General features: G+C 73.2%; 54 protein-coding genes (1 of these 54 only partly in view). 36 read left to right on the top strand and 18 right to left on the bottom strand.

Going from position 1 to position 56382, the window contains the following annotated elements:
• The 9 genes from C1I92_RS14855 to C1I92_RS14820 all read left to right on the top strand — a co-directional run.
• Positions 1-618 carry the final stretch of an ABC transporter substrate-binding protein gene (locus tag C1I92_RS14855; protein ID WP_199521244.1) on the top strand. 639 nt of this gene lie to the left of the window's left edge, so the window shows 618 of its 1257 coding nt (coding positions 640-1257); its start codon lies off the left edge, out of view; the stop codon is at positions 616-618.
• A 75-nt stretch (positions 619-693) separates the two neighbouring features.
• Positions 694-1599 (top strand): carbohydrate ABC transporter permease, encoded by a 906-nt coding sequence (locus C1I92_RS14850; protein ID WP_111255433.1) that lies wholly within the window; start codon positions 694-696, stop codon positions 1597-1599.
• Positions 1596-2471 carry a carbohydrate ABC transporter permease gene (locus tag C1I92_RS14845; protein WP_199521243.1) on the top strand — a complete coding sequence of 292 codons (876 nt, stop codon included), beginning with the start codon at positions 1596-1598 and terminating at the stop codon, positions 2469-2471. Before C1I92_RS14850 ends, C1I92_RS14845 begins: the two co-directional genes overlap by 4 nt.
• An 8-nt stretch (positions 2472-2479) precedes the next feature.
• Entirely contained in the window at positions 2480-3202 is a 723-nt protein-coding gene (locus C1I92_RS14840) for an amidohydrolase family protein (RefSeq protein WP_111255432.1), read from the top strand.
• Positions 3199-3978, top strand: a complete 780-nt coding sequence (locus C1I92_RS14835; RefSeq protein WP_111255431.1) for an amidohydrolase family protein — start codon at positions 3199-3201, stop codon at positions 3976-3978. Before C1I92_RS14840 ends, C1I92_RS14835 begins: the two co-directional genes overlap by 4 nt.
• Positions 3975-5153 (top strand): DegT/DnrJ/EryC1/StrS family aminotransferase, encoded by a 1179-nt coding sequence (locus C1I92_RS14830; protein ID WP_111255430.1) that lies wholly within the window; start codon positions 3975-3977, stop codon positions 5151-5153. Before C1I92_RS14835 ends, C1I92_RS14830 begins: the two co-directional genes overlap by 4 nt.
• A 127-nt stretch (positions 5154-5280) precedes the next feature.
• Positions 5281-5418 (top strand): hypothetical protein, encoded by a 138-nt coding sequence (locus C1I92_RS33835; protein ID WP_158564140.1) that lies wholly within the window; start codon positions 5281-5283, stop codon positions 5416-5418.
• Positions 5419-5876: 458 nt separating this feature from the next.
• A complete protein-coding gene (locus C1I92_RS14825) occupies positions 5877-6893 on the top strand; it encodes an NAD-dependent epimerase/dehydratase family protein (RefSeq protein WP_111255442.1) in 1017 nt (338 codons plus the stop codon).
• On the top strand, positions 6893-7930 hold the full coding sequence (locus C1I92_RS14820) for a dihydrodipicolinate synthase family protein (RefSeq protein WP_111255429.1): 1038 nt from the start codon (positions 6893-6895) through the stop codon (positions 7928-7930). Before C1I92_RS14825 ends, C1I92_RS14820 begins: the two co-directional genes overlap by 1 nt.
• Here C1I92_RS14820 and C1I92_RS14815 read toward each other — a convergent pair.
• The gene (locus tag C1I92_RS14815; protein ID WP_111255428.1) at positions 7920-9146 is read right to left on the bottom strand and encodes a response regulator; all 1227 of its coding nucleotides are present in this window, start codon (positions 9144-9146) and stop codon (positions 7920-7922) included. The genes C1I92_RS14820 and C1I92_RS14815 overlap by 11 nt on opposite strands.
• 47 nt (positions 9147-9193) lie before the next feature.
• Between C1I92_RS14815 and C1I92_RS14810 the strand changes: the two genes are divergently transcribed.
• From C1I92_RS14810 to C1I92_RS14800, 3 genes are read left to right on the top strand one after another with little or no spacing between them, the layout of a single operon-like run.
• Positions 9194-10462 carry a DegT/DnrJ/EryC1/StrS family aminotransferase gene (locus tag C1I92_RS14810; RefSeq protein ID WP_111255427.1) on the top strand — a complete coding sequence of 423 codons (1269 nt, stop codon included), beginning with the start codon at positions 9194-9196 and terminating at the stop codon, positions 10460-10462.
• Positions 10459-11169, top strand: a complete 711-nt coding sequence (locus C1I92_RS14805; protein ID WP_111255426.1) for an amidohydrolase family protein — start codon at positions 10459-10461, stop codon at positions 11167-11169. Before C1I92_RS14810 ends, C1I92_RS14805 begins: the two co-directional genes overlap by 4 nt.
• Positions 11166-11942, top strand: coding sequence for an amidohydrolase family protein (locus C1I92_RS14800; protein WP_111255425.1), 777 nt, complete (start codon positions 11166-11168; stop codon positions 11940-11942). The genes C1I92_RS14805 and C1I92_RS14800 overlap by 4 nt, the downstream gene beginning before the upstream one ends.
• Here the strand turns inward: C1I92_RS14800 and thyX are convergent.
• From thyX to C1I92_RS14785, 3 genes are read right to left on the bottom strand one after another with little or no spacing between them, the layout of a single operon-like run.
• Positions 11894-12679 carry an FAD-dependent thymidylate synthase gene (gene thyX / locus C1I92_RS14795; protein ID WP_111255424.1) on the bottom strand — a complete coding sequence of 262 codons (786 nt, stop codon included), beginning with the start codon at positions 12677-12679 and terminating at the stop codon, positions 11894-11896. The two genes, C1I92_RS14800 and thyX, sit on opposite strands and share 49 nt — an antisense overlap.
• A 4-nt stretch (positions 12680-12683) precedes the next feature.
• The gene (locus tag C1I92_RS14790) at positions 12684-13436 is read right to left on the bottom strand and encodes an NAD-dependent epimerase/dehydratase family protein (protein WP_111255423.1); all 753 of its coding nucleotides are present in this window, start codon (positions 13434-13436) and stop codon (positions 12684-12686) included.
• 28 nt (positions 13437-13464) lie between these two features.
• A complete protein-coding gene (locus C1I92_RS14785; RefSeq protein WP_111255422.1) occupies positions 13465-15846 on the bottom strand; it encodes a ligand-binding sensor domain-containing protein in 2382 nt (793 codons plus the stop codon).
• A gap of 164 nt (positions 15847-16010) precedes the next feature.
• Here C1I92_RS14785 and C1I92_RS14780 point away from each other — a divergent pair, with 164 nt between their 5' ends.
• The 4 genes from C1I92_RS14780 (at position 16011) to C1I92_RS14765 (ending at position 23607) form a co-directional block, all read left to right on the top strand.
• Entirely contained in the window at positions 16011-18446 is a 2436-nt protein-coding gene (locus C1I92_RS14780) for a hypothetical protein (protein ID WP_146605147.1), read from the top strand.
• A complete protein-coding gene (locus tag C1I92_RS14775) occupies positions 18446-21121 on the top strand; it encodes an SMP-30/gluconolactonase/LRE family protein (protein WP_111255420.1) in 2676 nt (891 codons plus the stop codon). Before C1I92_RS14780 ends, C1I92_RS14775 begins: the two co-directional genes overlap by 1 nt.
• Before the next feature lie 34 nt (positions 21122-21155).
• A complete protein-coding gene (locus C1I92_RS14770) occupies positions 21156-22085 on the top strand; it encodes a dihydrodipicolinate synthase family protein (RefSeq protein WP_111255419.1) in 930 nt (309 codons plus the stop codon).
• A 172-nt stretch (positions 22086-22257) separates the two neighbouring features.
• Complete coding sequence (locus tag C1I92_RS14765; protein ID WP_111255418.1) at positions 22258-23607, top strand: replication-associated recombination protein A; 1350 nt, start codon at positions 22258-22260, stop codon at positions 23605-23607.
• A gap of 13 nt (positions 23608-23620) precedes the next feature.
• Here the strand turns inward: C1I92_RS14765 and C1I92_RS14760 are convergent, their stop codons facing one another.
• Complete coding sequence (locus C1I92_RS14760; protein WP_158564139.1) at positions 23621-24451, bottom strand: Gfo/Idh/MocA family oxidoreductase; 831 nt, start codon at positions 24449-24451, stop codon at positions 23621-23623.
• 67 nt (positions 24452-24518) lie between these two features.
• Between C1I92_RS14760 and C1I92_RS14755 the strand changes: the two genes are divergently transcribed.
• Genes C1I92_RS14755 through C1I92_RS14745 form a run of 3 tightly spaced genes read left to right on the top strand, consistent with a single transcriptional unit; the run spans position 24519 to position 27729 of the window.
• On the top strand, positions 24519-26117 hold the full coding sequence (locus C1I92_RS14755) for a serine hydrolase domain-containing protein (protein ID WP_158564138.1): 1599 nt from the start codon (positions 24519-24521) through the stop codon (positions 26115-26117).
• 2 nt (positions 26118-26119) lie between these two features.
• The gene (locus C1I92_RS14750; RefSeq protein ID WP_199521241.1) at positions 26120-26791 is read left to right on the top strand and encodes a response regulator transcription factor; all 672 of its coding nucleotides are present in this window, start codon (positions 26120-26122) and stop codon (positions 26789-26791) included.
• A complete protein-coding gene (locus C1I92_RS14745) occupies positions 26788-27729 on the top strand; it encodes a sensor histidine kinase (RefSeq protein ID WP_111255415.1) in 942 nt (313 codons plus the stop codon). The genes C1I92_RS14750 and C1I92_RS14745 overlap by 4 nt, the downstream gene beginning before the upstream one ends.
• Before the next feature lie 64 nt (positions 27730-27793).
• Here C1I92_RS14745 and C1I92_RS14740 read toward each other — a convergent pair whose 3' ends face one another.
• From C1I92_RS14740 to C1I92_RS14720, 5 genes are read right to left on the bottom strand one after another with little or no spacing between them, the layout of a single operon-like run.
• Positions 27794-28930, bottom strand: coding sequence for a UDP-N-acetylglucosamine--N-acetylmuramyl-(pentapeptide) pyrophosphoryl-undecaprenol N-acetylglucosamine transferase (locus tag C1I92_RS14740; protein ID WP_111255414.1), 1137 nt, complete (start codon positions 28928-28930; stop codon positions 27794-27796).
• Positions 28927-29373, bottom strand: coding sequence for a GNAT family N-acetyltransferase (locus C1I92_RS14735; protein WP_111255413.1), 447 nt, complete (start codon positions 29371-29373; stop codon positions 28927-28929). The genes C1I92_RS14740 and C1I92_RS14735 overlap by 4 nt, the downstream gene beginning before the upstream one ends.
• 15 nt (positions 29374-29388) lie before the next feature.
• A complete protein-coding gene (gene vanX / locus C1I92_RS14730) occupies positions 29389-30009 on the bottom strand; it encodes a D-Ala-D-Ala dipeptidase VanX (RefSeq protein ID WP_111255412.1) in 621 nt (206 codons plus the stop codon).
• On the bottom strand, positions 29999-31045 hold the full coding sequence (vanA, locus tag C1I92_RS14725; RefSeq protein ID WP_111255411.1) for a D-alanine--(R)-lactate ligase: 1047 nt from the start codon (positions 31043-31045) through the stop codon (positions 29999-30001). Before vanA ends, vanX begins: the two co-directional genes overlap by 11 nt.
• The gene (locus tag C1I92_RS14720; protein WP_111255440.1) at positions 31038-32021 is read right to left on the bottom strand and encodes an NAD(P)-dependent oxidoreductase; all 984 of its coding nucleotides are present in this window, start codon (positions 32019-32021) and stop codon (positions 31038-31040) included. Before C1I92_RS14720 ends, vanA begins: the two co-directional genes overlap by 8 nt.
• Positions 32022-32237: 216 nt before the next feature.
• On the opposite strand from C1I92_RS14720, the gene C1I92_RS14715 reads away from it, so the two are divergent.
• A complete protein-coding gene (locus C1I92_RS14715; protein ID WP_111255410.1) occupies positions 32238-33581 on the top strand; it encodes a UDP-N-acetylmuramoyl-tripeptide--D-alanyl-D-alanine ligase in 1344 nt (447 codons plus the stop codon).
• Here the strand turns inward: C1I92_RS14715 and C1I92_RS14710 are convergent.
• Positions 33578-34717: a lipid II:glycine glycyltransferase FemX gene (locus C1I92_RS14710; protein WP_111255409.1), complete on the bottom strand. Its 1140-nt coding sequence runs from the start codon at positions 34715-34717 to the stop codon at positions 33578-33580. The two genes, C1I92_RS14715 and C1I92_RS14710, sit on opposite strands and share 4 nt — an antisense overlap.
• A 177-nt stretch (positions 34718-34894) precedes the next feature.
• Here C1I92_RS14710 and C1I92_RS14705 point away from each other — a divergent pair, with 177 nt between their 5' ends.
• Positions 34895-35497, top strand: a complete 603-nt coding sequence (locus C1I92_RS14705; protein ID WP_111255408.1) for a hypothetical protein — start codon at positions 34895-34897, stop codon at positions 35495-35497.
• Here C1I92_RS14705 and C1I92_RS14700 read toward each other — a convergent pair.
• Positions 35476-36429, bottom strand: coding sequence for a helix-turn-helix transcriptional regulator (locus C1I92_RS14700; protein WP_111255407.1), 954 nt, complete (start codon positions 36427-36429; stop codon positions 35476-35478). The two genes, C1I92_RS14705 and C1I92_RS14700, sit on opposite strands and share 22 nt — an antisense overlap.
• A gap of 98 nt (positions 36430-36527) precedes the next feature.
• Between C1I92_RS14700 and C1I92_RS14695 the strand changes: the two genes are divergently transcribed.
• The 10 genes from C1I92_RS14695 (at position 36528) to C1I92_RS14650 (ending at position 45161) form a co-directional block, all read left to right on the top strand.
• Entirely contained in the window at positions 36528-36965 is a 438-nt protein-coding gene (locus C1I92_RS14695) for a VOC family protein (RefSeq protein WP_111255406.1), read from the top strand.
• Positions 36962-37516 carry a YdeI/OmpD-associated family protein gene (locus C1I92_RS14690; protein WP_111255405.1) on the top strand — a complete coding sequence of 185 codons (555 nt, stop codon included), beginning with the start codon at positions 36962-36964 and terminating at the stop codon, positions 37514-37516. The genes C1I92_RS14695 and C1I92_RS14690 overlap by 4 nt, the downstream gene beginning before the upstream one ends.
• A gap of 115 nt (positions 37517-37631) precedes the next feature.
• Positions 37632-38033, top strand: a complete 402-nt coding sequence (locus tag C1I92_RS14685) for a DUF948 domain-containing protein (protein WP_111255404.1) — start codon at positions 37632-37634, stop codon at positions 38031-38033.
• Positions 38033-38338: a DUF6167 family protein gene (locus tag C1I92_RS14680; protein WP_199521239.1), complete on the top strand. Its 306-nt coding sequence runs from the start codon at positions 38033-38035 to the stop codon at positions 38336-38338. Before C1I92_RS14685 ends, C1I92_RS14680 begins: the two co-directional genes overlap by 1 nt.
• Before the next feature lie 2 nt (positions 38339-38340).
• A complete protein-coding gene (alaS, locus tag C1I92_RS14675; protein WP_111255403.1) occupies positions 38341-41019 on the top strand; it encodes an alanine--tRNA ligase in 2679 nt (892 codons plus the stop codon).
• A complete protein-coding gene (gene ruvX / locus C1I92_RS14670) occupies positions 41019-41480 on the top strand; it encodes a Holliday junction resolvase RuvX (protein ID WP_111255402.1) in 462 nt (153 codons plus the stop codon). Before alaS ends, ruvX begins: the two co-directional genes overlap by 1 nt.
• A complete protein-coding gene (gene mltG / locus C1I92_RS14665; protein ID WP_111255401.1) occupies positions 41473-42627 on the top strand; it encodes an endolytic transglycosylase MltG in 1155 nt (384 codons plus the stop codon). The genes ruvX and mltG overlap by 8 nt, the downstream gene beginning before the upstream one ends.
• On the top strand, positions 42621-43454 hold the full coding sequence (locus tag C1I92_RS14660) for a shikimate dehydrogenase (RefSeq protein WP_111255400.1): 834 nt from the start codon (positions 42621-42623) through the stop codon (positions 43452-43454). Before mltG ends, C1I92_RS14660 begins: the two co-directional genes overlap by 7 nt.
• Positions 43451-44161 carry a prepilin peptidase gene (locus C1I92_RS14655; RefSeq protein WP_111255399.1) on the top strand — a complete coding sequence of 237 codons (711 nt, stop codon included), beginning with the start codon at positions 43451-43453 and terminating at the stop codon, positions 44159-44161. The genes C1I92_RS14660 and C1I92_RS14655 overlap by 4 nt, the downstream gene beginning before the upstream one ends.
• 34 nt (positions 44162-44195) lie before the next feature.
• A complete protein-coding gene (locus C1I92_RS14650) occupies positions 44196-45161 on the top strand; it encodes a zinc-binding dehydrogenase (RefSeq protein ID WP_111255398.1) in 966 nt (321 codons plus the stop codon).
• Positions 45162-45220: 59 nt separating this feature from the next.
• Here the strand turns inward: C1I92_RS14650 and C1I92_RS14645 are convergent, their stop codons facing one another.
• The 6 genes from C1I92_RS14645 to C1I92_RS14620 form a co-directional block, all read right to left on the bottom strand.
• Positions 45221-45700 (bottom strand): phosphatase domain-containing protein, encoded by a 480-nt coding sequence (locus C1I92_RS14645; protein WP_111255397.1) that lies wholly within the window; start codon positions 45698-45700, stop codon positions 45221-45223.
• A complete protein-coding gene (locus C1I92_RS14640) occupies positions 45697-46524 on the bottom strand; it encodes a polysaccharide deacetylase family protein (RefSeq protein WP_146605145.1) in 828 nt (275 codons plus the stop codon). Before C1I92_RS14640 ends, C1I92_RS14645 begins: the two co-directional genes overlap by 4 nt.
• A gap of 83 nt (positions 46525-46607) precedes the next feature.
• Complete coding sequence (locus C1I92_RS14635; RefSeq protein WP_111255395.1) at positions 46608-48275, bottom strand: substrate-binding domain-containing protein; 1668 nt, start codon at positions 48273-48275, stop codon at positions 46608-46610.
• A 159-nt stretch (positions 48276-48434) separates the two neighbouring features.
• Positions 48435-48620 (bottom strand): DUF1918 domain-containing protein, encoded by a 186-nt coding sequence (locus tag C1I92_RS14630; RefSeq protein WP_111255394.1) that lies wholly within the window; start codon positions 48618-48620, stop codon positions 48435-48437.
• Between the two features lie 76 nt (positions 48621-48696).
• Entirely contained in the window at positions 48697-49551 is an 855-nt protein-coding gene (locus C1I92_RS14625) for an ABC transporter permease (protein ID WP_199521238.1), read from the bottom strand.
• Positions 49548-50519 (bottom strand): ATP-binding cassette domain-containing protein, encoded by a 972-nt coding sequence (locus C1I92_RS14620; RefSeq protein ID WP_199521237.1) that lies wholly within the window; start codon positions 50517-50519, stop codon positions 49548-49550. Before C1I92_RS14620 ends, C1I92_RS14625 begins: the two co-directional genes overlap by 4 nt.
• A 97-nt stretch (positions 50520-50616) precedes the next feature.
• Between C1I92_RS14620 and C1I92_RS14615 the strand changes: the two genes are divergently transcribed.
• From C1I92_RS14615 to C1I92_RS14595, 5 genes are all read left to right on the top strand, one after another.
• Entirely contained in the window at positions 50617-51390 is a 774-nt protein-coding gene (locus C1I92_RS14615; protein WP_111255391.1) for a TetR/AcrR family transcriptional regulator, read from the top strand.
• 109 nt (positions 51391-51499) lie between these two features.
• A complete protein-coding gene (locus tag C1I92_RS14610; protein ID WP_111255390.1) occupies positions 51500-52927 on the top strand; it encodes a basic amino acid/polyamine antiporter in 1428 nt (475 codons plus the stop codon).
• A 12-nt stretch (positions 52928-52939) separates the two neighbouring features.
• Positions 52940-54187, top strand: coding sequence for an arginine deiminase (locus tag C1I92_RS14605; protein WP_111255389.1), 1248 nt, complete (start codon positions 52940-52942; stop codon positions 54185-54187).
• Positions 54188-54269: 82 nt separating this feature from the next.
• On the top strand, positions 54270-55712 hold the full coding sequence (gene gnd / locus C1I92_RS14600) for an NADP-dependent phosphogluconate dehydrogenase (protein WP_111255388.1): 1443 nt from the start codon (positions 54270-54272) through the stop codon (positions 55710-55712).
• Between the two features lie 6 nt (positions 55713-55718).
• The coding region (locus C1I92_RS14595; RefSeq protein ID WP_146605144.1) for a serine/threonine-protein kinase at positions 55719-56382 on the top strand (664 nt) is incomplete at its 3' end.

Below are 56382 nucleotides of genomic sequence, written 5' to 3'. Positions count from 1 at the left end.
ATCTTCACCGAGGACGGCTCCGACGTGGCCTTCGACGGTCCGGAGGGCATGGCGGCGCTGCAGTTCCTGCTCGACCTGCAGGAGGCCGGCGGGCTCCCGGCCGACGCGGCGACGAAGACGAACCTCGTCGACGGCGGGCCGCTGACCACGGGCACGACGGCGATGACGTACGCCATCACGCTGCCCGACATCGAGATCATGCGCACCGCCCTCGGCGCCGACAACGTCGTCGTCGGCGCGCCGCTGACCGGCGAGGAGCAGGTGAGCTTCGGCATCCCCGGCGTCCTGGCGCTGACCAGCATCAACGAGGACGAGGAGGCCGCGTACGAGGTGGCCTCGTTCATCGCCAGCCCGGAGGTCAACGCGGGCCTGAACGCGGAGGCGGGCACGTTCCCGGCCCGCACCGACGTCGAGGCGCCCACCGGCGACGAGGCGCTGGCGACGCTCGCCGACGCGCTGCAGTACGCTCGCCCGGGCGAGGTGCAGCCGACCTCCCGTCAGGTCATGGCGGTGCTGTCGGCGCAGCTGCAGGCCGCTCTGCAGGGCTCGAAGTCGCCCGAGGACGCGCTGGCCGACGCCGCCGCGGAGGCGCGCGACCTGATCGCCCGTGGCGGCTGACCACCGCGCCGGCACCGACATGATCAGGGCGGCCGCCATCCCGGCGGCCGCCCTGCGGCGGGCGAGGAGAACCGTATGACGTTGCAACGCACGGCGCCGTCCCGCCCGACGTGGCGGCAGCGCGTCCGCGACCCGGGCTGGGGCGTGATCTTCGTCCTGCCCATGCTCGTGCTGTTCGTGATCTTCCGGTTCGTGCCGAGCCTCGGTGCGATCGGGATGAGCTTCACCGACTACCGGCTCAGCGGGGACTTCTCCTTCATCGGCGCGGAGAACTACAGCCGGCTGATCGAGGACGACCTGTTCTTCGAGAGCCTGCGCGTCACGCTGCTCTACGCGGTGATGTACGTGCCGCTGACGCTGGTGGTGTCGCTCGGCACGGCGTCGATGCTGCACCACGTGATCCGCGGCCGCGGGCTGTTCCGCGGGCTGCTGTTCCTGCCGTACGTCACCTCGTTCGTCATGGCCGGCATCATCTGGATCTGGATCTACGACTCCGACGGGCTGGTCAACGGCGCACTGGAGCGCATCGGCCTCGGCCCGCTCGCCTTCCTCAGCGGCAACCAGGCGATGGTGCTGGGGTCGCTGGCCGTCGTGTCGGTGTGGAAGAGCTTCGGCTACTCGATGCTGATCCTGCTGGCCGGGCTCAAGAACATCCCCGAGGACGTCATGGAGGCCGCGACGCTCGACGGCGCCGGCGCGTGGGCGAAGTTCCGCCGCATCACCATGCCGCTGCTGCGGCCGGTGGTGTTCTTCGTGGTGGTCATCGAGACGATCGTGGCGTTCCAGGTGTTCGACACGATCTACGTCATGACCGGCGGCGGACCGGCCCGCGCGTCGTACGGGCTGGTCTACATGCTCTACGACCAGGGCTTCAAGTTCTTCGACTTCGGCTACGCCGCCACCATCGGCGTCATGCTGTTCCTCGTGGTCCTCCTGATCTCGCTGGTGCAGCGCTACGTCCTGGACCGGGAGAACACGTGACCACGCTCACCGCACCGCCCGCGACGGCGACGTCGTCGCCACCGCCCACCCGCAGGCGGCGCCGCCGCAGCGGGGCCAACGCCTGGCTGACCGTGCTGCTCATCCTGGCGTCGGTGTTCACGGTGGTGCCGTTCATCGCGGTGTTCGTGCTGGCGATCACGCCCGAGGGCGCGCCGACGATCCCGCAGCAGGTGCCCGACGAGGTCACGTTCGACAACCTGTCCGCGGTGCTCTCGGCGTCGTCGTTCCTGCGCTGGACGCTGAACTCGTTCGTCTACTCGATCGTCTCCGTCGTGGTGATCCTGCTGACGGCGGCGATGGCCGGGTACGCGTTCGCCCGCAAGCGGTTCCCGGGCAGCAACGTGCTGATGTGGTCGTTCCTCGCGACGCTCATGGTGCCGGTGCAGGCCACGCTGATCCCGATGTTCGTGCTGGTGTCGAAGCTGGAAGGCGTCAACACGTTCTGGGGCCTGATCGTGCCGACGCTGGCGAACTCGCAGGCGGTGTTCCTGATGCGGCAGTTCATCAAGGGCCTGCCCGACGACCTGTTCGACGCGGCGAAGATCGACGGCGCGGGGGAGTGGACGGTGTTCTGGCGGTTGGTGCTGCCGCTCACCAAGCCGGTCCTGGCGACGCTGGGCATCTTCGTGTTCCTGTGGCACTGGAACGACTTCCTCTGGCCGCTGGTGATCGCGCAGACCGACGAGATGCGCACGCTGACCGTCGGGCTGTCGACGCTGAACGCCGAGACGGTGACGCGGGCGCGGCTCATGGCGTCGGCGGCGATCAGCGTGATCCCGTGCCTGGTGATCTTCGGCGTGCTGCAGCGGTACCTGGTCAACAGCATCGCGACGACCGGCCTGAAGGGCTGACCGGTTCGGTGCGGATCTTCGACGCACACCGGCTGCTCGGTCCGGTACCGGGCGACGACGTGCCCTCCGCCGACGTGGCCGGGCTGCTCGCCGAGCTGGACCATTTGGGCGTCGACGGCGCCGCCGTCACCCCGAGCGAGGGGCTCTACGGCGACCCCGCCTACCAGCAGCCGGCGCCGGCCGCCGACGAGCGGCTGGTCAGCGTCCCGGTGATCCTGCCCGCGGTGGCCGGCGCCGGCTGGCCGGACGACCCGGGCGTCGTCGTCGCGCACGCGCCGGCCATGGTGCGGGCCTGCCCGGTCCGGCACCGGTTCGCGCTGACCGGGCCGGTGGCGCTGCGCTGGTGGCACGAGCTGGCCGCGGCGCGCATCCCGGTCGCGCTGGACGCCGGCGAGACCGGGCTGGACCGCGTCCACGCGCTGGCGGCGGCCGTGCCGGGGCTGCGGATCCTGGTGCTCTCGCCGGGCTACCGGTCGCTGCGCGAGCTGGCCGAGCTGGTCGCCGAGCACCCGGGCGTGCACGTCGAGACCGGGACGCTGGTCGCGGCCGGCGCGATCGAGTGGCTGGCCCGGCAGGCCGGCGCGCACCGGCTCGTCTTCGGCACCGGCGCGCCGGTGTGGGACGACGCCGGGCCGCGGTTCCAGCTGGACCACCTGCGACTGCCGGCCGCCGACGTCGAGCTGATCGCGGCCGGCTCCTTCGACGCGCTGACGGCGAGGGTGACGACATGAGCCCGGTCATCGACGCGCACGGCCACGTCGGCGCCTGGGCCGACTTCTTCGTGCCGGAGCCCGACGCGGACTGGCTGCTGGCGACGAACGCGGCCATCGGCATCGACGCCGTCGGCGTGTCGCACCTGGTCGCCGTCGGCCGGGACACCGTCGCCGGCAACGAGCTGGCGCTGGCCGAGGCGCAGCGGCACCCGGACCGGATCGGCGTCTGGCTGGTGGCCGACCCGCACCGCCGCGACGCCGCCGCCGTGCTGCGCGACCAGCTGGACCGGCCCGGCGTGTGGGGGCTCAAGCTGCACCCGGACACGCACCTGTGCGCCGCCACCGACCCGCGGTACGAGCCGCTGCTCGAGCTGGCCGCCGCGGCCGGCGTCCCGGTGCTGTCGCACGGGCAGACCCACTCGCCGTACTCCGACCCCGGCGACCTCGCCGAGCTGGCCCGCCGGCACCTGGACGTCCCGCTCCTGCTCGGCCACGCCGGGCTGTGGCCGGAGGGCTTCGACCGGGCCGCCCGGCTGGCCGCCGAGCGGCCGAACCTGTACCTGGAGATCTGCGGCTCCCGGCTCACCACCCGCTGGCTGGAGCGCATGGTCGCGACCGCCGGCGCGGACCGGGTGCTGTTCGGCACCGACGCGTGCTTCCTCGACCCGCGGCCGGGCCTGGGGAAGGTCCGGCTCGCTCGGTTGTCAGAAGCTGACCGGTCACTCGTGCTGGGCGGCAACGCCGTCCGGCTGCTCGGCCCGCGCCTTCCCACCGCCCTGCAGGAGACGTCATGACGACCCTCGCGATCGACGGCGGCGCCCCCGCCCGCAGCGCACCCTGGCCGGCCTGGCCGCCGCCCGCCTCCGACGCGCAGCGCGCGCTGCTCGCGCAGGTGGTCGACAGCGGCGACTGGGGCGCGACGTCGGGCCCGCTGTGCGAGCGGCTGGCGACGGCGTTCGCGGCCCGGCACGACGCGAAGCACGGCATCGTGCTGACGAACGGCACGCTGGCGCTGTTCGTCGCGCTGCGCGCCGCCGGTGTCCGGCCCGGCGACGAGGTGGTCGTGCCGGCGTACACGTTCGTCGCCTGCGCGACGGCCGTGCTGCTGCTCGGCGCGGTGCCGGTCGTCGCCGACGTCGATCCCGTCCACCTGCACCTGACGGCGGACACGGTGCGGCCCGCGCTGAGCTCGCGCACCCGCGCCGTCATGCCCGTGCACCTGGCCGGCAGCCCGGCGCCGCTGGACGAGCTGCTCGCGCTGGCCGCCGAGCACGGCCTGGCCGTCGTCGAGGACAGCGCGCAGGCGCACGGCGCGGCTTATCGCGGCCGGCCGGTCGGCGCGCACGGGACGGCCGGCACGTTCAGCTTCCAGTCCAGCAAGGCGATGACCGCCGGCGAGGGCGGCCTGGTCGTCACCGACGACGACGAGCTGGCCGCCCGGGTGTGGTCGGCCTGCAACGTCGGCCGGGTCCGCGACGGCGCCTGGTACCACCACGCCGGCGTCGGCTGGAACCTGCGGATGACCGAGCTGCAGGCGGCGCTCCTGCTGCCGTGGCTGGACCGGCTCGACGAGGAGGTCGCCGCGCGCGACGCGTTCGCCCGGCGGGTGGAGGCGGCGCTGGCGGCGGACGGCGGGCCGCTCTCCGTCGTGCCACAGCCCGCCGGGACGACGGCGGACTCGCGGCACCTGCTGCTGCTGCGCGCCGCGCCGGGCGTGGACCGCGGCTGGGCCGGCAAGGCGCTCGCGGCCGAGGGCGTGCCCGTCGACGACGGGTACCCGCCGCTGGGCGGGCTGGCGGCGCTCGAGGGGCAGGTGCGCTCGTTGCCGGCGCCTGGCGCCGAGGGCGCTGCGGCGACGGTGTTCTGGCTGCGCCAGCCGCAGCTGATGGCCGGCCCGGACGGCGCCGACGACGTCGTCACGGCGGTTCGGCGGGTCTTCGGCGACCGGCGGGCGTTCCCGCGGGGGTGACGTACCGGCACACATCGGGGCGAAACCGAGAGCGCTGTCCCTCAATGTGAGACTTTCGCTTGCGCGGAACCGGGCCGCCTGACTGATCATGGAACCGGCGTTGTCCCCACCACTGGCAGGAGTGGCGATGGGTCAGAAGCTGGCGAAGAGATTCATGATCGCGTTCGGACTGGGGCTGGTGTTGGCCCTGATCTTCGACCATTCGGCCGCGGGCTTCGCGGTGGGGTTCGCCATCGTCTACGGGGCCGGCCTGGCCGCTGAGTAGCTGCCGTTGCCGTCCCGCTGCTCGTTGGCCGGGCTGGGGCGTGGTGTTCGCGCCGGTCCGGGCTCGCTGGCCTCTCTCCTGGCGGTCTGTCGGGCGCCGGTTGACGGGTGGTTGGGTCCGCTGGCCTCTCCGGCCGGCTGTTGGGCCGGGTCGCTGTGACGTTCGCTGGGCGTCATCACCACGAATGTAGGCCTGGTGGCGCGCGGGTAAGCGTAGTGATGTACCCGATCATTGATGATCATGAGCGTCCACACTCCGGCAAACACCGCAAAGCGAGCACCCGCTGGCCGGTGAGATGCGAACGTGGTCCGGAAAGTGGGCAGCAGGGGCCGGCCAACGAGAAGCGCAGCACCGCCGACGGCCCCGGAACCACCCCCTGGAGTGCAAGTTCTCACCTTGACACCAGCACGCTCCGCAAAATACGGTCTGGACCGTAAGTACGATGATGGAGGGTGCGGGTGCGCAGCATCGACGAGCTCGACGAGCGACTTTCGCGGCCGCGGCCGGCGTTGGTGGAGGACCTGGCCCGGTTGGACGGCGACCTGGTCGTGGTGGGGGCGAGCGGCAAGTTGGGCGTGAGCCTGGTCCGGCTGGCGGTGCGGGGGATCGAGGCGGCCGGGACCGGTGCCCGGGTGTTCGCAGTGTCGCGGTACACCGGGGCGGGGTCGCGGGAGGCGATGGCGGCCACGGGCGCTGAGGTGGTGGCGGCCGATGTGACCGATGATGAGGCGCTGGCGGGGCTGCCGGACGCGGCGAATGTGGTGTATCTGGTGGGGGCGAAGTTCGGCACGCAGGGCAACCAGGCCGGCACGTGGGAGACCAACGTGTACCTGCCGGGGCGGGTGGCGCGCCGCTACAAGGGTGCCCGGATCAGCGCCTTGTCGACGGGGAACGTGTACCCGCTGGTCGAGGTCGGCAGCGGCGGCGCGACCGAGGAGGTCGAGCCGGGCCCGATCGGTGAGTACGCGATGTCGTGCCTGGGCCGGGAGCGGATCCTGGAGGCGGTGTCGCGCCGCGACGGCACCGCGATGGCGTTGATCCGGCTGAACTATGCGGTGGAGATGCGGTACGGGGTGTTGCTGGATCTGGCCCAGACGATCGAGGCCGGTGAGCCGGTGGACGTGACGATGGGCAGCCTGAACCTGGTGTGGCAGGGGTATGCGAACGAGGTGACGCTGCGGGCGCTGCTGCACGCGGCGGCGCCGCCGCTGGTGTTGAACCTGACCGGGCCGGAGACGCTGGGGGTGCGCCGGCTGGCCGGCGACCTGTCCGCGGCGTTGGGCAAGCCGGTGTCGTTCACCGGGGTGGAGGCGCCGACGGCGCTGTTGAGCAACGCGCAGCGCTGCCACGCCCTGTTCGGGTATCCGGATGTGACGGTGCCGGAGCTGGTCGAGGCGACCGCGGCGTGGGTGCGTGCGGGGTTGCCGACGCTGGGCAAGCCGACGAAGTTCCAGCGTCGCGACGGGAAGTTCTGATGGCGAGCGCGCTGGAGCGGTTCCACGCCGGTGGGGTGATCCCGGCGCACCCGCTGGCGCTGGACGAGGACCGCAAGCTCGACGAGGCCCGGCAGCGGGCGCTGTCCAGGTATTACGTCGAGGCCGGCGCGACCGGGCTGGCGGTGGCGGTGCACACGACCCAGTTCGCGGTGCACGAGCCCGGCCGTGGGCTGCTGGCGCCGGTGCTGGAGCTGGCCGCGGCGACCGCGGGGGAGTACCCCGAGCAGGCGCCGGTGCTCATCGCGGGCATCGTGGGGCCGACCGAGCAGGCGGTCGCCGAGGCCGAACTGGCCCGCGGCCTGGGCTATGACCTGGCGTTGCTGACCCCGTACGGGACCGGCGACGCGTCGGAGGATGAGCTGATCGAGCGGGCCCGCGTGGTGGGTGAGGTGATCCCGGTGATCGGGTTCTACCTGCAGCCCGCCGTCGGCGGCCGTCCGTTGAACCGGGAGTTCTGGGCCCGGCTGGCCGCACAGCCGTCGGTGGCCGGGATCAAGGTCGCGCCGTTCGACCGCTACGCCACGCTGGAGGTCGTGCACGGCATCGCCGCGTCCGGCCGCGCCACGGAGGTCGCCCTCTACACCGGCAACGACGACCACATCGTCACCGACCTGCTCACCACCTACACCTCCGGCGGCGAACGGATCGAGGTCGTCGGTGGGCTGCTGGGGCAGTGGGCGGTGTGGGTGCGCGGCGCGGTGGCGATGCTGGCGGCGGCCGGGCGGGCCAAGGCCGGCGACGACGCCGCGCTGCGGGAGCTGCTCGCGCTGAACCCCGTCCTCACCGACGCCAACGCCGCCATCTTCGACGCCGCCCACCACTTCCACGGCTGCGTGCCCGGCATCCACGAAGTGCTGCGCCGCCAAGGCCTGCTCGCCGGGCTGTGGTGCCTGGACCAGGCCGAGGTCCTCTCACCCGGGCAAGAAGCCGAGATCGACCGGATCTGGGCCGCCTACCCCCAGCTGCGCGACGACACCTTCATCGCCGAACGGCTGGACCGCTGGCTCAGAGCGTGATCCGGTACAGCGTCAGCGGCCGCCCGATCGTCCCCGACTCCAGGCTGCCGGAGCGTTCGGCGCAGCCGGCCAGCTCCAGCCGCTGCAGGATCCGGCGTGCGGTCCGCAGCTGCACGCCGAGTCCGTCGGCGACGTCGCGGGTGGTGAGGGGGCGGTCGGCGGTGGCGGTGGTGATCTCGCGGAGCCGGTCCAGCGTGCCGATCGACAGCCCGACCCGGCTGGCGACGACGGCCCGGCTCTGCTCGGCCGCCGGCGCCTCGGCCGGCGCCACCGCCTCCAGCAGGATGTCGACGTCGTTGCGCGACGACACGACGGCGGCGACCGCACCGTGGCTGCGAGCCCGGGTCAGCGCCCGGCGGGCCAGCCGTTCGGCCTCGGCGCCGCTGTGCCCGATGCCGAACCCGACGCGGACGACGTCGTGGCGCTGACCGAGCCGGTGCAGCAGCGGCAGTGCCGTGAAGCCGCGGGAGGCGTCGTGCAGCGGCCCGCGGGTCGTCACGATCAGCGACAGTGTCTCGGAGTACCGCGACAGCGAGCCGCCGAGCAGCCCCACCTCGCGCGCGAGGTCGCCCAGTTCGGTGGCCGGCTCGACCTCGACCAGCCCGAGCGCGACCTGCGCGTCCTCCTGGATCTGGCTGGTGGCCGACAGCAGCAGCTGGCGCAACGCGGCCCGCACCGACTGCCGCGACGGCGCCAGCCGGAACACCGGCAGCTCGCCGCTGAGCTCGTCGTGCACCGACGCCAGGCAGGTGACGGCGACGGTGTCCGGCTGGCGGGCGGCGTGCCGGCGGTGGAACGCGGCGAAGTCCGCGGCAGTCGCGCCGGGCCGGTAGGGCAGCGTCCGCACGTCGGCGACCGGAACCCCGGCGTCGCGCAGCGTGCCCTGCACCTGCGCGGCGTCGAGCGTGTCGACCGAGAGCCGGGTGACGTCGTGGCCGTCGCGCAGCAGCCGCACCAGCGCCTCCAGCAGCGTGGAGCCGCTGTAGTCGACGAACGTCGCCGGGCGCGTCAGCGCGTCGTGGGCGATCGTGTAGGGCACGATGCCGGTGAAGAGCCACGCGTCGACACCGGACGCGTGGGTGGTGACCATCGCGGTGGCCTGGGTCTCGTGGTCGTAGTCGAAGCGGTGCACGCGCACCCCGGCCTGCTCCTCGCAGATCGCCGCCACGCTGTCGACCAGGTCGTGCGGGCCGACCACGCCGATCGAGGTGTCCATGGGGCAACTGTAGCCACCACCGCAATTTTTCGGGCTAGGCCGATACGATGAGTGTCGATCGACAGGAGGCGGGCGAGGCAGTGCAGAGGCTGGCCATCGACGGGGGCACACCGGTGCGCGACCCGGGGCGGCCGCTGCCGTCGCCGCTCACCGCGTCCGGTCGCACCATCGGCGCCGAGGAGGAGGACGCCGTCCTGCGGGTGCTGCGCAGCGGCATGCTCTCCGGCGTCTGGGGCACCGAGGTGAAGGCCCTGACGGAGGAGTTCGCCGCGCTCATCGGCACCCGGTACGCGGTGGCCTGCAGCAGCGGCACCGCGGCGATCCACCTCGCCGTCGCCGCCGTCGACCCGGAGCCGGGCGACGAGATCATCGTCCCGCCGATCTCGGACATGGGCACGGTGACGCCGATCCTCGCGCAGAACGCGATCCCGGTCTTCGCCGACGTCGACCCGGTCACCGGCAACCTGGACCCGGACGCCGTCGCCGCGCTGATCGGGCCGCGCACCCGCGCCGTCGTCGCCGTCCACCTGTTCGGCAAGCCGGCGCCGGTGGCCCGGCTGCGCGAGCTGACCGACCGGGCCGGGATCGTGCTGATCGAGGACTGCGCGCAGGCCTACCTCGCGCCCGTTCGTCCCGGCGGGCCGCTGGCTGGCACGGTGGGGCAGCTGGGCTGCTTCAGCCTGCAGCAGTACAAGCACATCACCGCCGGCGACGGCGGCCTGGTCACCACCGACGATCCGGACCTCGCACTACGGATGCGCCGGTTCGCCGACAAGGGCTGGCCGCGCGAGACCGGCGAGCGCGGCTACCTGCACTACGCGCTCAACTACCGGATGACGGAGCTGGTCGGGGCGGTCGCGCGGGCGCAGCTGGGCAAGCTGCCGGGGGTGGTGGAGCGGCGGCGGGCGTCGGCGGCGGCGTTCGCGGCGAAGGTGGCCGGCCTGCCCGGCCTGACCCTGCCGCCCGACGACGGCGACCACGTCTACTGGTACTACCCGCTGCTGGTCGACGGCCTGGACGAGGCCGGCCTGCGGCGGTACGGCGCGGCGCTGACGGCGGAAGGTGTGCCGGCGCTGGCGGGGTACCTGGCCCGGCCGCTGTACGCCGAGCCGGTGCTGCGCACGCCGCTCACCTACGGCCGCTCCGGCTACCCGCTGGCCGGCCACGAGTACCCCGACGGCCTCTGCCCGGTCGCCGAGGATCTCGTGTACCGGCGGCTGGTCGTGGTGCCGTGGAACGAGAACTTCACCGACGCGGACGTCGACGACATCATCGCCGGAGTGGCGAAGGTGCACGGCGCGCTGGTGGCGTCGTGATCCTCGACTGCGACCTCCTCGTCGGCCGCGACATCGTGACCGGGACCCGGCTGTCCGGCGTGGAGCTGGCGGGCGCACTGCCGGAGCTCGGGATCGGCGGCGGGCTGGTGACGTCGCTGCGTTCCCTGCTGTTCGACGCGCCGAGCGGCAACGACGAGGCGCGCGCCGCCGTCGCGGCGGAGCACGGCTGGCAGGCCGTCGCCGGCGTCGACCTGCGCGACCCGCTGACGGCGCTCGCCGAGGTCTCCCGTGCGGCGTCGCTGGGCGTTCGCGCGGTGCGGCTGGCGCCGGAGCGGCAGCAGGTCCCGGCGACGGCGCCAGGGCTGCGCGCGGTGGCCCGTTCGGCCGCCGAGGCCGGGCTGGTGCTGCTCGTGGAGGGCGACGTGCGGGTCGTGGGGCCGGCGCTGGCCGGCCTGGGCGCGTCCGCCGTCTTCGTCGACGCGCACTTCTACCACCTGGGCGACTTCGTGCTGCTGGCCCGCGACGAGCCCGGCTTCCACGCGTCGACCCGGCTGCTCGGCGACATCGACGGCTGGGAGCTGCTGGCCGAGGCGGCGGGCGTGGAGCGGCTGGTGTTCGGCGCCCGGCCGGGCTGGTTCGAGGCCGCCGCCGTCGTGGACCGGCTGGCCGGGTCGGGCCTGTCGGCCGCCGAGCGGTCGCTCGTCACCGGCGGGAATCTGAACCGGCTGCTGGGGGTGACGGCGTGATCATCGACGTGCACGGGCACTGGGGGCCGTGGTTCTTCCACACCGACGTCGCCGACGCGGCCGTCAACCTGCGGGTGATGGACGAGTGCGGGATCGACGTCCAGCTCGTGTCGGCGGTCGAGGCGGTGGTCTACGACCCGCTGACCGGCAACCCGGCGCTGCTGCCCGTGCTGGAGGCTCAGCCACGGCTGCGCGGCCTGCTCGTCGTCGACCCGCGCGACCTGGACCTGGCCGCGTCGCAGCTGTCGTCGTTGCTGCCCACAGGGCTGTTCGTGGGCGCGAAGATCCACACCCACTACGCGGGCTCACCCGGCGGCTCGGCCGCGATGGCCGACGCGCTGACGCTGCTGGCCTCGTACGACCTGCCGGTGCTGGTGCACACGTGGGGCGAGGAGATCGTCGACCTCGCCGACGTCGTCGCCCGGGTCGACGGCGCTCGCGTCGTCGCCGCCCACCTCGGCGGGCCGTCCTGGCCGCTGGCGCCGGAGGCGGCGCGACGGTCCGACCGGATCTGGTTCGAGCCCTGCTGGTCGACGCCGGCGCCCGGCCGGATCCGCTGGGTGCTGGACCGGATCGGCCCGGAACGGCTGATGTTCGGCAGCGACGCCACCCTCATTCACCCCGCGGTGACGCTCGGCGCCATCCGCGCGGCCGAGCTGAGCCCCGTCGAGGAGGAGCTGGTGATGTGGCGCAACGCCGCCGAGCTGTTCGGCCTCGGTGACGCTCAGACCTTGCGCCAGCCGGGGATCCAGACGCCGTCCTCGACGGTGTAGTCGCCGAACAGGGCGGGCGCCTCCTCGACCATGAGGGCGCCGACCTTGCCGAGGATCAGCCGGATCTCTTCCTCCGCGCCCGGCGCGGTGCGGTTCTCGATGACGTGGCGCAGCGTGCGCACGTTCGCCGTCCACACCAGGCCGGTGGCCAGTCCCTCGGGCGCGAACCGGCGCATGAACGACGTCTTGTGCTTCTTCTCGCCGAACTTGACGCCGTCCTCGTCGAGGCCGAAGTGGCCGGCCATCCAGTGCTGGAACTCCTCCAGCTGCGTCAGCAGGTCGCCGGCCCGCTCCATCAGCTCGGGGTCCTCGCGCGCCCAGTCGGGGAACCAGAACGGGATGTCGTCGAGGCGGACGAAGCGCAGCGACTCCTGCGAGATCGCGACGCCGGCCCGGTGCCGCACCAGCTCGTGGGTGGCGACCCGGCTGACGTTGTGCAGCACGAAGGAGAAGTTGACGTGTTCGAGGACCGAGCCGTGCGCGCTGGACAGGATGTTGCGCAGGTACTCGGCCTGGTCGGTGCGGATCCGGGAGACGTTCGGGTTCAGGCCCGGCTCCCACGACCGGTAGCAGATCCGGCCGGCGAACTCGGCCAGGTTCTGCGCGTCGTCGAGCTCACCACGGTCGACGCGTTCCAGCCAGCTCTCGCCGCCGACCTCTTTCAGGTAGGCCGCGACCTCGTCGTAGTCGAAGTCGGGCCGGGCGATGAGGTGGACTTCAGGCTCTACGGTGCGCACGGGTTCAGTCTGCCAGCACCTGCCGCGGACGCCAGCCCAGGACGGCCTGCGTGTCGTCGGCGGCGACGGAGACGCCACTCACATCGGCGGTGACGGTGAACGGCCGCCACGGCCCGGGCCACTCCAGCGCTCGGTCCATCGCCGCGGCGAGGTCGGCCGCCGCCAGCGCCGGGATCTGCCGGCCGGACCCGTCGCGCATCGTCATCTCCCGCGGCGGGTGGCCCTCCGGCGAGCGCCACAGCGGCCAGTCCGCGTCCGGCGTCGGGAAGATCAGCCGCAGCGAGCAGGCCGCCAGCCCCAGCGACGACGACAGCGCGGCGACGACCTGCTCGCCCAGCCGCTTGGTCAGCCCGTACACCTCGGCGGAGTCCGGCACGCCGGCCGGGTCGATCGGCCGGGTCGCGTAGTCGCCGAACACCGACATCGTGCTGACGTGCACGAACGAGCGCGCGCCGGCGGTCGAGGCCAACGACATCGCCAGGTGCGGCGACGCCACGTTGACCTCGAACGCCAGGTGGTTGACGACCGGCTCGTAGGTGCCGAGCCGGGGGATCGCGGCGGCCATGTGCACGACGCCGTCGATCCCCTCCAGCGCGGCCGCGACGTCGCCGGGGGAGCGGGCGTCGCCGGTCACCGACTCCACGCCGTCCAGGTCCAGCGGCCGCGGGTCCAGCACCCGGACGGTGTGCCGCCGGGCCAGGTGCGGGACCACGTTGCTGCCGACCATGCCGGCGCCGCCGATGACCAGGACCTTCATGCCTACCCCTCCGCCGGCCGAGAAGAAGTCACAGCGTCGCACACTGCCCGGACCGCGACCCGCGGACGCGGTTCGGCACGCCGTCGTCGGTCGGCGCCTCGGCGTTGCCCGAGCAGTCCAGCGACCCGAAGATCGTCGAACCGGAGATCACCGCCGCCGGCGCCGGCCCGTCGACCAGCGAGACCGCCCCGCGGACCGTCGCGCCGGAGATCACCACCGGCGACGCGCCGTCGGCCGTCACCGACCCGAAGACGGCGCCGCCGGAGATCCGCAGCCCGGCGCCGCCGGTCACGGTGACCGAGCCGAGCACGTCGGCGTCCTCCAGGCAGAGCGTCCCGGCCGACGCGATCAGCTCGCCGCGGTGGGTGCCGGTGATCGTCGTCGTGCAGCGCGGCGTGAACCGGAGCAGCTCGTGGCCGGACGAGAGGTACACGTCGCCGCCGCTGTGCGCGGCCAGGTGCGACACGCTGCCGGTCCACAGCTGCTCGACGGCGTGCGTCGACGGGTCGACCCGGACCAGCCGGTTCCCGGCCGGCGAGGCGTACAGCAGCCCGTCGGCGGGGTTCAGCACGAGATCGCCGGAGCTGCTGGAGCTGGTCCCGAAGCCCACGCGCTCGACCACCGCGCCGGTCGCGGTGTCCAGGGCGAACAGGTCGGTGCCCGACAGCCCCCACAGCCGGCCGTCGGCGTCGAACTCCAGCGCCGGGATGGCCGCCTTGCCCGGCGCCGGGTTCGCCTCCCACAGCAGCCGCCGCTCGGCCACCGACCAGGCGAAGACGGTCGCCTCGGGCTGCGTCGGCGGCGTGGCGCTCTGCCCGCCGTAGATGTTCGTGGAGCCGTAGACGACGCCGTCGCGGTAGGCCAGCGCGACGACGCTCTCGTCGTCGATCAGGTCCCGCTGGGAGTGCACCAGGGTGCCGGACGCCGCGTCGTACAGCGCGAACACGCCGCCGAGCTCGCCGAGGTCGGGCATGGTGCCGACGGCCAGATAGTCGCCGGCCGACTCCAGCGCCCGGGGCCGGATCTGCCGGTCGGCCTTGTGGTCGAACAGCCGGCGCGGGTTGTCCGCGGCGCCCGGCACCGGCGACGGCGAGTACTCCGGGCTGTGCCATGGCAGCGCCGGGTCGTAGGAGTACACCCGAGCGTCGGGATAGGCGCCGACGTAGAGCCGGCCGTCGTGTGTCGTCATCGCCTCGGACTGGGAGAACGTGTGGAACTCCTCGCGCACGCCGGTGTCCGGGTCGACCGCCGCGAAGCCGCCGTTGAGGAAGCCGCCGGCGTAGATGCGCCCGTCCGGGCCCTCGCTGAGCGCGGTGATGTCGATCGGCTCGCCCTGGATCGAGGTCTGGACGAACGAGTGCGCGCCGGTCTGCGGGTTGTAGCGGAACATCAACCCGCGCCAGAGCAGGCCGACGATGCTGCGGCCCGGGTAGTCCGGCAGCCCCAGCTCGGCCCAGCCGATGCCGCGGGTGTTCGCGACCCGGCCGGTCACCGGCACGCCGGTGGACGTCGTGCTGCCGTCGCTCGGGTCGTACCGGACCAGCTCGCCGCCCGCGATCAGGTAGACCCGGCCCTGCTCGTCCGGCGGCGACGGCTCCAGCCCGTGCGCGGTCTGGATGTCGTCCACCCACCGGCCGGCGGCGATGTCCCACACGTACAGCGGGCTCGGCGACGCGGTGCCGAACCGGACGTAGAGGTGGTCGCCGACGACGTCGACGTCGTAGGACCAGGCGGTCGCGACGTCCAGGCCGGCCGGCGTCGGCAGCGCCGTCTTCGCGCCCGTGGTCCGGTCGACGGCGTACACGGCGGCCGGGTTCTCCGTGCCGGCGAAGACCGTGTCGCCGTGCACCGCGACGCTGCGCACGTAGGCATGGGTCGCAGAGACCCGGCCGTAGTCGCGGAACGCGCCGGTGTCCGGGTCGTACGAGAACAGCTTGCCGCCCGGCGACGTGCCGCCGTAGACCGTGCCGTCGTCCGCCACCGACACGTCCCACACGAACGTCTCGCCGGCGACCGGGTTGCCCAGCGCCTGCACGCCGCCGGCCGCCGTCCAGCGGTAGAGGCCGGCCGAGCCGTAGGTGCCGACGTAGACCGAGCCGTCCGCGCCGGCGTCGACGGCCCAGGAGCCGCCCGCGCCGGGCAGGTCGAACCGGGCCACGGCTGTCCCGGTCGCCGGGTCGACGGCGTTGAGGTGCGCCGGCGCGCCGGACGACGCGCTCCACAGCACCGGGGTGCCGTCGGGGCCGGCGCCGACCGTGCCGCCGATCAGCAGCACGTCCTGCAGCGGCGTGCCGAGCGAGGTGACCTCGCCGGGCGGCGGGGCGTCGTCCGGTGCGGGCTCGGCGGCCGCCGGCGCGACGGCGGCGAGGCCGAGCACCAGGGCGGCCGAGCCGGAAAGGAAGGCTCTCATGGGCGGGACCTCCGAGGGGGACGGACGGGGTGGACTGCCCCGGAGGCTATCGAGAGACGCTATATCGGGCAAGACCGTAATTGCATTGCCTGAGGGGTCTTGCCCGAGGTCGACCGTGACTGCCAGGATGTGCGCCTAACGGACCGGACCGAAAAGGAGCGCCCGTGAAGAGGCTGCACCGACCGATGCTGGCGGCACTGGTCGCCGCACTCGTCGTCCCGCTCGCGGTCGCGGCCGCCCCGGCCGCCGCGCCGGCCGCGCCCATCGCGCCGGTCGTCGGCGCCGAGGAGTCGCTCGGATACCCGATCGCGAGCCGCGTGCTGTCGCAGGACCAGTCCCAGGGCGTCGACGCCGAGGGACGGCCGCAGGCGTACTGGGTGACCGCGGGCAACCCGGAGACCCCGGGCATGTTCCAGGCGACCGACCTGCGCAGCGGCGAGGTGGTGTTCGCCGAGCGGCTCCCGGCCGGCGTGAACAGCTGGGCCAGCACGTTCAGCGCCGCCGACGGCACCGTCTACTTCGGCATGGTCGAGGGCCAGCTGTACTCGTGGACGCCGGGTGACGACGCGGTGACGGCGCTGGGCGTGCCGTACCCGGGCGAGGGGATCTGGCGGCTGGCGGCCGCACCCGACGGTGTCATCTACGGCGGGACGTACCCCGGCGGCGAGCTGTTCTCGTACGACCCCACGACCGGCGCGTTCACCAACCACGGTCAGGCGGTGCCGGGCGAGACCTACGCGCGTGCCCTGGCCGTCGACGACGAGAGCGTCTGGGTCGGCACGCAGCCGCGGGCCCGGCTGACCCGCTTCGACCGCGCGACCGGGCAGTTCCACCAGGTCGCGCTGCCGGCGCAGTACGAGACGCACGAGGTCGTCTACGACATGACGCTGGCCCGCGACTACCTGTTGCTGCGGGTGCAGCCCTCCAACGACCTGCTGGTCTACGACACGGTCACCGGCGAGTTCGTCGACATCGTGCCGCGCATCTCCGGCCGGGCGATCTCGCCGCCGGACCCGGCGGGGAAGCACGTGTACTTCCGCATCGCCTCCGTGGGAGTCGTCGCCTACGACCTCGACACGCTCACCTACACACCGGTCGGCTGGGCGCCCAACGCGTTCCCCGGCACCTGGGCCTGGGTCGACCTGGACGACCCGGCGATGCCGGGGCTGTCGCTGGCGATGACCTACTACTACGGGCGCATCTACATCTGGAACCCGCAGACTCACGCGGCGCGCTACATCGGCGAGGACGACCTGCAGGGCGCGCCGAACTCCATCACCGCGCTCGGCGTCGGCCCGGACGGCGCGGTGTACGTGGGCGCGTTCCTGTCGCCGCCCGGCATGGCCCGATTCGACCCCGCGACCGGCGCGACGACGCTGCTGGCCGGCGCCGGGCAGGTCGAGGGCTTCGGGACGTACGGCGACCATCTGGTGTTCGGCCGCTACCCGAACGCCGGGCTGCTCGACTTCGACACCACCCGGCCGTGGAGCATGGGCACCAACCCCGGCCCGGCCGCGACGATCGGCGGCGAGCAGGACCGGCCGCAGTCGTTCGCCCAGGTCGGCGACCTGATCGCGGTGGGCAGCGTGCCGAAGTCGGGCCGGCTCGGCGGCGCGCTCAGCCTGTGGGACCCCGCGACCGGCGAGGTGGTGACGCATCGCAACGTCGTGCCGGACCAGAGCGTCGTCTCCGTCGCAGCCCGCGACGGGCTGGTCTACGGCGGCACGTCGGTCAACGGCGGCTACGGCATCGACCCGGTCGCGACCGAGGCCGAGCTGTTCGTCGCCGACCCCGCCACCGGCGAGGTGCTGTCCAGCATCGTCCCGGTGCCCGGCGGACGGGCGGTGAACGGGCTGACGTTCGACGCCGACGGCATGCTGTGGGGCGTCTCGGACGGGACGCTGTTCACCTACGATCCGGCGACCCGCTCGGTGACCCGCGCCGAGCAGCTCTTCCCGAGCAGCACCAGCATGTACGGGCACGACCGGCACCTGGTGTTCCGCGGCGACGGCTACCTGTACGTGACCAGCTCCGGCAGCCTGTGGCGGGTGGACCCCGAGAGCTGGGCCGTCACCCGCCTCGCGTCGTCGGGCGTGGCCTCGCTGGCCAGCGACGGTGCCGGCAACCTGTACTACTCCCGCGGCGCGGCGCTGTACCGGTGGAACTTCGCGTTGCGGCCGCAGCCGGTCTGCGACGTGACGGTGACCGGCCCGCACGCCGGCCCGGTGACCGTGCAGGCCGGCACCACCTGCCTCGACGGCGCCAGCATCGACGGCCCGGTGCAGGTCAGCCCGGGTGCGGTCCTCGTCGCGGAGGACTCGGCGGTGCGCGGTCCGGTGCGCGCGGTGGGCGCCGGCGGCGTCCAGCTCGACGGCGTGACGGTGACCGGCCCGCTGTCGGTGACCGGCGCCGTCGGCGGGGTGTGGATCGACGGCACGACGGTGGACGGCCCGGTGGAGCTGGTGTCCAACACCGGCGGTACGACGGTGGACGGCCTCACCGTGACCGGCCCACTGAGCTGCACCGGCAACGAGCCACTGCCGGTGCTCGAGGACCTCGACGTCGCCGGCCCGGTGGCCGGCCAGTGCAAGGAGGCCTGATGCGACGCCTGCTCACCTGGCTGACCGCCGTGCTCGTCGCGGCGGCCACGCTGACCGCCGTCGCCGACGCCGTCGAGTACCCGACGTTCAAGGACATCGGCGGGATGCCCATGGACGCCGTCACCGCGCCCGGGTCGGCCGTGGGGCCCGGGCCGGGCGGCGAGCCCTGGCTGTACTTCGTGTCGTCGGGCAGCCCGGCGGTGCTCAGCGTCGTCGACGCCCGCGACGGACACCGGGTGCACGAGTTCCCGCTGACCGGCGCGTCCGGCTCCTGGGCCGTGGACGTCACCCCGAACGGCGACGTCTACATCGGCAGCTACGGCGAGGGCCGCGTGTACCGGTACCGGCCGGGCGCCGCGGCCGTCGAGAACCTGGGCGTCGCCGTGCCCGGCGAGACGTTCGTGTGGTCGATCACGCACGACGAGAACGGCGTCGTCTACGGCGGCACCGGCCAGTCCAGGGCGAACGTGTTCCGGTACGACCCGGCCACCGGCACGACGACGAACGTCGGCTCGCTCGCGCCGACGGCCGACCCGCTGATCGTGCGCGGCATCGCCGCGGCCGGCGGCAAGGTCTACGCCGGCACCCACACGTCGACCAGCGTCATCGAGATCGACGCGGCGACCGGCGCGCGGCGCGACCTCGGGCTCCCACCGGGCGCCGACCCGGCCGCCGGCGTGTACGACCTCGACGTCCGCGGCCGGCTGCTGTTCGCCCGGATCAGCAACTCCGGCGCGCCCGCGCCGCTGCACGTCTACGACCTCGACGCCGGCGCCTGGATCCAGTCGATCCCGGACGCGTACGGCCTGTCCGTCTCGCCCGTGGCGGCCGACGGGCGCACCGTCTACTTCGTCCGGGACCGGACGCTGCACACGTACGACCTGGTCGATCGCACCTACGCGGCCACCTCGCTGACCGGGGTCGGCGACGTGCGCGGCTTCGACTTCGCCGACCTCGGCAGCCCGGACTGGCCCGACCAGACCCTCGTCGGCCTGAACCACGTCGGCCGCTACTTCGTGTACTCGCCGCAGACCGGCCGGTCCGAGCAGCGCACCGCCGACGCCGTCGCCGCACCCGGCCCGGTCCGCTCGATCGCCGAGGGCCCCGACGGCCTGCTCTACACCGGCACCTTCCTCGCCGGCGGGCTGGCCAGCTACGACCCGGTGACCGGCGCGAAGGCCCAGCTCGCCGAGGAGGTCAGCCAGTCCGAGGGCATGGTCACCCACGACGGCGCGCTCTACATCGGCACCTACCCGTGGGGCGAGATCCTCCGCTACGACCCGGACCAGCCGGCCGAGCCCGGCGTCAACCCCGAGCCGGTGCTGCGGCTGTACGAGGACCACGGCCAGTCCCGCCCGTTCGCGCTCGCCTCGGCCGGTGACCACCTCGCCATCGGCACCGTCGCGAAGAACGGCTCACCCGGCGGCGGCCTGACGCTGCTCAACACCAGCACCGGCGAGTCCTGGTTCACCGACGTCGTGCCCGGTCACAGCGTCGTGTCGCTGACCTACCGGGACGGCGTCCTGTACGGCGCGACGTCGGTGTTCGGGGGCGTCGGCGGGCCGCGGCCGACCGAGACCGACGCCGTCGTCTTCGCCTACGACATCGAGCAGCGGCGCAAGCTCTGGGAGATCGTGCCGATGCCCGGCGAGGGCGCCATCGGCGAGCTCGCGTTCGACGAGAGCGGCAAGCTGTGGAGCCACACGACGGTGTCGGTGTTCCGGCTCGACGTCGCCACGCAGACCGTCGAGGCGCGGCGCAACTACGAGCCGTACCCGTGGGACACCGTCGCGTACGCCCACGTCGGCTCCCGGCTGTGGTGGGACCCCTACGTCGACCGGCTCTACGTCGTCTCGCAGGCGCGGATGTACACGATCGACCCGGTGACGCTGGACCGGGCCCGGGTGTTCCAGCCCGCGTCGTACGGGTTCCTGCACAACAACGGCAACGTGTTCATCGCGCGCGACCTGAAGTACTGGGAGTACACGCCGAGTGCCCGGCCGGCGGCTGGTGTTTCTGCGGAAGCTGAGACGGTGCCGGCGGGACGGCCGCAGACGGTCGCGCTGACCGGGCTCGGCGCCGGCGAGGAGGTCGAGCTGTGGCTGCGGCCGTCGGCTCGCTACCTCGGCACGGTGCGGGCCGACGCCGGTGGGACGGCAAGCCTGACCTTCACCGTGCCGCTGGACCGGTCCGGCGAGCTGACCGTCGAGGCGCGCCGGCTCTCGACCCGGGGCGCGCTGTGGACGTCGTTCCAGGCCACGGAGCCGCTGTGCGACGTCACGGTCGGCGGGCCGCATGACGGGGCGCTGCGGGCGGAGTCCGGCACGACGTGTGTCTCGGGGGCGACGGTGTCCGGGCCGGTGACGGTGTCGCCGGGCGCCTCGCTGGTGGTGCGGGACTCGACGGTGGCCGGGCCGGTGCGCGCCGTCCGGTCCGGTGGCCTGCTGCTGTCCGGGTCCTCCGTGTCGGGACCGGTCACGGTGACCGGCACGACGGGCGCCGTCTCGATCACGGACTCGGTGGTGAGCGGGTCGGTCTCGCTGGCCGGCAACACCGGCGGCGTGCGGTTCGACGGCAACCGGGTGTCCGGCGGGCTGTCGTGCTCCGGCAACGATCCGGCGCCGCTGATCTCGGACAACGAGATCGCCGGACCCGTCCGCGGGCAGTGCTCGTGACCGGCCGGCGCACGACAGTGGATAGTCTGCATCGGTGGGGAACACGCGAAACGTCGCGGAGCTGACCGGGCGACTGCGGTGGTCCGTGGTGGCCGCCGCGGCGACCCCGATGCGGGCCGACGGCAGCACCGACCCGAACGTCTGCGCGGCCTACTTCGGGCAACTGGTCCGCGGTGGGGCGGGCGGGCTGGCGATCGCGGCGCACACCGGCCGCGGCGACCGTCTCTCCGTCGCCACGAAGTCCGAGCTGGTCCGGCGCGCCGCGACGTTCGGCGTGCCGGTCCTGGCCGGCGTCGGCGACGACCTGGAGTGGGCCGCGGCGGCCGGTCCGGCCGGCGCCGACGCGCTGCTGGTGTTCCCGCCGTCCGCGACCGACCCCGACGCCGTCGTCGCCCACCACGAGGCGATCGCGGCCGCGTCCGGGCTGCCGCTGGTCGCGTTCGACCTCTACACCCGGCCGCACTCGCCGGAGACGCTCGGCCGGGTGCTCGACCTGCCGGCGGTGTGTGCGTTCAAGCCGGCCCGCCTGCACGACGCGATCGCCTGCCAGGAGACCATCGCCGCCGCCCGCTCCCGCGGGCTGCTGGTGCTGACCGGCGAGGACCGCATGCTCGGCGCGTCGCTGATGTGGGGCGCCGAGGGCGCGCTGATCGGGCTGGCGGCGGCCGCGGTGCAGATCTCCGTCGCAGCGGTGGAGACGTTCGCGGCGGCGGTGCACACGTCGGCGCGCGACGCGGCGGCCCGGTTCCTCGAGGTGTCGGCGATCGTCGACGAGGTCTCCCGGGTGACGTTCCGGCCGCCGTACGACGGCTACGTGCAGCGGATGATGTGGATCGCCGCCGACGAGGGGCTGCTGCCCGACGAGTTCTCCGTCGACCCGTACCGGCCGGCCGAGCTCGACGACGCCGAGCGCGACGAGGTCGTGCGGGTGGTGCGGCAGTGCCGCGACCAGGTTCGTCGCTAGGGGGTGTCTGACGGAGCTCGGCGGCGCGGATCGACGCCCAGACGCCGACCAGCTGCGTTGTCGTTGTCGCCCGATGGCACCGCATCGATCTCCTCCTCCGCCTTGCTGGACCGGCGCCTGGACGCCGCCCGCATCCACCATCTCCGTCAGACACCCCCTAGAGTCAGTGACCATGGAGCAGGAGGGTCTGTTCGGCGGCGGTGCGCCGTCGGTGCCCGCGGGCTCGCTGTCCGGCGCCGACGACGACGTCGCGGGCAAGCCGCTCGCGGTGCGGATGCGCCCGCGCACGCTGGACGAGATCGTCGGCCAGCAGCACCTGCTCGGGCCGGGCACGCCACTGCGCCGGCTGGTCGAGGAGGACCAGCCGATGGCGCTGGTGCTGTGGGGCCCGCCCGGCACCGGCAAGACCACGCTGGCCTACGTCGTCAGCCGGGCCACGCAGCGCCGCTTCGTCGAGCTGTCCGCCGTCACCGCCGGGGTGAAGGACGTCCGCGCCGTCATCGACACCGCGCGGCGCGAGCTGGCCCGCGGCGGCCCCGGCACCGTCCTGTTCGTCGACGAGGTGCACCGCTTCTCCAAGACCCAGCAGGACGCGCTGCTGCCCGGCGTGGAGAACCGATGGGTCTCGCTGGTCGCGGCGACCACCGAGAACCCGTACTTCGCGCTGATCAGCCCGCTGCTGTCGCGGTCGCTGCTGCTGACGCTGGAGCCGCTGGACGACGACGCGATCCGCGAGGTGATGAGCCGGGCGCTTCGTTCCGACCGAGGCCTCGACGGCACGGTGACGATCGACGACGACGCGCACGACCACCTGCTCCGCCTCTCCGGCGGCGACGCCCGGCGCGCGCTGACGTACCTGGAGGCGGCCGCCGGGGGAGCCGTCGACGGCGTCATCACCCTCGACGTCGCCGAGAAGGCGGTCGACCGGGCCGCCGTCCGCTACGACCGCGACGGCGACCAGCACTACGACGTCACCAGCGCGATGATCAAGTCGATCCGCGGCAGCGACGTCGACGCCGGCCTGCACTACCTCGCCCGGATGGCCGAGGCCGGCGAGGACCCGAAGTTCCTGGCCCGCCGCCTGGTGATCCTGGCCAGCGAGGACATCGGCATGGCCGACCCGACGGCGCTGCAGACCGCCGTCGCCGGCGCCCAGGCGGTCCAGCTGATCGGCTGGCCGGAGGCGCAGATCACGCTGGCCCAGGTGGTCATCGCGCTGGCGCTGGCGCCCAAGTCGAACAGCGTGGTGCGCGCGATCGGATCCGCGGTCGCCGACGTGCGGGCCGGGCTGGCCGGGGCGGTCCCGCCGCACCTGCGCGACGCCCACTACGCCGGGTCGAAGAAGCTCGGCCATGGCACGTCGTACTCGTACGCGCACGACGACCCACGCGGCGTGGTGCGGCAGCAGTACGCGCCGGACACGGTCGTCGACAAGCAGTACTACGAACCGGGGACGCGCGGAGCGGAGCGCGACTACGCGGACCGGTACGCGCGGCTGCGCAAGATCATCCGGGGCGAGTAGCCGCCGCTGCCGCTCAGGCCAGGTGGTCGGTGATGGCGTCGAGCAGGGCGACCGGTGCGACGTACGCGGCCGCCTCGGCGGCGCTCGGCGGCTCGCCCTTCTCGGCGACGGCCAGGAAACGGTCCAGCACGGGCGCGGTGTAGTCGCGCGGCAGCGCCAGCTCACGCGCCACGACGCCGCCGGGGCGGACGACGGTGGCGTGGAACGGCGTGGCCGGGTCGGCGACGAACGTCAGCGTGACGTGCACGCCGCCGATGGTGGTGACCGCGGTGACGACGTCGTCGCCGGTCCGCACGTCGACGGCGCCCGGGCTGTTGCCGCCGTCGCCGCCGATGAGCTGCAGCGCGGTCTCGGCCAGGTGGACGCCGTAGTAGTACAGCCCGCCGTAGGGCCCGGCCGGGTCGGCCGGCCCGGTGACGTGGACGGCGAGTGGCCGGTCGCCGCTCAGCTCGGCGATCGCCGGGACGAACCGCAGCGCCGAGCCCTCGTAGAGCGGTGTGCTGTGCGTCCGGGCCGCCTCGACGATCGCGGCGGCGTCGGCGGCGGACGCGGCCAGCGGCTTGTCCACGAACACCGGCAGCCCGGTCTCGATCAGCGGGATCGCCTCGGCCCGGTGCGCGCGGCCGTCGCGGGAGCAGATGAGGACGGCGTCGACGGCGCCGGCCAGGTCCCGTGGCTCGTCGACGAGCTGTTCGCCGTTCGCGGCGAGGGCGCGGTTGCGCTCGGTGTCGCCGCCGCTGAACGCGACGATCCTGCTGTCGCCGTAGCGGCGCTCGGTGTTGAGCAGACGGAGGAACTGGTCGACGTGGCTGCTCTCCGTCCCGACCACCCCGATGCGCGTCACGGTCAGTCAGCCTACGCGGCCGGGCTCGTTCACACCGGGTTCGCATCCAGGTTTCTACGGTCGCGGTATGAAGAGGTTTCTGACCGTCCTGGGTGTGGCCGTCATGCTGGTGCTCGCGGCGTGCACGTCCGAGGTCGACTCGCCATCGGGGTCGTCGGCGTCGTCCGCTCCGCCGGGGTGCGATCCGGGGCTGGCGGCGTGGGCGGAGGCCGGGTTCAGCGGGTCGATGGCGGTGGTCGAGCGCGGTGAGCCGGTGTGTTCCGCCGGGTACGGGCTGGCCGATCGGGCCGGTGAACGGTCGAACGCGGCGGACACGGTGTTCGCGATCGGCTCGGTGACGAAGGCGTTCACCGCGGCGGCGATCCTGGACCTGGCCGACTCCGGCGCGCTGACGACCGATGACCGGGTCGGCGAGCTGCTGCCGTCGCTGCGCGGGCCGGTCGCCGACGCCACGCTCATGCAGCTGATGACGCACACGAGCGGGCTGTCCGGCGGGGCCGGGCCGGACCATCGGCCGTTGTCGGAGGAGGACGCGCTGGCGGCGATCTCGGCGCTGCCGTTGATGTTCGCATCGGGCACCGGCTACGAGTACAGCAACGCCGCGTACACGCTGCTGGCGCTGGTCGTCGAGGAGCTGGGTGGCGGGTACCGCTCGCACGCGGCGTCGCGCATCCTGGCCGGGCTGCCGTCGGCCGGGTTCTGGGACGGCGAGCCGGCCGCGTCCGGGCCGCGCGCCGTCGGGTACCTGGAGGACGGCTCGGCCGGGGAGCCCGGCGACTTCGGCGGGCCGCACTGGGCGCTGGACGGCAACGGCGGGCTGGCGATGTCGATGCCGGACCTGGCCGCGTGGACGCATGCGCTGTTCACCGGCGAGGTCGTGTCGCCGTCGTCGGCGCAGGTGCTGGCCTCGCCCGTCGTGGAGCTGGGCGAGGGCCAGGCGGAGACACCGGGCTGGGTGGCGGTCGACGCGTCGGCGTACGGCGAGCCGTTCCTCGCGGCGGCCGGCGGTGGCGGCGACGTCGGCCACGACGCGATGGTGGTGTGGGTCCCGGCGGCGGAGCGGGCGATCGCGGTCGCGTCCAACGGCGGCGCCGTCTCCGCGGAGGAGCTGCTGGCCGCCGTCGGCCCGGCGCTGGCCACCGGCGGCCCGATCCCGCCGCCCGAAGCGCCGGGCGGCGCCGTCGATCCGGACGCCGCCGCGGCTATCGTCGGCGACTACCGGCTCGACACGGGAGGGACGTTCCAGGTGACGTACGACGACGGCGAGCTGCGGGTCGCCGGGCTGGGCGCGGACGCCGTCGCGGCGCTGTTCCCGCCGGACGACGCCGCGGCCGTCGCCGAGCACGAGCGGCAGGTCGCGGCGCTGCTCGGCGACGATCTGGTCGCGCTGGCCGGTACCGTGCTCGCCGACGGCGAGCTGCGCACCTACGTCACGGCCGACACGGGGGAGGGGCCGCTGCTGGTGTGGTACGCGCTGGACGCGAAGGGGGTGGTGGCCGCCGTCGAGGAGGGCACCGACCCGCCGGCGCTGACGCTCGCGACCGACGGCGACGGCTTCGCCCCGGTCGACCCCACGGGGACCGGTCCCGACGTGCGGCTGACGTTCGATGCCGACGCCGTGACGGTGACCGGCCCGGACGGCGCGGTGCCGGCGGAGCGGAGCTGACGGTGCGGATCCTGCTGGTCGAGGACGACGCCGACCTCGCCGACGTCGTGGCGCTGGGGCTGCGCAACGAGTCCTACGCCGTCGACCACGCCGCGACCCGCGCCGCGGCGGAGGAACTGCTGGTCGCCACCACCTACGACGTCGCCTGCCTGGACCTCGGCCTGCCCGACGGCGACGGTCTGGAGCTGCTGCGCCGGCTCGGCGGTGACTCCGTGCTGCGGCGGCCGCGGCGCACGCTCGTCCTCACCGCCCGCGACGCCGTCGACGACCGCGTCGCCGGGCTCGACGCCGGCGCCGACGACTACCTCGTCAAGCCGTTCCACTTCGCCGAGCTGGTGGCCCGGCTCCGCGCGCTGGGCCGCCGCGCCGACGAGGCCGGGTCGACGCTGCGGGTCGGCGAGCTCGGCCTTGACCAGGCCGCGCACCGGGCCTGGCGCGGCGATGCCGAGCTGCGGCTGACGGCGCGGGAGTTCTCGCTGCTGCGCTACTTCATGCACCACCCCGGCGAGGTGCTGTCGGCGGAGGACCTGCTCGACCACGTGTGGGACGTCAACGCCGACCCGTTCACGACGTCGGTGCGGGTGATCCTCAGCCGGCTGCGCCGCAAGCTCGGCCAGCCGCCGCTGATCGAGACCGTGACCGGCGCCGGCTACCGGCTGCGGGCGGCGCCGTGAGCCGGCGGTGGCGGTCGCTGCGGATGCGGCTGGCGGTGACGGGGTTCCTGGCGATGTACCTGCCGGTGCTGCTGCTGTACGGCGTCACCGTCTACACCGACTACGAGACGACGACCGAGCTGGCGAACGGGGTCGAGGTCACGATCGAGTCGTGGGGCACGTGGTCGCCGTGGGTGACGGGGACGGTGCTGGCGCTCGGTCCGGCGTCGGCGCTGGTCGCGTGGTGGTGGGCGGGGCGGGCGGTGGGACCGTACGCGGAGATGCACGAGCGGCTGCAGCATGCGGCCGACGCCCAGCGGCGGCTGATCGAGGAGACCAGCCACGAGCTGCGCATCCCGCTCTCGGTGCTGGCGACGAACGCCGAGGTGCTGCTGGCCCATCCGGCGCCGACGCTCTCGGTGTACCGGGAGGGGCTGGAGCGGTCCGGCCGGGCGGCGACCCGGCTGCGCGCCGTCATCGACGAGCTCCTGGTCGACGCCCGTGGCCGGGCCCGCACCATCGACCGGCAGCCCGCCGATCTGGTCGCGCTGGTGCGTGCCGTGGCCGAGGACATCGGCGTGGTGGCGGGGTCGCGGGGCGTCTCGGTGGTGGTGACGGCGCCGGCGCGGCTGGTGGCCGCGGTCGACGAGGCGACGGTGCGCCGGGCGGTGGCCAACCTGGTCGACAACGCCGTCCGCCACGCCCCCGCCGCGTCCCCGGTCGAGGTCACCGTCGAGGACCGCGGCGCCGAGCTCGCCGTCGTCGTCACCGACCGCGGCCCCGGCATCCCCGCCGACGAGCTGCCGCACGTCTTCGAGCCGTTCTGGCACGGCCGCGACCGTCCGGGTACCGGTCTCGGCCTGCCGATCGCCCGCCAGATCGCCCTCGCCCACGGCGGCGACGTCACCATCGCCGGACCCGGCCCCGGCTGTGTCGTCACCCTCACCCTCCGGCGCTGATCGGTCGCCTCGGGCAGGCCGCCACGGCGATGTCAGGTGGCCGGCGCCCGTGGACGGCTGACGATCAGCGGGCTGCGCGCCGCCTGGCGATCGCGGCGAGCACGTGCCGGGCCAGGACGGCGCCCGCGTCGGGGACGGCGGCCACCGTCGCGCGGGCCGTCATCGCCGCGATCCGCTCCGGGTCGGTGAGCACGGGGATCAGAGTGGCCGCGATCCATGCCGGGTCGAGGTCGGCGTCGTCGATGAGCAGCGCGCCGCCGGCCGCGACGACCGCCTTCGCGTTCAGCCGCTGCTCGCCGCCGCGTCCCGGCAGCGGGACGTAGACGGCCGGCAGGCCGGCCGCGGCCAGCTCGGCGCACGTCATCGCGCCCGAGCGGCAGATCGCGAGGTCCGCTGTGGCGTAGGCGTCGCGCATCTGGTCGACGTAGCGAACGACGACGTACGGCGGCTCGCCGGGTTCGCCGGCCGGGACCTCGACCACGTGCTGCGACCCGGTGATGTGCAGCACCTGCACGCCGGCCGCCCGTAGCGCCGCGGCCGCACCGGACACCGCGGCGTTGATCGTCCGGGCGCCCTGCGAGCCACCGGTGACCAGCAGCACCGGACCGTCGGGTCGCAGGCCGAACCGCTTCCGGGCGGCGTCGCGCAGGGCGGGCCGGTCGAGCCCGGTGAGCGCCGGCCGCAGCGGGATCCCGACGGGGACCGTGTGCGGCAGCCGGACACCCGGCGCGGCCGTGAACACGTACGGCGTCATCCGGGCCGCGAGCCGGTTGGCCACTCCGGCTCGGGCGTTCGCCTCGTGGACCACGATCGGCAGGCGCCGCCCGCGGGCGGCCAGATAGGCGGGCACGGCCACGTAGCCGCCGAAGCCCACCACGACCTCGGCCCGCGTGCGGTCGAGCACCGCCCCGGCCGCCCGCACGGCCGCACGCAGCCTGCCGGGGGTGCGCAGCAGGGCTCGGTTCAGCCGACGCGGCAGCGGCACCGGCGGGATGAGCTCGAGCGGGTAGCCACGGGCCGGGACGAGCGTGGTGTCAAGGCCGCGGACGGTGCCGAGCGCGGTGATCTCGGCGGTGGGCTCCAGCCGGCGCAGCGCGTCGGCGAGGTTCATCGCGGGCTCGATGTGCCCGGCCGAATGCCCACCGGCGACGACGACACGCGGCGCGGTCACGTCCGGTGCCGGGCCCGGATCGATCGTCATGACGGCCGGGGCAGGTCGCCGAGGAACCGGGACGAGGATCCCCTCTGGTCGAGATAGCCGAGACGTCGATAGAACGCGTGTGCGTCGTGGCGGCGGTCGGAGCTGGTGACCTCCATGCGCAGGCATCCGTGCCGGACGGCGAACGCCTCCGCCGCTTCGACGAGCCGGCCGCCGACGCCCTGGCCGCGCACTCGTTCGGAGACGACCAGGGCCACGATGCGGCCCCAGCAGCCGGTTCGTTCGAAGAACGGGCTGATGTGCACGGCGATCAGGCCGAGGACGTCGCCGTCGGCATCGGCCACGTACGCGGCGCTGGAGGGGTCCTCGCCCCAGGCGCGGATGCGGGACGCGGTCGCCGCGGCACCGTCCTGGGGATAGCCCAGCTGGTGCAGCAGCTCGGTGACGGACGCCGCGTCCGCGGTGTCTGCCGGTCGGATCCGCATGGCCTTCCCGGGGTCTCAGGTGCTCGAGGCTGTGATGGGGAAATCGAAATAGGTGTCCGGATGCGGCTCGTCCCGCAGCGAGTAGTGCCACCACTCGCGCTCGTACGGGCTGAAGCCGGCGGCTTCCATGATGGAGCGAAGGTGGCGGCGGTTTCGCGCCTCGATCAGCGTGATCTCCTGTGCTCCGTGGTGGGAGATCGAGTCCATCAGGTCGTGGTCGCCGCCCATGCGAGCGAGCTCGCCGGTGGTCAGGTGATAGAGCGTCAGGTCGACGCTGCTGCCGCGGCTGTGACCCGATCTGGCGGCCACATAACCCCGCTCGAGCAGCTGCGTTCGTTCGATGTTCGGGTAGTGCCGCAGCTTGGTCCGGCCGTCCTCCGGTTGTCTCGTCCAGCGCACGAAGGAGTCCACGGCGCGCTGCGGGCGATAGCCGTCCCAGAGGAGCAGGCCGAAGCCGAGCGAGGCGGCCTCGTCGCGCGCACGTTCCAGCGCCGCGCACAAGGCCTTCGTGCCGACGATCCGGTTGGCCAGATAGCCGTCCACCGGTTTGCGGGTGAAGTTGTCCCAGGTGGCGTACTTGGCATCCCAGCGCACGCCGGCGACGACCTCGTCCACGAAGACGAAGTCAGCGTTCATCGGGCTTCCCGGCCAACGCCAGCGACACCATCCGGTCGATCAACCGGCCGAGCGGCATCCCCGCGGCGGCCATCATCCGCGGGTAGCGGCTGTACGAGGTCAGGCCCGGGAGGGTGTTGACCTCGTTGAGGACGACCGATCCGTCCTCGGTGAGGAACAGGTCCACCCGCGCCAGCCCGCCGCAGCCCAGGGCGCGGTAGACGGCCTTCGCCGTCTCCTGGACCAGTGCGCGCGACTCGGCCGAGATGTCGGCGGGAACGATCGGCGTCGAGTTCTCGGAGCCGCTCTCGGGGTCGTCCTCCTGGTGGATCCTGAAGAAGCCGTGGGTGAGCGCGATCCGGTCGACCTCGCCCGCGATCAGGTCCTGGCCGTTCCCGAGGATGGCGCATCCGACCTCGCTGCCGGCCACGGCCTCTTCGATCAGCACCTTCGAGTCGTACCGTCTCGCGGCCTCCATCGCGCTCGGCAGGTCCTCCCTCCGGGACACCTTGCTGACGCCGAAGGACGATCCCGAACGGGCCGGCTTCACGAAGACGGGATAGCTGAGCCGGTCGGCGTCGACGTCCTCGTCCGCGGTGACGACCCGGAAGTTCGGCGTGGCGATGCCCGCGCTCCGGACGACGGTGTAGGCGAGGGACTTGTCCATGCACAGCGCGGAGCTCTGGATGTCGCAGCCCACGTACGGAATGCCGGCGAGCTCCAGCAGGCCCTGGATCGCGCCGTCCTCGCCGAGCTTTCCGTGCAGGACGGGCAGCACGACGTCCAGGCCGATGGTCTCGTACTTCCCCTGGTCCAGGACGAGCAGTCCGCGGACGGTCCGGTCCGGCGACAGCACGGCCGGACGGGAGCCTCCGTTCTCCCAGCCGGCGCCGGGTCCGTCGCAGAGCAGCCAGGCGCCGCTGTTCGTGATGCCGATGTAGTACGGGTCGAAGCGCTCGAGATCGAGGTTCTTGGCGACCTCCTGGGCGGACTTGACGGAGACGCCGTGCTCCTCGGAGGAGCCCCCGAAGAGCACACCGATCTTCAACCTATCCATGGTGGTTCCTTCTTTCGAATGCCAGGCAGTTGGCAAGGGAGTTCTCGACGGTGTCGCGCAATGCGTGGTCGGTGTAGTAGGCGGTGTGCGGACTGACGAGCACGTTCGGCAGTTCCTGGAGTCGCACCAGGGCACTGTTCTCGATGGGCCGGTCGCGGCAGTCGGCGTAGAAGATTCCTTCCTCGCCCTCGACGACGTCCAGCGCCGCACCGCCCAGCCGGCCGGTCTCCAGCGCCCAGACGAGCGCCTCGGTGTCGAGCAGCGCACCGCGTCCGGTGTTGACGACGTACGCACCGCGCCTCATCCGCTCGATGCGCCGGCGGTTCAGCAGCTGGTGTGTCGCCGCGGTGAGCGGCGTGTGCAGGGTCACGATGTCGCTGTGTTCCAGCAGCTCGTCGAGCGGAACGTAGTCGGCCGCGATGCCGGGGTTGCTGTCGTGTGCCACGATCCGGCAGCCGAAGCCGAGCAGCCGGTCGATCACCGCCGATCCGATGCGTCCGGTGCCGACGACCCCGACGGTCAGGTCGCGCAGTTCCCGGCCGCGAACGCCGCTCAGCCGGTAGTCGTGGACATCCGCGCGACGGACGACGGACTTGGCGTCGCGCACCGCCATCAGCATGAGCATCAGCGTGTAGTCGGCCACGCTGTCGGGCGAGTAGGAGACGGTCTCGACGCGGATGCCGACGCTCGCCGCGTAGTCGACGTCGATGTGGTTGTCGCCGATGCTTCTCGTGGAGACATACGCGACGCCGGCCCGGCTGAGCGCGAGCAGCGTGGCGGCGGTGACCTCGCTCTGATGGCCGACGCTGACGCAGCGGTTTCCGCGCGCCAGCTCGACAGTGGCCACGGACGGCGCCGCCGCTGTGATCGTCGGCACGAGGCCGAGACGAGACGCCACCGTCCGGAACAGGGCGTCCTCGTCCCGCCCGCATCCGTAGATCGTGACGCCCGTCGTCGCGACGGCCGGTGCGACCATGGTTCGTTCGGACTCGACGTGCGGCATGCCGTCAGTCAAGGCAACGCGGTGTTGCCGTCACGTATGTGGTTTCAGATACGTCCGCGATATGCTACCGGCGGGTAATATATCGTCGCCGTATCCAAAACCGCATACGTGCCGGCAACGTCGCGCCGGTTTCAGTGACGTCATGAATCGCAGCGACCTTGCTCCCGCCGGCCTCCACGACGTCAGCGCATGATCGCGCTCAGCCTCGGCGAGATCGCCGCGGCCGTCGGCGGGACGGTCGTGGGGGACCGCACCGTGACGGTGACCGCGCCGGCCGTGCTGGACGGCCGGCAGGCCGAACCAGGCGGCCTCTTCGTCGCCATCGCCGGCGAGCACGTCGACGGCCACGACTATGCGGGCCAGGCCGGCCGGGCCGGCGCCGTGGCGGTTCTCGGCTCGCGGCCCACGACACTGCCGACCGTCGTCGTCGACGACGTCCAGGCCGCGCTGCAGGTGCTGGCCGCCCAGGTCGTGGCCCGGCTGCGCGATCGGCTGACCGTCGTCGGCGTGACCGGTTCCCAGGGCAAGACCAGCACCAAGGACCTGCTGGCGGCGGTGTTGTCGAGCGCGGCGCCGACGATCGCCACGGCCGGCTCGCTCAACAACGAGCTCGGCGTGCCGCTCACCATGCTGCGCGCCGACGCGGCCACGCGGTTCCTCGTCATCGAGATGGGGGCGCGCCACGTCGGCCACATCGCCGCGCTCGCCGGCCTGGCCGCGCCCGACATCGCCGTCGTCCTCAACGTCGGCCGGGCCCACCTCGGCAAGTTCGGGTCGCGCGCGGCCATCGCGAAGGCCAAGGGAGAACTGGTGCAGGGGCTGGCACCCGGCGGCACCGCCGTCCTCAACGCCGACGATCCCCGGGTGGTCGCGATGCGCGCGCTCACCGAGGGCCCGGTGCGCACCTTCGGCCTGGCCGAGCACGCCGACGTGCGCGTGCTCGACCTCGCGCTGGACCGGCTCGCCCGGCCGTCCTTCCTGCTGCGGACCGCCGACGCCTCGGCTCGCGTCGCGCTGCCGCTCCTGGGCGCCCACCAGGCGCTCAACGCGTCGGCCGCCACGGCCGCGGGGCTGGCGGCCGGCGTCGCTCTCGACGCGGCGGCGCAGGCGCTGGCCACCGCCTCGCTGTCGAAGTGGCGTCTGGAGCTGCGGACGCTCACCGGCGGTGCGACGCTGCTCAACGACTCCTACAACGCCCATCGCGAGTCGACCCTGGCCGGGCTGGACGCGTTGGCCGCGATCGAAGGCAGGCGCCGCATCGCCGTCCTCGGTGCGATGCTCGAGCTCGGCGACGACAGCGACGCCGAGCACCGCGCCGTCGGCGAGTATGCGGCCTCGCGCGCCGACGTGGTGGTCGTGGTCGGCGAGGCCGCCCGGCCGATCGCCGACGGCGCTGGAGAGCGGGCGGTGGCGCTGGCCGACAACGACGCGGCAGTCGACTGGCTGCGCGGCCGGCTCGCCGCCGGCGACGTGGTGCTCGTCAAGGCCTCTCGCGGTGCTCGCCTCGACGAGGTCGCCGCCGCGCTGGACTAGGCGCGGGCGCGGCGCCGCCTCGACCCGCGGCGCCTCAGGTAGAGGTCGAAGGCCCGATAGACCATCGGCCGCAGCGGCAGGTCCCACTCGCCGGCGTAGCGCACCGCCTGGCCGCCGACGCCGACCTTGAACTGGACCAGCCCGACGTGCGGGTCGTCCACGTCGAGGGTGGGCGTGATGCCGCGCAGGTCATAGACGTCGCAGCCGGCGGCCAGCGCGTCGCGGATCATCGCCCACTGGCAGGCGTTGGAACCGCGCACCTCGCGCTTCTCGGTGGAGGACGCGCCGTAGGCGTACCACGCGTGAGCGCCGACGCGGACCAGGATGGCGGCGGCGACCAGGTCGCCCCGATGGTGCGCCAGGTAGAGCCTGATCCGCTCGGGATCCTCGGCGCTCATCGCGGCGACCATGGTCTCGAAGTAGCGCAGTGGCCGCGGGGTGAAGCGGTCGCGCTCGGCGGTGTGGACGTAGAGGTCGTGGAACGCCTTCAGGTCCGCGCCGACCGTGACCTCGACGCCCTCCTTGGCCGCCTTCCGGATGTTGCGGCGCCACAGTTGGTTCATGCCCCTGAGCAGGTCGTCCTCGGTCTGCCCGGTCAGCGGGAGCTCGAACGTGAACTGCGGCTGCCCGGCCCCGAAGCCGTCCTCCGGGCTCCGCGGCAGCCAGCCGGCGTCCTCGAGCCGGCTGGTCACGCGGGCGCCGACCGGGTCGGCCCGGCCGGGCAGCTGGGTGAGCCGCGTGCTGTCCGGGTCGGCGACGCCCTCCTTGACCTGGGCGGCGGTCCAGCTGTTGGTGCGCACCGGTGGGGCGAGCCTGATCGCGAACGCCCCGTGTGCCTCGAGATACGCCGCCAGTGGGTCGAGCCACGCGCCGATCTCGCCGGTCCAGTCGATGACCGGACCCCAGGGCAGGTAGGCCAGCGTGTAGCGCTCGAGCCGCGGCACGGCGCGGTGCAGGACGAGCCCGGCGCCGACCAGCCGCCCGCCGTCGTACCAGCCGAGGGACTCGCTGCGCCACTCGGTCTTGACGCGGCCCCAGGCCGGGGTCTGCAGGAAGTTGACCGACCGCTGCGCCCGCAGGAACGCCAGGTGCTCGGCGGCCCCGATCGGCCTGACTGCGAGACTCACGCGCGACATGCGGCCCAGTCAACGCCGCGCTGTATATCGTCCGCGTATCCAGAAACCCATACGCGCTGGCAACGCCGTACGGTCTGGACTCGGCGCATGGCTTCCGCCTCGACTCTGCCATCGGACAACGGACGCCTTCGCTGCGTCTCGCAGTGGGGGCGCCTGGAACTGAACGACGAGGTCGTCATGCGTCGCACGGCTCCGTCGGGGCTGGAGGTCACGCCGCCGCACACCGATCCAACCAGCCTCGACGACTGGGCCCGCGACGGCTACCTCTCGCGGGAGGAGTACCTGTTCTGGTCCCGCAGGGTCTGCGGTCTGGCGTGCCTGCAGTCGCTGCTGCACGGCTGGACCGACGTCCGGCTGCCGATGCGGGAGCTTCTGGCGCAGGCCCTCGAGTGGGGCTGCTACGTGGTGGAGCCGTCGGGACGGGTCCAAGGACTGCTCTACCGGCCGTTCATGGCCTGGATCGGCTCACAGTTCGGGTTCGGCTGTCAGCTGGTCGAGCGCACGCCGATCCGGCTGTCGGCTCGCGAGGTGCGGCCCGGGCAGGTGCTGATCGCCTCGGTGTCCGCTGAGATCCGCGACCCGGACACCCGTGATCCGCAGCGGGGAGGACATCTCGTCCTGGTCTATGCGGTCGACGACGACGTGGTGCGGTTCCACAATCCGTCGGGCTACTCCCACAACTCGGACTCCGCATCGCTTCCGTTGTCCGTGTTCGATCGATTTCACGCCGGCCGCGGAGTCCTGATCAGCAGGGGTGGTCAGCCGGCGGCGGCGAGGTAGCGCTGCGCCAGCGACCGCAGGTGGTCCCGCAGCTCCGGCGGGTCCAGCACCTCGAACGGCACCCCCAGGCTGCCGAGATACCCGGCGAGGTCGTGCCACGAGTCGCCGCCGGTCTGCAGGAGGCAGCTGCCGTCGTCCAGTTCGGTCACCAGCCCGCCCATCGCGGTGATCTTGTCGCGGACCACGTCGATCGGCGCGGACAGCCGGACCCGGGCCTGCTCCCGGTAGGCCTGCGACCCGACGCCGCGCAGCACGTGCGCCACCGCGTCGCCGCCGGGTGGAGGGCGCGGGGCGAACCGGGGGCCGGTCGGGATCTTCGGACGCAGCCGGTCGGCCCGGAACGTGCGCCAGTCGTCCCGGTCGAGGTCCCAGGCCAGCAGGTACCAGCGCCGGCCCGTGTACACGAGCTGATGCGGCTCGGTCCGCCGTGCCGACGACGAGCCGTCGTGGCCCACGTAGTCGAACCGCAGCTGCTCGTGCCCGTGCACCGCCGCCGCGACCGCCGTCAGCACGCCGGCATCCACCCGCCCGCCCACACCGGGCGCGGACGCCGTCGCGGATCGAAGGGCGTCGATGCGATGCCGCAGCCGCGACGGCAGCGTCCGCTCCAGCTTGGCCAGCGCCCGCAGCGACGTCTCCTCGATCCCCGTGATCGAGCCCGCCGCGGCCGCACGCAACCCCAGCGCCACCGCGACCGCCTCGTCGTCGTCCAGGAGCAGCGGCGGCAGCGAGGACCCGGCGCCGAGCCGGTAGCCGCCGGCCGGGCCGGTGAACGACTCGACCTCGTAGCCCATGATCCGCAGCCGCTCGATGTCGTTGCGGACCGTCCGCGTCGTCACCTCCAGCCGCGACGCCAGCTCAGCGCCCGACCACTCCCGTCTGACCTGCAGCAACGACAGCAGCCGCAGCAGTCGTACCGACGTATCCAACATGAATGCGAGTCTCGCACGAATTGAGGAACCGTACGTTCCACAACCGTCCGTAGTGTCGTTCTCACCAGCAAGAATCGAAAGACACAAGGGAGAGATCGATGAGCGTCGAACTGCGCGGCTTCTGCACTCTGAACTTCTACGCCGACGACATGGCCGCCGCCCGCGCCTGGTACACCGGCGTGCTCGGCGTGGAGCCGTACTTCGAGGCCGTCGACCCGGCGTCGGGGACGGTCGGCTACTACGAGTGGCGCATCGGCGACCACCAGGACGAGTTCGGCATCATCAACGGCGCCTGGCGGTCGCCGGCCGACCCGACGACGCCGCAGACCCCCGGCGGCGCCATCATGAACTGGCACGTCGACGACCTCGACGGCACGCTGGCGAAGCTGGTCGAGCAGGGCGCGACCGTCCACCAGCCGCGGACCGACCGCACCGCGGGCTTCGCCAACGCCTCCGTCGTCGACCCGTTCGGGAACCTGCTCGGCCTCATGTACAACCCGCACTGGAAGGCGCTGGCGGACGGGACGGGGGCATGAGCGAACCGCTCACGTTCGTGGACGCGGCCGGCTGGGACTCCTGGCTGGCCGCGCACCACGACACCAGCGACGGCGTCGTCCTGCGGATCGCCCGGAAGGGCAGCCCCGGCCTGACGATCCGCGAGGCCCTGGAGGTCGCGCTCTGCCACGGCTGGATCGACGGCGTCCGCCGCCGCGGCGACGACACGCACTTCCTGCAGCGCTACTCGCCGCGGCGCAAGGGCAGCTCGTGGTCCGCGGTGAACGTCGCATTGGTGGAGGAGCTGACGGCGGCCGGCCGCATGCGCCCCGGCGGCCTGGCCCAGGTCGAGGCCGCCAGGGCGGACGGCCGCTGGGCCGCCGCCTACGCCTCCCAGGCCACGGCCACCGTCCCCGAGGACCTCGCAGCGGCTCTCGACGCCGACCCAGAGGCACGGGCCGCCTTCGACGCGCTGACGAAGACCGCGCGGTACACGATCCTGCTTGCGCTGATGAAGTCGCGCACCCCGGCGGCCCGCGAGAAGGCACTGCGAAAGGCGTTGGCCGGGCTGCGGCCCGGTCGCCTACCCTGAATGACATGGGTGGACTCAGGGCAGCAGCCGTCTCCTGGTCGTGACCGCGCGGGGTGATCCGGCGCGGTAGGGTCAGACGCTTGAGACGACCTTCCGAAGAGAGGCAGCTCCACCCATGTCCGTAGGCGAGATCGCCGGGTTGCTGGCCGCCGCCGCCCTGGTGGCGCTGGTCGGCTTCCTCGCCGTGCCGATACTCAAGCTGGGCCGCACCGTCGACGAGTTCACGCTCGTCGTACGCGATCTGCGCCAGGAGCACGTCGCGAAGACCGCGGTCACGGTCGACGAGACCAACCAGCTGCTGGCGTCGACCAACGCCCAGCTGCAGCGGATCGACGCGATCACGTCGAACGCGCAGGCCGTCACCACCAACGTGGCCGCCATGTCGTCGCTGTTCGCGGCGACGCTGGGCGGCCCGCTGGTGCGCACGGCGGCGTTCACCTACGGCGTCCGCCGGGCCATCGCCGCCCGCCGCGACGGCGCCGCGGGCGGCCGGCGCCGGCGGTTCGGGAGCCGATGATGGGCAAGCTGTTCTGGATCGCGCTCGGCGCGACCGCCGGCGTGCTCGTGGTCCGCAAGCTGACGAAGGCGGCGGAGAGCCTGACGCCGGAGGGCGCGGCCGACCGCGTCGCCGGCGGACTGCGCAGCGTCGGCGACGCCGTCCGCGAGTTCACCGACGAGGTCCGCGCCGGCATGGCCGAGCGCGACGCCGAGCTGCGCTACGCCCTGGGCATCGCACCCGACGGCAGCGGCGCCCAGCGCGCCCAGCCCGATCTCGACGCCGTCGACGACCTGTTCAACCCGCACTCGAGAGGCACGTTCTGACCATGGAGACCGCCGAGATCCGGCGCCGGTTCCTCGAGCACTTCGAGAAGAACGGCCACGCCGTCGTCCCCAGCGCCTCGCTGATCTCTCCCGACCCGTCGCTGCTGTTCACGGTGGCGGGCATGGTGCCGTTCATCCCGTACCTGACGGGGCAGCAGACGCCGCCGTGGCCGCGGGCCACCAGCGTGCAGAAGTGCATCCGGACCGGCGACATCGACGAGGTCGGCAAGACCACCCGGCACGGCACGTTCTTCCAGATGAACGGCAACTTCTCCTTCGGCGACTACTTCAAGGAAGGGGCCATCGGCTTCGCCTGGGACCTCATCACGAAGTCCCGCGACGACGGCGGCTACGGCTTCGACGCGGACAAGATCTGGGTCACCGTCTTCCACGACGACGACGAGGCCGCCGAGCTCTGGAAGAAGGTCGCCGGCCTGCCCGACGAGCGGATCCAGCGCCGCGGCCTGCTCGACAACTACTGGCACACCGGCCAGCCCGGCCCGGGTGGCCCCTGCAGCGAGATCTACGTCGACCGCGGCTCGCAGCACGGGCCCGACGGCGGCCCGGTCGTCGACGAGGACCGGTTCCTGGAGATCTGGAACCTGGTCTTCATGCAGGAGCAGATCACCGACGTCAAGGCGAAGGACGACTTCACCGTCGTCGGCGACCTGCCGTCGAAGAACATCGACACCGGCATGGGCCTGGAGCGCGTCGCGTACCTGCTGCAGGGCGTCGACAACCTGTACGAGATCGACCAGGTCCGCCCGACGCTGCAGCGGGCGGCCGACCTGTCCGGCAAGCGGTACGGCGCCAACCACGAGGACGACGTGCGCATGCGGGTGGTCGCCGACCACGTCCGCAGCTCGCTGATGCTGATCGGCGACGGCGTCACCCCGTCCAACGAGGGCCGCGGCTACGTGCTGCGCCGGCTGCTGCGCCGCAGCGTCCGGGCGATGCGGCTGCTCGGCGTCGAGGACCCGTCGATCCCGGAGCTGCTGCCGGTCTCGAAGGACTGCATGAAGGCGGCCTACCCGGAGCTGGAGGCCGACTTCACCCGCATCTCCTCCGTCGCATACGCCGAGGAGGAGGCGTTCCGCCGCACCCTGCAGACCGGCACGCAGATCTTCGACCTCGCGGCCGACGAGGCCAAGCGGGCCGGTGAGTTCGCGCTGCCCGGCGACACCGCGTTCAAGCTGCACGACACCTACGGCTTCCCGATCGACCTGACGCTGGAGATGGCCTCGGAGCAGGGCCTGAAGGTCGACGAGGGGCACTTCCGCCGGCTGATGACCGAGCAGCGCGAGCGGGCCAGGGCCGACGCGAAGGCGAAGAAGACCGGCGGCGCCGACACCAGCGCGTACCGGCAGCTGCGCGACGCCGGACCGACCCCGTTCACCGGCTACGACGAGCTCGAAACCGACAGCCGGGTCCGTGGCCTGCTGCTCGACGGCGTCGCGGTGCCGGGCGCCAGCGAGGGCGAGACGCTCGAGGTCGTGCTGGACCGCACGCCGTTCTACGCCGAGTCCGGCGGCCAGGACAGCGACGCCGGCGTCATCACCGGCGACGGGTTCGAGCTGGAGGTCCTCGACGTCCAGCGTCCGGTCAAGGGCCTGATCGTGCACCAGGTCAAGGTGCTCAAGGGCGAGGTCATCAGCGGCCAGGACGTCCACGCCAAGGTCGACCAGGAGTGGCGCGTCGGCGCCTGCCAGGCGCACTCCGGCACCCACATCGTGCACGCGGCGCTGCGCCAGGTGCTCGGCCCGCAGGCGCTGCAGAGCGGCTCCTACAACAAGCCCGGCTACCTGCGCCTGGACTTCGCCTGGGGGCAGGCGCTCGGTGGGCCGACCCGCAGCGAGGTCGAGGAGGTCGCGAACCTCGCGATCCGCCGCGACCACCCCGTGTCGGCCACGTACATGCCGCTGGAGCGCGCCCGCGAGCTCGGCGCGCTGGCGCTGTTCGGCGAGACGTACGACGAGGAGGTGCGCGTCGTCGAGATGGGCGGCGCGTGGTCGCGCGAGCTGTGCGGTGGCACGCACGTGCACCACTCCTCGCAGGTCGGCCTGGTCACGCTGACGGGGGAGAGCTCGGTCGGCGCCGGCACCCGCCGGGTCGAGGCGTTCGTCGGCATCGAGGGCTTCCGGCACCTGGCGAAGGAGCGGACGCTGGTCAACCAGCTGGTCGACCTGCTCAAGGTGCAGCAGCCCGACCAGCTGCCGGAGCGGATCGAGCGGCTGGTCGCGCAGGTCCGCGACGCCGAGAAGGAGCTGGCCAAGGCCCGGTCGTCGCAGCTCGGCGCGCGGGCGGCCGAGCTGGCGGCGTCGGCGCGCGACGTCTACGGCGTCGCGTTCGTGGCGCACACCGCGCCGGAGGGCACGGCCGCCGACGAGCTGCGCTCGCTGGCGCTGGACGTCCGCGGCCGGCTCGGCAACGACAAGCCGGCCGTGGTCATCGTCGCCGGCGTGGGCGAGAGTGGGCGGCCCAGCGTCGTCATCGCCGTCAACGAGCCCGGGCGCGAGTGGGGCGTCAAGGCCGGCGCGCTGGTCCGCGTCGCCGCGCAGATCCTCGGCGGTGGCGGCGGCGGCAAGGACGACGTCGCCCAGGGCGGCGGCACCGACGCGAGCCAGATCGGCGAGGCGTTGACGCAGGTCGAGCACGCGATCGGTGAGGCCGTGACGCGCTAGTGCGCCGTGGTGTCAGACTCGGGGTCGATGTCGGAACGGTCCGCATCGGGGTCGCCTCGTGCGACCGCGACGGGCTGATCGCCACACCGGTCGAGACCGTCCGCCGCGGGAAGGGCGACCTGCGGCGGATCCGCGAGCTCGCGCTCGAGTACGACGCGATCGAGATCGTGCTCGGATTACCGCGTAGTCTCGATGGCAAGGAGCACGCGGCGGCCGCGCACGCCAGAGCGTTTGGTACAGATTTGGCCCGTTTTGTGACACCATGCCCGGTGCGGCTCGTGGACGAGCGGCTGAGCACGACCGTCGCCGCGCGCGGGATGCGAGCCAGTGGCGTATCCGCGCGGGCGGGACGCGCGGCCGTCGACCAGGCCGCGGCGATGGTGATCCTGCAGGACGCGCTGGACGCGGAGCGTCGGGCCGGCGAGCCGCCTGGAGAGGTGCTGACGGTGACGAATGAGTGACCTGTACACGTCGGAGGAGGAAGAGGTCATCCGCCCCCGGCGTCAGCGGCGTCGTCGACGCAAGCGCAGCCGGTTCGGTTCCTTCGTGGCGGTGCTGGCCTCGCTCGCCGTGATCGGCGCCGTCCTGGGCGGCATCTACTACGGCGGCACCGCCGTGCTGAGCGCCATCGACGGCGCGTTCGGCGAGCCCGAGGACTTCCCGGGCCCGGGCACCGGCGAAGTCCCCGTCACCATCGAGGACGGCGCCACACTGCGGGCCATGGGCGCGACGCTGGTCGAGGCCGGCGTGGTCGCCAGCCAGGAGGCGTTCATCGCCGCCGCCGACCAGAACCCCGAGTCCCGCACCATCCAGCCGGGCAACTACGTGCTGCGCAGCGAGATGAGCGCCGCCGACGCCGTCGCCGCGCTGGTCTCCGGCGAGGGCGGCGCGCGGGTGTCGCTGGCCGAGGGGCTGCGCGTCCGACAGACCGTCGACCGGCTCGCCGAGGTGTCCGGCTTCCCCGTCGAGGACGTGCAGGCCGCCGTCGACGGCGCGACGCTGCCGGAGTACGCCGAGGGCGACGCCGAGGGCTTCCTCTTCCCGTCCTCGTACGGCCTCGGTGGCGACGTCACCGCGCCGACGCTGGTCGCCAACATGCTGGCCCAGTTCGACGAGGTCGCGACCGAGCTCGACCTCGTCGCCCGGGCCGACGCGCTCGGCTACACGCCGCGCCAGATCGTCACCGTCGCCAGCATCGTGCAGCGCGAGGTCAGCCGCGAGGAGGACATGCCGCGCGTCGCCGAGGTCATCTACAACCGGCTGACCGGCGCCTGCACCGCCAACGGCGTGCCCGAGGGACGGCTGCAGATGGACTCCACGGTTCACTACGCGGTCGACGACTACTCCAGCGTCTACACGACCCCGGAGCAGCGCCAGGTCGACTCGCCGTACAACACGTACCGGGTGTCCGGCCTGCCGCCGGGCCCGATCGCGTCGCCGGGCGAGGCGGCGCTGTCCGCCGCGCTCAACCCCACGAGTGAGGGGAACTGCTACTTCGTCGCGGTGAACCTGGAGACCGGTGAGACCGCGTTCGGGGTCACCGCGGAGGACCAGCGAGCCAACGAGGAGCTGCTCGACGCGTACTGCCGGGAGAGCGACCTGTGCTGACCCGCTGCGCGGTGCTCGGCTCGCCGATCGCGCACTCGCTGTCGCCGGTCATCCACCGCGCCGCGTACCGGCACCTCGGGCTGGACTGGGAGTACACCGCGCACGAGGTCGACGAGGCGTCGCTCGCCGGGTTCGTCGCGGGGCTCGGGCCGGAGTGGCGTGGACTGTCGCTGACGATGCCGCTCAAGCGGGTCGCGCTGGACGTCGCGACCACGGCGTCCGACGTCGCGCAGACGGTCGGCGCGGCGAACACGCTGGTCCGCCGGGCCGACGGTGGCTGGGACGCGGACAACACCGACGTGCCGGGCGTGGTCGCGACGCTGCGCGAGGCGGGCGCGCCGGTGGGTGCTCCGGTGTGCCTGTGGGGCGGCGGGGCGACGGCGGCCAGCGTGCTGGCGGCGCTGGCGTTCCTGGAGAGCGGCCCGGTGCACGTGCACGTCCGGTCCTCGGCCCGGGCTGCGTCGGCGCTCGCCGTGGCGGCCGCGCTGGGCCATCCGGCCGAGCCGGCGCCCTGGGCCGTACTGCCGGCCTGCGCCGACGCCGGGGTCACGGTGTCGACGGCGCCGTCCGGCGCGCTGGATCCGCTCGTGCCCGCCCTGGTGGTCGGCGCTGCGCCCGTCGCCGGCCGGGTGCTGTTCGACGTCGTCTACGATCCGTGGCCGACGCCGGTCGCGGCGGCCTGGCGGGCGGCCGGGGGAGTCGTGGCCGGCGGGCTGGACCTGCTGGCGCACCAGGCGGCCGGCCAGCTGCGGCTGATGACCGGTGCCGACGTCCCGGCGGACCTGCTGCGCTCGGCGGCGCTCGCGGCGATCGGCGCCCGCGCGTGACCCTGGTGCTCGCGCTGGCCGCGGCCGGCCTGGTCGCCGGCGCCCTGCTGCCCCAGCTCATCGCCCGGATCCCGGACCGCGCGCCCGATCCCGCCGTCGTCTCGCCGGAGCTGGTCGAGGGCGGCCGGCCGCCGTCGCCGGTGCCGTACCGTGAGCTGGCCGCGGCGCCGCGGCTGGCCGGGCTGCTGGCGGCAGTGACGGCGGCAGTGTGGGCGCTGCTGGCGCTGGCCCGCGACGGCGCGGCGAACGCGCCGGAGGACCTTCCGGCGTACCTGGTGGTCGGGCTGCTCGGCGTCGCCATGGCCTACATCGATCTGCGCACGCAGCTGCTGCCGGACTGGCTGACGCTGACGGCGCTCGGCGCGGCCGGCGCGTGGCTCACGGTCGCGGCCGCGATCACCGGCGACTGGGGCGCCTACGGACGGGCCTGGGCGGCCGCCGCGGCGTGCCTGGCGTTCTATCTGCTGCTGGCGTTGCTCCGTCCGGCCGACCTGGGACTCGGCGACGTGAAGCTGTCCGCGTCGCTGGGCCTGCTCCTCGGCTGGTCGGGCTGGGCGACGGTCGCGTCCGGGGTGTTCCTGGCGTTCCTCGCCGGCGGCGTGATCGGCATCGTGCTGCTGGCGGCAGGGCGGGCGGGCCGGCGGACGAGCCTGCCGTTCGGGCCGCCGATGCTGCTCGGCACGCTGGCGGCGCTCCTGCTCTCTTGACCTCAAGTCTGGTTGAGGTAGGAGACTGCGGTCCATGCATGCCATCGAGGTACGGGAGTTCGGCGGCCCGGAGGTCCTGGTCGCGCGCGAGGTGCCGGACCCGGTCGCCGGGCCGGGACAGGTCGTCGTCGCGCTGGCGGCGGCCGACGTCATCTATCTGGACACGCTGCTGCGCGGCGGTTGGGGCGGCGAGTACTTCCCGGTGAAACCGCCGTACGTGCCCGGCGGCGGGGGAGCGGGCACCGTCGTCGCGACCGGACCGGGCGTCGACGCCGGCTGGGTGGGCCGCCGGGTGCTGGCCCGCGGCTCCGGCGGCTACGCGGCCCGGATGGTCGCGGACATCGATGAACTGGTCGAGCTGCCCGGCAGCGTCGGCTGGACCGAGGCGGCCGCGCTGCTCCACGACGGCGTGACGGCGCTCAGCCTGCTCCGCGAGGCGCCGGTCGCGGCCGGCGACACGGTGCTGGTCGCGGCCGCCGCCGGGGGAGCGGGCTCGCTGCTGGTCCAGCTGGCGACGTCGGCCGGCGCCCGGGTCGTCGCGGCCGCCCGCGGCGAGCGGAAGCTGGCACTGGCCCGCGAGCTGGGCGCCGACGTCACCGTCGACTACGGCGAGGACGGCTGGCAGCACCGGGTCCGCGCGGCCACCGGCGGCGACGGCGTCGACGTCGCGTTCGACGGCGCCGGCGGGCCGCTCGGCTCGGCCGTCTTCGACACCGTCGGCCGCGGCGGCCGGTTCGTCACCTACGGCACCGCCGGCGGCGGGTTCACGGCGATCGACCCCGAGCTCGCCGCCCAACGGCGCGTCGAGGTGACGAACGCGCTGGCCACGCGGCTGGACCGGGCCGCGACGCGGGAGCTGCTGGCCGAGGCGCTCGCGCACGCTGCCACCGACCGCCTCCGCCCCGTCATCGCCGCGACCCACCCGCTGGACCGGGCCGCCGACGCACACACGGCGCTGGAGGCCCGCGCCACCGCCGGCAAGTCCCTCCTGCTCCCATGATCATCAACCTTTGGTGTCGTTCTGACGACCCAAAAGGTTGATGATCATGGGGCCATGGGCTACGTGCGGCCGTCGGCTTCCTGGGCGCTGAACAGGGTTGGGTCGGGGCGGCCCCACTCGGCCTCGTAGACGGTGAACCCGGCGGCCCGCGCGGCGGTGCAGACGGCCGGGTCGTCGTCGACGAGCATGGCGACGTCGCGCTGACCGGCCAGCCGGCGCAGCACACCGATCTTGAACAGCCGGGCCGGGCGCCGGTCGTCGTCGGGGCGGAGCATGATGGTGCCGGCCGGTGCGCCGTTCGCGGCGAGCCACCTCTGCGTGACGGCGCGGGTGCGCTCCGGCCGGCCGCTGAGGTAGACCACCTCGTGCTCGTGCGCCAGCAGCGTCACCAGCTCGATGCCCTCCGGGTACGGCGTGTCGTCGCCCATCGCGCCGAAGAAGCCGGCCCAGTCCTTCGGCCGCCGCTTCAGGTGGTGCAGGCGGTGCTGGACGTCGGCGAGGACACCGTCGATGTCGACGACGGCGTACGGGCGGGTCATGAGTCTCCCGGCAGGACGTAGCGGTAGCCGGCCGCGTCGAGGCCGGTGAGGATCTGGTCCAGCGCCGCGACCGTCTGCGACCGGTCGCCGCCGCCGTCGTGCAGCAGGATCACCGACCCCGGCTCCAGCCGGCTCAGCACCGACTGCACGATCGGAACGGTACCGGGCCGGGACCAGTCGCGCGGGTCGACGGTCCAGTCCAGCGGCTCCAGGCCCAGGTCGTCGATGACGCCCTCGATCTGCGGCTGCACGTACGTGCCGGGCTGGCGGAACCAGCGCACCTCGGTGTCGCCGCCGACGGCGTCGTCGAGCGCCTCGTCGGTCTCGGTGATCTGCCGCTCGATCTGCTCCCGGGTCCGCTCGGACAGCTTCTCGTCGTGCGTGTCGGTGTGGTTGCACAGTGCGTGACCGGCGTCGACGACCTGGCGGACGAGCTCGGGGTGCTCGCGTGCCGCGCGGCCGACCATGCAGAACACCGCGATCGCGTCGTGCTCCTCCAGCAGCTGAAGCACCTGCGGCGTGTAGACGGGGTGCGGGCCGTCGTCGAAGGTGAGCGTGACGGTGTACTCCTCGGGGTCGCCGCCGGTGTCCGGGTTCGTGTCCCCGTCGGAGTCACCGCCGGACTCACCATCGGAGTCCCCGGAGCCCGAACCGCCGGAGCCGGAGCCGCCGGAGCCGGAGTCAGCGCCGGCGGAGGGCGAGGCCGACGCCGACGGGCTCGCCGTCGGGTCGTCGCGATCGGTGTCGCGGTTGTCCGCCGCGACCGCGATCAGCCCCACCATGATGCCGATGAGGATGGTGGCCGGCCAGGACAAGTTGTTCACCGGTGCCACCTCCCTCCGGCCGCCGTCGACCCATGATCATAGAGTTTGCGGCGGCAGAAACCGGACAGGCGCGCCTATCGACATCAGCAGTTCGGACGGCACTGGCGTTCGATCATGGCCTGGATGAACACGCTCTGGATGTCGCTGGGATCCTCCGCGTGGTAAGCCGTCGTGCCGGTGGCGGCGGAGATCTGCTGCAGCGCCTCCATGTCGGCCTCCGGGCCCATCCCGATGGTGATGACCGGTACCGGCGCGGCCGGGTCGAACTGCGCGGTGAGCTGGGTGAGCAGCGTCTCCAGGTCGATGCCGTCCGGGTCGTCCTCGTTGCGGCCGTCGGTCAGCAGCACCACCGAGTTGACCATGCCGGCCTGGTAGCTGCTGCGCATCGACTGGAACGCGGCCAGCGCGGTGTCGTAGAGGCCGGTGCCGCCCTCGGCCCGGTCCGGCAGCGACTCGACGGCGGCGACGAGCGCCTGCCCGCGGGTCGTGCCGTCCTCGAGCTCCTCGTCCATCGGGCCGACGTCGACCAGCTGGACGTAGTCGTTCGGCGGGTCCTGCAGGATCGAGAACGCCCACAGCCCGACCGACGCGTCCGGCGGGAACAGCTGCAGCGCCTCCAGGGCGGCGTCACGGGTCAGCTCCATGCGGGTGGCACCGCCGTCGACCTGCTCGTTCATCGACCCGGAGACGTCGATGACGGCGAGCATCCGCATGTCCAGTGCGAGCGCCGCCCACTGCCGGGACAGCTCGGCGACCTGCTCCGGGTCGGGGGCGGGGAGCAGCTCGGGCATGGCCGGGCGGATGCCGTCGACGACGCCGGCGTCGCTGTCGGCGGCGCCGTCGGGGCTGCGGAAGCCGGCCCGCCGGATCGTCTCCTGCGCCTCGTCGGACCCGAGGTACGTGACGAACGCCTCGGCCGCCGCCCGCGCGTCGTCGTCGTCCTCGACGGCGGAGACGGCCAGCGCCGGGTAGTCGAATCCGAACGTGCCCTCGGCGGGGTAGAGCGCGGCCAGCCGCGTGCTCCCGGCGTTGCGGTTGTGCGCGACGACGGACTGCTCGGTCGCGGTGAACGCCGCCGGCGACTCCGCGGCCGCCGCGAACGCGTCGTCGACGGTCGCGACGGCGGCCTGCGACACCCGCGTCATCACCTCGACCAGCTGGTCGGGCTCGACCTGCTCGCCCAGCGCGGTGCGGACGGCCAGCAGCGTGGCCAGGCCCTCCTCGTTCGCGGCCGGGTCGGCGATGACCGCCTGACCCTCGCCCTGCACCAGCGCCGACCAGGAGATCTGCGCCTCCTCGCCGCCGGCGGCCGCCGCGGCCTCCTGCGGCATCACCACGACCAGCGGCGACAGCGCGACGTTCGCCAGCGGCTCGGTCAGGCCCTCCTCGACGGCCGGCCCGAGCGCGCGCGTCTTCGGGATCCACAGATCCGGCGCCTGGTCGGTGCCGAAGGAGGGGACGGCCGAGGCCGCGCTGGTCGCGGTGACGGAGACCTCGACGCACTGGTCGCCCTGACGGGGGTCGGTGTCGGCGTAGGTCTGGGCCAGACCGGTCAGCACCGGGGCGATCGTCGGGTCGGCTGCGACGGTGACCGGCAGCGGCCCGTCGCAGCCGCCGCCGCCGTCGTCGAGGACCGACGCGACACCGAGACCGGCGGCGCCGATGAGGGCGACGGCCATGACCGACAGGCCGAGCCGGCGCAACCAGGGCGACGGCGCGGCCGGGCGGTGCGAGGCGTGGCGTCCTGGCATCTGTGGCGGCTCCCGGAGAGTCGTGGGATTGCAGACTAACCGGGAGCAATGCGACTCAGGTAATGACACGTCACTCGTGTCACACGTGACTCCACCTCGTTGGATGCCGGCATCACTCCAGGAGCGACGTGGGCTCGGCAGGGGAGGCGCGCTGGGCGATCAGTCGGCGGGCTCGATGTGGGCGTCGGTGCCGGGGTAGAACAGGCCCTGGGCGCCGTCGGACCAGCGGACCAGGAACGGCGGGCCGCCGTCCGGGCCGTGTGCTTCGAGCACCTCGCCCTCGCGCCGGGGCGAGCCGACCTTCGTTCCCTCGACCACCAGACGGTCGCCGTCGTGTGCGCGCACGGTCCTCGACCTCCTCGACCGGACCCGAACCCGTCATCATCCAGCGTGCTCCCACCGGCGGCCGAGGGCAACGGGATCAGCGGCTGAGCTTCTGGTACTGCCGGATCGACAGCGGCACGAAGATCGCCATCAGCACCAGCGGCCAGCCGATCGCGAGCAGCAGGCTGTGCTGTGCCGCCCACGAGTCGCCGCCGAAGCCGGGGTTGCCAAACAGCTCACGCGTCGTGGCCACCGTCGAGGACAGCGGGTTCCACTCCGACACCGCGCCCAGCCAGCCCGGCATCAGCTCCGGCGCGACGAACACGTTGGACGGCGCGGTCAGCGGGAACGCGGCCGGGAAGACGATGACGCCGACGGTGTCCGGGTTCGGCACGACCAGGCCGAGGTAGATGCCGATCCAGGTGATGGCCAGGCGCAGTAGCAGGATCAGCCCGACGGCTGCCAGTGCGTCGCCGATCCCGTTGCGCCACTGCCAGCCGACCAGCAGCCCGCAGACCACCAGCGTCGTCAGCTCCAGCACGGCGCGGACGAGGTCGGCGGCGCTGCGCCCGACGACCAGCGCGGACCGGGCCATCGGCATGGACCGGAACCGGTCGACGACACCGCGGTCGACGTCGAACGCGACGCCGGTGGCCGTGGCGCCCAGGCCGTACAGCATCGTCATCGCGAACACGCCGGGCAGTAGGAACTCGCGGTAGTCCCCGCCGCCGGGCAGCGCCATCCCGCTGCCGAACACGTAGCCGAAGACCAGCACGAACATGATCGGCAGGGTGAAGTAGATGACCACCTCCTCCGGCGCCCGGACGACGTGCGCCAGGTTGCGCTTCGTCATCACCCAGGCATCGGCGGCGGTCCAGCGCAGCCGGGCCGCCGGCGTGCGGGCCGGCGGGGGAGTGGTCAGGGCCGGGGGTCGTTGCAGAGCCGTGCTCATGCGGCGGTCTCCTCAGGGATTGCGGCCTGGTGGCCGGTGAGGTGCAGGAAGGCTTCGTCGAGCGTGGGCCGGCGCAGGCCGACGTCCTCGGCGGCGACGCCGGCGGCCTGCAGCTCGCGGACGACCTCGGTGAGCGCGGCCATCCGGTCGGCGACCGGTGCGCTGACCCGGCGGGTGTCGGCGTCGGTCTCCGGTTCCGCGGTGCCGACCCGGGCGACGACGGCGGCCGCCGCGCCGAGCTGGGCGACGTCGTGGACGACGACCTCGATGCGGTCGCCGCCGATGCGGGCCTTCAGCTCGTCGGCGGTGCCCTCGGCGACGACGCGGCCGGTGTCGATGACGGAGATCCGGCCGGCCAGCTGGTCGGCCTCCTCCAGGTACTGGGTGGTGAGCAGCACCGTCGTGCCGCCGGCGACCAGCGACCGGATGGCGTCCCACATGTCGTTGCGGCTGCGCGGGTCCAGGCCGGTCGTCGGCTCGTCCAGGAACAGCACCTCCGGCGCCAGGATGAGGCTGGCCGCGAGGTCGAGGCGGCGCCGCATGCCGCCGGAGTACGTGCGCCCGGACCGGTCGGCGGCGGCGGTGAGGTCGAACTGTTCCAGCAGGTCGTCGGCCCGGCGCTTGGCCTGCCGCGCACTCAGGTGGTACAGCCGGCCGAACATCACCAGGTTCTGCCGGCCCGACAGTGTCTCGTCGACCGCGGCGTACTGGCCGGTCAAGCCGATGCGGCGGCGCACGTCGTCGGCCTCGGTGACGACGTCGTGCCCCGCGACCCGGGCGCTGCCCCCGTCGAAGCTCAGCAGCGTGGCCAGGATGCGGACGGCGGTGGTCTTGCCGGCGCCGTTCGGGCCGAGCAGCCCGTGCACGACCCCGCGGCCGACCGTCAGGTCCAGTCCGTCCAGTGCGTAGCTGCTGCCGTACCGCTTGCGCAGCCCTTCGGCGACGATCGTCGCGTCGTTGGTGGTCACGGCCACCCTCCTTAAACTGTTTATGGCGTATAGCACTTGGTTTATGTTGTACACAGTTCTAGGATGAGCGTCAAGCGATCGACTCCGGAGGGGGAGCATGGCCACCGACCAGCGTCAGGCCGATCCGAACCGCACGCTCGAGCTGCTGTGGGACGTCCAGCCGGCGCCGACCCGGGGGCCCAAGCCCGCGCTGTCGGTGCGGCAGATCGTCGACGCCGGCATCGCGATCGCCGACGCGGAAGGGGTGGCGGCGGTCTCCATGCGCCGGGTCGCCGACGAGCTGGGCTACACGACGATGTCGCTGTACCGGTACGTGCCGAGCAAGACCGACCTGCTGGAGCTGATGGTCGAGCACGCCTCTGAGGTGCCCGAGGCGCCGGACGGGCTGACTGGATGGCGCGAGAAGCTGCGCTGGTGGGCCACCCGGACCGTTGACGTCTACCGGCACCGGCGGTGGGCGCTGGACGTCCCGCTCAACAGCCCACCGATGGGGCCGAACCAGATCAAGCGCATGGAGCAGGCGCTCGAGGCGCTGGACGAGACCGGGCTCAGCGGGGGAGAGATGCTCGGAATCCTGGTCGCGCTCAGCGGCTACGTGCGCGGCCACGCGCAGCTGGCCAGCACGCTGGCCGACGTCGAGGCGCGTACCGGCACGCCACAGGCGGCCTGGGACCAGGCCTACGGGCGCATGCTCACGACGTTCGTGAACCCGGCCGAGCACCCCACGCTGGCCCGCATCGTCACCCAGGACGGCTTCGCGAGCTATGCCGAGCCCGACGACGAGTGGCTGGGCGACGACTTCGCGTTCGGGCTGGAGCTGGTTCTCGACGGCATCGAGCGCTATCTCGAACGCCGCATGTCACCCGAGTGACACGCTGCATTGTCACTCGGGGGCCAGTCTCGCGAAACGCCCGATCCGCCCGCTGAGGGTGCGTTAGTGTGCCAGTTCGGGTATTGCGCGATCTTCGGCGGGGGCGGAGATGGCCGAGACATCGGTGGCACAGTCCGCACAGAAGGTGACGCTGGCGACCCTCACGGCCATGGTGGTCGGCTCGATGGTGGGCGCCGGGGTCTTCTCGCTGCCCCAGCGGTTCGGCAGCGAGACCGGGGTGGCCGGCGCGCTGGTCGCCTGGGCGGTCGCCGGCAGCGGCATGCTCATGCTGGCCTTCGTCTTCCAGACGCTGGCCATGCGGCGGCCCGACCTCGACGCCGGGGTGTACGCGTACGCGAAGGCCGGCTTCGGCGAGTACCTCGGCTTCTTCTCCGCGTTCGGGTACTGGGCCAGCGCCTGCGTCGGCAACGTGACCTACTGGGTGCTCATCATGTCGACGGTGGGCGCGATCGCCCCGGCACTGGGCGACGGCGACACCGCGCTGGCCGTCGTGCTCAGCAGCGTCGGGCTGTGGACGTTCTACCTGCTGATCCGGCGGGGCGTGCAGGAGGCGACGGCGATCAACCGCGTCGTCACCGTGGCCAAGGTCATCCCGATCGTCGTCTTCGTCATCCTCGCCGTGTTCTACCTCGATCCGCAGGTGTTCGCCGACAACTGGAGCGGCGGTGGACTGGGATCGATGTACGAGCAGGTCAGGGGCACGATGCTGGTGACCGTGTTCGTGTTCCTCGGCGTCGAGGGCGCCAGCGTGTACTCCCGCCACGCCCGCCGGCGCCAGGACGTCGGACGGGCGACGCTGCTGGGCTTCGCGATGGTGCTGAGCATCTTCGCGTCGGTCACCATCGTGTCGTACGGCATCCTGCCCAGCGACGAGCTGGCCGAGCTGCGGCAGCCGTCGATGGCCGCCGTCCTCGAGGCGGCGGTGGGGCAGTGGGGCGAGGTGTTCGTCAGCGTCGGGCTGATCGTGTCCGTCCTCGGCGCCTACCTCGCGTGGACGCTGATGGCGGCCGAGGTACTGTTCGTCGCGGCCGCCGACCACGACATGCCCCGGTTCCTCGGCCGCAAGACCGGCGCCGACGTCCCCGGCCCGGCGCTGCTGCTGACGACCGTCCTGGTCCAGGCGGTGCTGATCGCGACGGCGTTCTCCGAGAACGCGTTCAACTTCGCGCTGAACCTCACCAGCGCGCTGACGCTGATCCCGTTCCTGCTCGCCGCCGGCTACGCGCTGAAGCTGGCGCTCGGCATGGACGCCGCCTGGCCCGGGGGAGTGCGGCGCGAGATCGTCATCGGCGCCATCGCCACCCTGTACACGGCGTTCCTGCTGTACGCCGCCGGGCTGAAGTACCTGCTCGTCTCGTTCATCGTCTACGCGCCGGCCACCGTCCTGTTCGTGCTGGCCCGCCGTGAGCAGGGCCGGGCACCGTTCAGCGCCGGCGAGCTGGTCATCCTGGCCGTCTCTCTCGCCGGCGCGGTGGCCGGCGTCGTCGCCCTCGTCCAGGGCTGGATCACTCTCTGAAAGGACTCCGCCATGACCGACGGCACCGCACACGGCGTCCACTCGGAGGTGGGACGGCTGCGCAAGGTGCTGGTCTGCCGGCCCGGCCTCGCGCACGAGCGACTGACGCCGACCAACTCCGACGACCTGCTCTTCGACGACGTCCTGTGGGTGGAGTCCGCGCAGCGCGACCACCGGGACTTCGTCGACCAGCTGCGCGGCCGCGGCGTCGAGGTCGTCGAGCTGCACGACCTGCTGGCGCAGACGATGGAGAACGCCGACGCCCGGTCGTGGCTGCTGGACCGCAAGGTGACCGCCGACCAGGTCGGGCTCGGCTTCGTCGACGCCACCCGCGAGTTCCTCGAGTCGCTGGAGCCGGCCGCGCTGGCGGAGTTCCTCATCGGCGGGCTGGCCGTGAGCGACCTGCCGGACGGCCAGGTGCCCGGGTACGGCGCGCTGGCGCGTGAGTCCGTCGGCGCCCGCGACTATCTGCTGCCGCCGCTGCCGAACACCCTGTACACGCGCGACACGACCTGCTGGCTCTACGGCGGGCTGACGATGAACCCGCTGTACTGGCCGGCCCGGCACGACGAGACGCTGCTCTACAAGGCGATCTACACGTTCCACCCCGGCTACGCGGGCTCGACGGTCTGGTGGGGCGACCCGGAGCGCGACTGGGGCCGGGCGACGTTCGAGGGCGGCGACATCATGCCGGTGGGCAACGGCACCGTGCTCATGGGCATGAGCGAGCGGACCTCCCGGCACGCGATCACGCAGGTCGCGGCCGCCCTCTTCGCGCAGGGCGCCGCCGAGCGCGTCATTATCGCTGGCATGCCCAAGCTGCGGGCGGCGATGCACCTGGACACCGTCTTCACCTTCGCCGACCGCGACCTCGTCACCGTCTTCCCGCGCATCGTCGACGCGGTGCACGTGTTCACGCTGCGCCCGAGCGAGCGGCCGCCGGGCGTCGACGTCACCGACGAGGGCGACGCGCGGCTGGTCGACGTCGTCGCGGCGGCCCTCGGCCTGGACCGGCTGCGCGTCGTCGAGACCGGCGGCGACGTCTACGCGTCGGAGCGGCAGCAGTGGGACAGCGGCAACAACGCCGTCGCCGTCGAGCCGGGGGTCGTGTTCACCTACGACCGCAACACCCAGACCAACGCGGCGCTGGAGGCGGCCGGCATCGACGTGCTGACGATCGTCGGCGCGGAGCTCGGCCGCGGCCGCGGCGGCGGCCACTGCATGACCTGTCCGCTGATCCGCGATCCGGTCGCGTTCTGACCGGCCGGCGCCGGCTCGGCATACTGGGGTCCGGCGGCGGCCGCCGCCGGAACTCGGGCAGGCGCGACGGGAGCAGGCACTGATGGCTGGAACGGCACAGATCGGCGTCACCGGGCTCGCGGTCATGGGCCGCAACCTCGCCCGCAACTTCGCGCGGCACGGGTACGCCGTCGCAGTGCACAACCGCACGGCCAGCCGGACCCGCGACCTCGTCGAGCAGTTCGGCCACGAGGGGACGTTCGTCCCCGCCGAGACCGCCGAGGAGTTCGTCGCCGCGCTGGAGCGGCCGCGCCGGCTGGTCGTCATGGTGAAGGCGGGCGCGCCGACCGACGCCGTCATCGACGAGTTCGCGCCGCTGCTGGAGCCCGGCGACATGATCATCGACGGCGGCAACGCGCACTTCGCCGACACCCGCCGGCGTGAGGCGGCGCTGCGCGAGCGCGGGCTGCACTTCGTCGGCACCGGCATCTCCGGTGGCGAGGAGGGCGCGCTGAACGGCCCGAGCATCATGCCCGGCGGTTCGGAGGAGTCGTACGCCTCGCTCGGCCCGATGCTGGAGACCATCTCCGCCAAGGCCGACGACGGGTCGCCGTGCTGCACGCACATCGGCGCGGACGGCGCCGGGCATTTCGTCAAGATGGTGCACAACGGCATCGAGTACGCCGACATGCAGCTCATCGCCGAGGCGTACGACCTGCTCCGCCAGGGCGCCGGCTACGACCCGGCCCGGATCGCCGAGGTGTTCCGCGACTGGAACGCCGGCCGGCTGGACTCCTACCTGATCGAGATCACCGCCGAGGTGCTCGCGCACATCGACGCCGCCACCGGCCAGCCGTTCGTCGACGTCGTCCTTGACCAGGCCGAGCAGAAGGGCACCGGGCGCTGGACCGTGCAGATCGCGCTGGACCTGGGCGTCCCGGTCAACGGGATCGCCGAGGCGGTGTTCGCCCGGTCGCTGTCCGGACACGCCGGCCAGCGCGCCGTCGGGCGCGGACTGGCCGGGCCGGCTCCGGTGGCGCTGCCGGCCGACGAGGCGGCGCTCTTCGCCGACCAGGTCGAGCAGGCGCTGTACGCGTCGAAGGTGGTGTCGTATACGCAGGGCTTCCACCAGCTGCAGGCCGCGGGGGAGGAGTACGACTGGACGCTGGACCTCGGCGCGATCGCCGGCATCTGGCGCGGCGGCTGCATCATCCGGGCGGCGTTCCTGGATCGGATCACCGCGGCGTACGCGAAGGATCCGGCGCTGCCCAGCCTCCTCGCCGACGAGCAGTTCGCGGCGGAGCTGGGCGCGGCGCAGAACGGCTGGCGGACGGTGGTCGCGACGGCGGCGCGGCTGGGGATCCCGGCGCCCGGCTTCGCGACCGCGCTGGCGTACTACGACGCGCTCCGGGCGCCGCGGCTGCCGGCCGCGCTGACCCAGGGCCAGCGCGACTTCTTCGGCGCACACACCTACCACCGGGTCGACCGCGACGGCGTCTTCCACACCGACTGGTCCGGCGACCGGGCGGAGACGCAGCAGAGCTGAGCCGTCATGGGTGAGGTGTTCGCGGGCCGCTACGAGCTGGTCGACGTGCTCGGCCGCGGCGGCATGGGTGACGTCTGGCGGGTGTGGGACCTGCGCGAACGGGTCTTCCGCGCGGCCAAGCTGCAACGCCAGTCAGACGGCGCCGCGCTGCTGCGGTTCGTCCGCGAGTCCTCCACCCGGGTCGACCACCCGCACGTCCTCACCCCGTCCAGCTGGTGGGCCGACGACGGCCGCGTCCTGTTCGTCATGCCGATCGTCGCCGGCGGGTCGGTCGCCGTGCTGCTCGCCGACCACGGCCCGCTCGGTGACTGGTGGACGGCGACCCTGGGCGGGCAGCTGCTCGACGCGCTGGCTGCCGTACATGCGGCCGGGATCGTGCACCGCGACGTGAAGCCGTCCAACCTGCTGCTCGAGGCGACCGGGGTGGGCGCACCCGTGCTGCGGCTGTCGGACTTCGGGATCTCCGCCCGCCTGGACGAGCCGCGGCTGACCCGGACGACCGAGGTCGTGCACACGCCGGGGTACTCGGCGCCGGAGGCCCGGCGGGGAGCGGATCCGGACCCGCGCCAGGACCTCTACTCCGTGGGCGTGGTGCTGACGGAGCTGCTCACCGGCCAGCGCGTCGGCGCCGGGGAGCCGGGTGGCGCGGGGGAGCCGGGCGGTGCGGGCG

The sequence above is a fragment of the Jiangella anatolica genome, from assembly GCF_003236295.1.
Lineage (GTDB): Bacteria > Actinomycetota > Actinomycetes > Jiangellales > Jiangellaceae > Jiangella > Jiangella anatolica.
This window is presented reverse-complemented; position numbering and strand designations above follow the sequence as displayed.

Bases quoted from the DNA above. Each gene is read 5' to 3' on its own strand.
- C1I92_RS14680 (WP_199521239.1), top strand. From the start codon at position 38,033: ATGGGCAAGCTGTTCTGGATCGCGCTCGGCGCGACCGCCGGCGTGCTC.
- C1I92_RS14775 (WP_111255420.1), top strand. From the start codon at position 18,446: ATGCGACGCCTGCTCACCTGGCTGACCGCCGTGCTCGTCGCGGCGGCC.
- C1I92_RS14835 (WP_111255431.1), top strand. From the start codon at position 3,199: ATGAGCCCGGTCATCGACGCGCACGGCCACGTCGGCGCCTGGGCCGAC.
- C1I92_RS14785 (WP_111255422.1), bottom strand. From the start codon at position 15,846: ATGAGAGCCTTCCTTTCCGGCTCGGCCGCCCTGGTGCTCGGCCTCGCC.
- C1I92_RS14705 (WP_111255408.1), top strand. From the start codon at position 34,895: ATGCGTCGCACGGCTCCGTCGGGGCTGGAGGTCACGCCGCCGCACACC.
- C1I92_RS14625 (WP_199521238.1), bottom strand. From the start codon at position 49,551: ATGAGCACGGCTCTGCAACGACCCCCGGCCCTGACCACTCCCCCGCCG.
- C1I92_RS14815 (WP_111255428.1), bottom strand. From the start codon at position 9,146: ATGGACACCTCGATCGGCGTGGTCGGCCCGCACGACCTGGTCGACAGC.
- C1I92_RS14810 (WP_111255427.1), top strand. From the start codon at position 9,194: ATGAGTGTCGATCGACAGGAGGCGGGCGAGGCAGTGCAGAGGCTGGCC.
- C1I92_RS14635 (WP_111255395.1), bottom strand. From the start codon at position 48,275: ATGCCAGGACGCCACGCCTCGCACCGCCCGGCCGCGCCGTCGCCCTGG.
- C1I92_RS14690 (WP_111255405.1), top strand. From the start codon at position 36,962: ATGAGCGAACCGCTCACGTTCGTGGACGCGGCCGGCTGGGACTCCTGG.
- C1I92_RS14710 (WP_111255409.1), bottom strand. From the start codon at position 34,717: ATGTCGCGCGTGAGTCTCGCAGTCAGGCCGATCGGGGCCGCCGAGCAC.
- C1I92_RS14755 (WP_158564138.1), top strand. From the start codon at position 24,519: ATGAAGAGGTTTCTGACCGTCCTGGGTGTGGCCGTCATGCTGGTGCTC.
- C1I92_RS14735 (WP_111255413.1), bottom strand. From the start codon at position 29,373: ATGCGGATCCGACCGGCAGACACCGCGGACGCGGCGTCCGTCACCGAG.
- C1I92_RS14720 (WP_111255440.1), bottom strand. From the start codon at position 32,021: ATGGTCGCACCGGCCGTCGCGACGACGGGCGTCACGATCTACGGATGC.
- alaS (WP_111255403.1), top strand. From the start codon at position 38,341: ATGGAGACCGCCGAGATCCGGCGCCGGTTCCTCGAGCACTTCGAGAAG.
- C1I92_RS14765 (WP_111255418.1), top strand. From the start codon at position 22,258: ATGGAGCAGGAGGGTCTGTTCGGCGGCGGTGCGCCGTCGGTGCCCGCG.
- C1I92_RS14830 (WP_111255430.1), top strand. From the start codon at position 3,975: ATGACGACCCTCGCGATCGACGGCGGCGCCCCCGCCCGCAGCGCACCC.
- C1I92_RS14650 (WP_111255398.1), top strand. From the start codon at position 44,196: ATGCATGCCATCGAGGTACGGGAGTTCGGCGGCCCGGAGGTCCTGGTC.
- mltG (WP_111255401.1), top strand. From the start codon at position 41,473: ATGAGTGACCTGTACACGTCGGAGGAGGAAGAGGTCATCCGCCCCCGG.
- gnd (WP_111255388.1), top strand. From the start codon at position 54,270: ATGGCTGGAACGGCACAGATCGGCGTCACCGGGCTCGCGGTCATGGGC.
- C1I92_RS14820 (WP_111255429.1), top strand. From the start codon at position 6,893: ATGGCGAGCGCGCTGGAGCGGTTCCACGCCGGTGGGGTGATCCCGGCG.
- vanX (WP_111255412.1), bottom strand. From the start codon at position 30,009: ATGAACGCTGACTTCGTCTTCGTGGACGAGGTCGTCGCCGGCGTGCGC.
- C1I92_RS14615 (WP_111255391.1), top strand. From the start codon at position 50,617: ATGGCCACCGACCAGCGTCAGGCCGATCCGAACCGCACGCTCGAGCTG.
- C1I92_RS14740 (WP_111255414.1), bottom strand. From the start codon at position 28,930: ATGACGATCGATCCGGGCCCGGCACCGGACGTGACCGCGCCGCGTGTC.
- C1I92_RS14610 (WP_111255390.1), top strand. From the start codon at position 51,500: ATGGCCGAGACATCGGTGGCACAGTCCGCACAGAAGGTGACGCTGGCG.
- C1I92_RS14695 (WP_111255406.1), top strand. From the start codon at position 36,528: ATGAGCGTCGAACTGCGCGGCTTCTGCACTCTGAACTTCTACGCCGAC.
- C1I92_RS14850 (WP_111255433.1), top strand. From the start codon at position 694: ATGACGTTGCAACGCACGGCGCCGTCCCGCCCGACGTGGCGGCAGCGC.
- C1I92_RS14715 (WP_111255410.1), top strand. From the start codon at position 32,238: ATGATCGCGCTCAGCCTCGGCGAGATCGCCGCGGCCGTCGGCGGGACG.
- C1I92_RS14790 (WP_111255423.1), bottom strand. From the start codon at position 13,436: ATGAAGGTCCTGGTCATCGGCGGCGCCGGCATGGTCGGCAGCAACGTG.
- C1I92_RS14685 (WP_111255404.1), top strand. From the start codon at position 37,632: ATGTCCGTAGGCGAGATCGCCGGGTTGCTGGCCGCCGCCGCCCTGGTG.
- vanA (WP_111255411.1), bottom strand. From the start codon at position 31,045: ATGGATAGGTTGAAGATCGGTGTGCTCTTCGGGGGCTCCTCCGAGGAG.
- C1I92_RS14700 (WP_111255407.1), bottom strand. From the start codon at position 36,429: ATGTTGGATACGTCGGTACGACTGCTGCGGCTGCTGTCGTTGCTGCAG.
- C1I92_RS14645 (WP_111255397.1), bottom strand. From the start codon at position 45,700: ATGACCCGCCCGTACGCCGTCGTCGACATCGACGGTGTCCTCGCCGAC.
- C1I92_RS33835 (WP_158564140.1), top strand. From the start codon at position 5,281: ATGGGTCAGAAGCTGGCGAAGAGATTCATGATCGCGTTCGGACTGGGG.
- C1I92_RS14605 (WP_111255389.1), top strand. From the start codon at position 52,940: ATGACCGACGGCACCGCACACGGCGTCCACTCGGAGGTGGGACGGCTG.